This is a genomic window from Shewanella sp. 2_MG-2023 (genome assembly GCF_030548905.1).
GTDB lineage: Bacteria > Pseudomonadota > Gammaproteobacteria > Enterobacterales > Shewanellaceae > Shewanella > Shewanella electrodiphila.
Genome location: NZ_JAUOSO010000001.1, coordinates 173,015 through 230,685, shown reverse-complemented (window position 1 = coordinate 230,685; position 57,671 = coordinate 173,015). Strand labels below are relative to the sequence as shown.

General features: G+C 38.1%; 51 protein-coding genes, 4 tRNA genes and 1 pseudogene (2 of these 56 running past the window's edge). 34 read left to right on the top strand and 22 right to left on the bottom strand.

The features are described 5' to 3' along the window. The 6 genes from Q4600_RS00950 to nagP form a co-directional block, all read left to right on the top strand. Nucleotides 1-235: the 3' end of a family 20 glycosylhydrolase gene (locus tag Q4600_RS00950; RefSeq protein ID WP_303512568.1), read on the top strand. 2,456 nt of this gene lie to the left of the window's left edge; only the last 235 of its 2,691 coding nucleotides appear in the window; its start codon lies beyond the left edge, outside the window; its stop codon occupies nucleotides 233-235. Nucleotides 236-569: 334 nt separating this feature from the next. Next, complete coding sequence (gene nagK, locus Q4600_RS00945) at nucleotides 570-1,487, top strand: N-acetylglucosamine kinase (RefSeq protein ID WP_248954560.1); 918 nt, start codon at nucleotides 570-572, stop codon at nucleotides 1,485-1,487. 180 nt (nucleotides 1,488-1,667) lie between these two features. Continuing rightward, complete coding sequence (gene nagB-II / locus Q4600_RS00940) at nucleotides 1,668-2,666, top strand: glucosamine-6-phosphate deaminase NagB-II (RefSeq protein ID WP_102528681.1); 999 nt, start codon at nucleotides 1,668-1,670, stop codon at nucleotides 2,664-2,666. 110 nt (nucleotides 2,667-2,776) lie between these two features. Continuing rightward, nucleotides 2,777-3,979 carry an N-acetylglucosamine-6-phosphate deacetylase gene (nagA, locus tag Q4600_RS00935; protein WP_303512580.1) on the top strand — a complete coding sequence of 401 codons (1,203 nt, stop codon included), beginning with the start codon at nucleotides 2,777-2,779 and terminating at the stop codon, nucleotides 3,977-3,979. Nucleotides 3,980-4,079: 100 nt separating this feature from the next. After that, nucleotides 4,080-5,192 carry a transmembrane glucosamine N-acetyltransferase NagX gene (nagX, locus tag Q4600_RS00930; protein ID WP_102528687.1) on the top strand — a complete coding sequence of 371 codons (1,113 nt, stop codon included), beginning with the start codon at nucleotides 4,080-4,082 and terminating at the stop codon, nucleotides 5,190-5,192. Between the two features lie 276 nt (nucleotides 5,193-5,468). Next, a complete protein-coding gene (gene nagP, locus Q4600_RS00925) occupies nucleotides 5,469-6,770 on the top strand; it encodes an N-acetylglucosamine MFS transporter NagP (protein WP_303512583.1) in 1,302 nt (433 codons plus the stop codon). A gap of 172 nt (nucleotides 6,771-6,942) precedes the next feature. Here the strand turns inward: nagP and Q4600_RS00920 are convergent, their stop codons facing one another. The 5 genes from Q4600_RS00920 to Q4600_RS00900 all read right to left on the bottom strand — a co-directional run bounded on the left by Q4600_RS00920 (nucleotide 6,943) and on the right by Q4600_RS00900 (nucleotide 9,676). Continuing rightward, a complete protein-coding gene (locus Q4600_RS00920; RefSeq protein ID WP_303512586.1) occupies nucleotides 6,943-8,484 on the bottom strand; it encodes an arylsulfatase in 1,542 nt (513 codons plus the stop codon). Between the two features lie 355 nt (nucleotides 8,485-8,839). Then, a tRNA-Thr gene (locus Q4600_RS00915) sits at nucleotides 8,840-8,915 on the bottom strand. Nucleotides 8,916-8,953: 38 nt separating this feature from the next. Continuing rightward, nucleotides 8,954-9,029 (bottom strand) — tRNA-Phe (locus Q4600_RS00910). A 457-nt stretch (nucleotides 9,030-9,486) separates the two neighbouring features. After that, a tRNA-Thr gene (locus Q4600_RS00905) sits at nucleotides 9,487-9,562 on the bottom strand. 38 nt (nucleotides 9,563-9,600) lie between these two features. After that, a tRNA-Phe gene (locus Q4600_RS00900) sits at nucleotides 9,601-9,676 on the bottom strand. Between the two features lie 384 nt (nucleotides 9,677-10,060). Here Q4600_RS00900 and Q4600_RS00895 point away from each other — a divergent pair. Both Q4600_RS00895 and Q4600_RS00890 read left to right on the top strand, forming a co-directional pair. Further along, entirely contained in the window at nucleotides 10,061-10,612 is a 552-nt protein-coding gene (locus tag Q4600_RS00895; RefSeq protein ID WP_303512589.1) for a cytochrome b, read from the top strand. A 228-nt stretch (nucleotides 10,613-10,840) separates the two neighbouring features. Further along, on the top strand, nucleotides 10,841-11,416 hold the full coding sequence (locus Q4600_RS00890; RefSeq protein WP_248954564.1) for a YceI family protein: 576 nt from the start codon (nucleotides 10,841-10,843) through the stop codon (nucleotides 11,414-11,416). A 128-nt stretch (nucleotides 11,417-11,544) separates the two neighbouring features. Here Q4600_RS00890 and Q4600_RS00885 read toward each other — a convergent pair whose 3' ends face one another. The 6 genes from Q4600_RS00885 to mutY all read right to left on the bottom strand — a co-directional run bounded on the left by Q4600_RS00885 (nucleotide 11,545) and on the right by mutY (nucleotide 20,561). Continuing rightward, nucleotides 11,545-12,453 carry a sugar-binding protein gene (locus tag Q4600_RS00885; RefSeq protein WP_303512594.1) on the bottom strand — a complete coding sequence of 303 codons (909 nt, stop codon included), beginning with the start codon at nucleotides 12,451-12,453 and terminating at the stop codon, nucleotides 11,545-11,547. A gap of 188 nt (nucleotides 12,454-12,641) precedes the next feature. After that, nucleotides 12,642-15,032 carry an NdvB protein gene (locus Q4600_RS00880; RefSeq protein ID WP_303512596.1) on the bottom strand — a complete coding sequence of 797 codons (2,391 nt, stop codon included), beginning with the start codon at nucleotides 15,030-15,032 and terminating at the stop codon, nucleotides 12,642-12,644. A 4-nt stretch (nucleotides 15,033-15,036) separates the two neighbouring features. Then, a complete protein-coding gene (locus Q4600_RS00875; protein ID WP_303512598.1) occupies nucleotides 15,037-16,455 on the bottom strand; it encodes an MFS transporter in 1,419 nt (472 codons plus the stop codon). A 556-nt stretch (nucleotides 16,456-17,011) separates the two neighbouring features. After that, complete coding sequence (locus Q4600_RS00870; protein WP_303512601.1) at nucleotides 17,012-18,811, bottom strand: aryl-sulfate sulfotransferase; 1,800 nt, start codon at nucleotides 18,809-18,811, stop codon at nucleotides 17,012-17,014. A 351-nt stretch (nucleotides 18,812-19,162) separates the two neighbouring features. After that, complete coding sequence (locus tag Q4600_RS00865) at nucleotides 19,163-19,441, bottom strand: oxidative damage protection protein (protein ID WP_102528673.1); 279 nt, start codon at nucleotides 19,439-19,441, stop codon at nucleotides 19,163-19,165. A gap of 22 nt (nucleotides 19,442-19,463) precedes the next feature. Beyond that, on the bottom strand, nucleotides 19,464-20,561 hold the full coding sequence (gene mutY, locus Q4600_RS00860) for an A/G-specific adenine glycosylase (RefSeq protein WP_303512605.1): 1,098 nt from the start codon (nucleotides 20,559-20,561) through the stop codon (nucleotides 19,464-19,466). Nucleotides 20,562-20,865: 304 nt separating this feature from the next. Between mutY and trmB the strand changes: the two genes are divergently transcribed. From trmB to Q4600_RS00835, 5 genes are all read left to right on the top strand, one after another. Next, nucleotides 20,866-21,582 carry a tRNA (guanosine(46)-N7)-methyltransferase TrmB gene (trmB, locus tag Q4600_RS00855; RefSeq protein WP_102528671.1) on the top strand — a complete coding sequence of 239 codons (717 nt, stop codon included), beginning with the start codon at nucleotides 20,866-20,868 and terminating at the stop codon, nucleotides 21,580-21,582. Nucleotides 21,583-21,658: 76 nt separating this feature from the next. Continuing rightward, nucleotides 21,659-21,985 (top strand): 50S ribosome-binding protein YggL, encoded by a 327-nt coding sequence (locus tag Q4600_RS00850; RefSeq protein WP_102528670.1) that lies wholly within the window; start codon nucleotides 21,659-21,661, stop codon nucleotides 21,983-21,985. An 8-nt stretch (nucleotides 21,986-21,993) separates the two neighbouring features. Next, a complete protein-coding gene (gene glsB / locus Q4600_RS00845; RefSeq protein WP_102528669.1) occupies nucleotides 21,994-22,908 on the top strand; it encodes a glutaminase B in 915 nt (304 codons plus the stop codon). 309 nt (nucleotides 22,909-23,217) lie between these two features. Then, complete coding sequence (locus Q4600_RS00840; RefSeq protein WP_303512609.1) at nucleotides 23,218-24,048, top strand: YggN family protein; 831 nt, start codon at nucleotides 23,218-23,220, stop codon at nucleotides 24,046-24,048. A gap of 543 nt (nucleotides 24,049-24,591) precedes the next feature. Next, nucleotides 24,592-25,533 (top strand): LysR family transcriptional regulator, encoded by a 942-nt coding sequence (locus tag Q4600_RS00835; RefSeq protein ID WP_102528666.1) that lies wholly within the window; start codon nucleotides 24,592-24,594, stop codon nucleotides 25,531-25,533. Nucleotides 25,534-26,102: 569 nt separating this feature from the next. Here Q4600_RS00835 and Q4600_RS00830 read toward each other — a convergent pair. The 8 genes and pseudogenes from Q4600_RS00830 to Q4600_RS00795 all read right to left on the bottom strand — a co-directional run bounded on the left by Q4600_RS00830 (nucleotide 26,103) and on the right by Q4600_RS00795 (nucleotide 33,394). Then, nucleotides 26,103-27,956, bottom strand: coding sequence for a DUF885 family protein (locus Q4600_RS00830; protein WP_303512611.1), 1,854 nt, complete (start codon nucleotides 27,954-27,956; stop codon nucleotides 26,103-26,105). A 265-nt stretch (nucleotides 27,957-28,221) separates the two neighbouring features. After that, nucleotides 28,222-29,361 (bottom strand): radical SAM family heme chaperone HemW, encoded by a 1,140-nt coding sequence (hemW, locus tag Q4600_RS00825; RefSeq protein ID WP_303512614.1) that lies wholly within the window; start codon nucleotides 29,359-29,361, stop codon nucleotides 28,222-28,224. Nucleotides 29,362-29,366: 5 nt separating this feature from the next. Further along, complete coding sequence (rdgB, locus tag Q4600_RS00820) at nucleotides 29,367-29,963, bottom strand: RdgB/HAM1 family non-canonical purine NTP pyrophosphatase (protein WP_102528663.1); 597 nt, start codon at nucleotides 29,961-29,963, stop codon at nucleotides 29,367-29,369. Nucleotides 29,964-30,137: 174 nt separating this feature from the next. Then, nucleotides 30,138-30,584, bottom strand: a complete 447-nt coding sequence (locus tag Q4600_RS00815) for a DUF4426 domain-containing protein (RefSeq protein ID WP_102528662.1) — start codon at nucleotides 30,582-30,584, stop codon at nucleotides 30,138-30,140. 140 nt (nucleotides 30,585-30,724) lie between these two features. Continuing rightward, nucleotides 30,725-31,010 (bottom strand): annotated as a pseudogene (gene yggU, locus Q4600_RS00810) (DUF167 family protein YggU). A gap of 24 nt (nucleotides 31,011-31,034) precedes the next feature. After that, a complete protein-coding gene (locus tag Q4600_RS00805) occupies nucleotides 31,035-31,583 on the bottom strand; it encodes a YggT family protein (RefSeq protein WP_229367656.1) in 549 nt (182 codons plus the stop codon). A 73-nt stretch (nucleotides 31,584-31,656) separates the two neighbouring features. After that, nucleotides 31,657-32,475 carry a pyrroline-5-carboxylate reductase gene (gene proC / locus Q4600_RS00800; protein ID WP_153914034.1) on the bottom strand — a complete coding sequence of 273 codons (819 nt, stop codon included), beginning with the start codon at nucleotides 32,473-32,475 and terminating at the stop codon, nucleotides 31,657-31,659. A 229-nt stretch (nucleotides 32,476-32,704) separates the two neighbouring features. Further along, a complete protein-coding gene (locus Q4600_RS00795; RefSeq protein WP_303512625.1) occupies nucleotides 32,705-33,394 on the bottom strand; it encodes a YggS family pyridoxal phosphate-dependent enzyme in 690 nt (229 codons plus the stop codon). Nucleotides 33,395-33,429: 35 nt separating this feature from the next. Between Q4600_RS00795 and Q4600_RS00790 the strand changes: the two genes are divergently transcribed. The 4 genes from Q4600_RS00790 to hemH all read left to right on the top strand — a co-directional run bounded on the left by Q4600_RS00790 (nucleotide 33,430) and on the right by hemH (nucleotide 37,757). Beyond that, entirely contained in the window at nucleotides 33,430-34,467 is a 1,038-nt protein-coding gene (locus tag Q4600_RS00790) for a type IV pilus twitching motility protein PilT (protein ID WP_102528657.1), read from the top strand. Nucleotides 34,468-34,478: 11 nt separating this feature from the next. Continuing rightward, complete coding sequence (locus tag Q4600_RS00785; protein WP_102528656.1) at nucleotides 34,479-35,591, top strand: PilT/PilU family type 4a pilus ATPase; 1,113 nt, start codon at nucleotides 34,479-34,481, stop codon at nucleotides 35,589-35,591. 357 nt (nucleotides 35,592-35,948) lie between these two features. Continuing rightward, on the top strand, nucleotides 35,949-36,494 hold the full coding sequence (locus Q4600_RS00780; RefSeq protein ID WP_229367648.1) for a glutathione peroxidase: 546 nt from the start codon (nucleotides 35,949-35,951) through the stop codon (nucleotides 36,492-36,494). Nucleotides 36,495-36,743: 249 nt separating this feature from the next. Beyond that, the gene (gene hemH, locus Q4600_RS00775; RefSeq protein WP_303512628.1) at nucleotides 36,744-37,757 is read left to right on the top strand and encodes a ferrochelatase; all 1,014 of its coding nucleotides are present in this window, start codon (nucleotides 36,744-36,746) and stop codon (nucleotides 37,755-37,757) included. 177 nt (nucleotides 37,758-37,934) lie between these two features. Here the strand turns inward: hemH and ruvX are convergent, their stop codons facing one another. From ruvX to yciH, 3 genes are all read right to left on the bottom strand, one after another. Further along, nucleotides 37,935-38,360, bottom strand: a complete 426-nt coding sequence (ruvX, locus tag Q4600_RS00770; RefSeq protein ID WP_303512631.1) for a Holliday junction resolvase RuvX — start codon at nucleotides 38,358-38,360, stop codon at nucleotides 37,935-37,937. 168 nt (nucleotides 38,361-38,528) lie between these two features. Beyond that, the gene (locus Q4600_RS00765) at nucleotides 38,529-39,089 is read right to left on the bottom strand and encodes a YqgE/AlgH family protein (protein WP_102528652.1); all 561 of its coding nucleotides are present in this window, start codon (nucleotides 39,087-39,089) and stop codon (nucleotides 38,529-38,531) included. Nucleotides 39,090-39,168: 79 nt separating this feature from the next. After that, the gene (gene yciH / locus Q4600_RS00760; protein WP_303512634.1) at nucleotides 39,169-39,498 is read right to left on the bottom strand and encodes a stress response translation initiation inhibitor YciH; all 330 of its coding nucleotides are present in this window, start codon (nucleotides 39,496-39,498) and stop codon (nucleotides 39,169-39,171) included. A gap of 299 nt (nucleotides 39,499-39,797) precedes the next feature. On the opposite strand from yciH, the gene Q4600_RS00755 reads away from it, so the two are divergent. The 17 genes from Q4600_RS00755 to Q4600_RS00675 form a co-directional block, all read left to right on the top strand. Beyond that, complete coding sequence (locus Q4600_RS00755) at nucleotides 39,798-40,358, top strand: DUF4136 domain-containing protein (RefSeq protein WP_303512635.1); 561 nt, start codon at nucleotides 39,798-39,800, stop codon at nucleotides 40,356-40,358. Nucleotides 40,359-40,670: 312 nt separating this feature from the next. Continuing rightward, nucleotides 40,671-41,162 carry a transcription/translation regulatory transformer protein RfaH gene (gene rfaH, locus Q4600_RS00750; RefSeq protein ID WP_303512637.1) on the top strand — a complete coding sequence of 164 codons (492 nt, stop codon included), beginning with the start codon at nucleotides 40,671-40,673 and terminating at the stop codon, nucleotides 41,160-41,162. A 578-nt stretch (nucleotides 41,163-41,740) separates the two neighbouring features. Beyond that, nucleotides 41,741-44,191 carry an SLBB domain-containing protein gene (locus Q4600_RS00745; protein WP_303512973.1) on the top strand — a complete coding sequence of 817 codons (2,451 nt, stop codon included), beginning with the start codon at nucleotides 41,741-41,743 and terminating at the stop codon, nucleotides 44,189-44,191. 97 nt (nucleotides 44,192-44,288) lie between these two features. Beyond that, nucleotides 44,289-45,251: a Wzz/FepE/Etk N-terminal domain-containing protein gene (locus Q4600_RS00740; protein WP_303512640.1), complete on the top strand. Its 963-nt coding sequence runs from the start codon at nucleotides 44,289-44,291 to the stop codon at nucleotides 45,249-45,251. Nucleotides 45,252-45,452: 201 nt separating this feature from the next. Continuing rightward, the gene (locus Q4600_RS00735) at nucleotides 45,453-46,154 is read left to right on the top strand and encodes an acylneuraminate cytidylyltransferase family protein (protein WP_303512643.1); all 702 of its coding nucleotides are present in this window, start codon (nucleotides 45,453-45,455) and stop codon (nucleotides 46,152-46,154) included. Then, a complete protein-coding gene (locus tag Q4600_RS00730; RefSeq protein ID WP_303512645.1) occupies nucleotides 46,135-47,178 on the top strand; it encodes an N-acetylneuraminate synthase family protein in 1,044 nt (347 codons plus the stop codon). The genes Q4600_RS00735 and Q4600_RS00730 overlap by 20 nt, the downstream gene beginning before the upstream one ends. Before the next feature lies 1 nt (nucleotide 47,179). Beyond that, on the top strand, nucleotides 47,180-48,316 hold the full coding sequence (neuC, locus tag Q4600_RS00725; protein ID WP_303512647.1) for a UDP-N-acetylglucosamine 2-epimerase: 1,137 nt from the start codon (nucleotides 47,180-47,182) through the stop codon (nucleotides 48,314-48,316). A 117-nt stretch (nucleotides 48,317-48,433) separates the two neighbouring features. Then, a complete protein-coding gene (locus tag Q4600_RS00720) occupies nucleotides 48,434-49,642 on the top strand; it encodes a hypothetical protein (RefSeq protein WP_303512650.1) in 1,209 nt (402 codons plus the stop codon). Between the two features lie 11 nt (nucleotides 49,643-49,653). Beyond that, nucleotides 49,654-50,637 (top strand): glycosyltransferase family 52, encoded by a 984-nt coding sequence (locus Q4600_RS00715; protein ID WP_303512653.1) that lies wholly within the window; start codon nucleotides 49,654-49,656, stop codon nucleotides 50,635-50,637. A gap of 15 nt (nucleotides 50,638-50,652) precedes the next feature. Then, a complete protein-coding gene (locus Q4600_RS00710) occupies nucleotides 50,653-51,855 on the top strand; it encodes an oligosaccharide flippase family protein (protein ID WP_303512656.1) in 1,203 nt (400 codons plus the stop codon). Beyond that, nucleotides 51,839-52,342: a DapH/DapD/GlmU-related protein gene (locus Q4600_RS00705; protein WP_303512658.1), complete on the top strand. Its 504-nt coding sequence runs from the start codon at nucleotides 51,839-51,841 to the stop codon at nucleotides 52,340-52,342. Before Q4600_RS00710 ends, Q4600_RS00705 begins: the two co-directional genes overlap by 17 nt. A gap of 76 nt (nucleotides 52,343-52,418) precedes the next feature. Next, entirely contained in the window at nucleotides 52,419-53,210 is a 792-nt protein-coding gene (locus Q4600_RS00700) for a glycosyltransferase family 2 protein (protein ID WP_303512661.1), read from the top strand. A gap of 210 nt (nucleotides 53,211-53,420) precedes the next feature. Continuing rightward, nucleotides 53,421-54,395, top strand: a complete 975-nt coding sequence (locus Q4600_RS00695) for a glycosyltransferase family 2 protein (protein WP_303512663.1) — start codon at nucleotides 53,421-53,423, stop codon at nucleotides 54,393-54,395. A gap of 84 nt (nucleotides 54,396-54,479) precedes the next feature. Continuing rightward, entirely contained in the window at nucleotides 54,480-55,247 is a 768-nt protein-coding gene (locus tag Q4600_RS00690) for a glycosyltransferase (RefSeq protein ID WP_303512668.1), read from the top strand. Next, a complete protein-coding gene (locus Q4600_RS00685; RefSeq protein WP_303512670.1) occupies nucleotides 55,244-56,152 on the top strand; it encodes an NAD-dependent epimerase/dehydratase family protein in 909 nt (302 codons plus the stop codon). Before Q4600_RS00690 ends, Q4600_RS00685 begins: the two co-directional genes overlap by 4 nt. Nucleotides 56,153-56,160: 8 nt before the next feature. Next, entirely contained in the window at nucleotides 56,161-56,715 is a 555-nt protein-coding gene (locus Q4600_RS00680) for a sugar transferase (RefSeq protein ID WP_303512673.1), read from the top strand. A gap of 24 nt (nucleotides 56,716-56,739) precedes the next feature. Beyond that, on the top strand, nucleotides 56,740-57,671 hold the 5' portion of the coding sequence (locus Q4600_RS00675; RefSeq protein ID WP_303512675.1) for a nucleotide sugar dehydrogenase. It continues 235 nt past the right edge of the window; 932 of the gene's 1,167 nt are visible here — the first part of the coding sequence; the start codon lies at nucleotides 56,740-56,742; its stop codon lies off the right edge, out of view.

Genomic DNA, 57,671 nt, shown 5'->3' with positions numbered 1-57,671 from the left:
TAAACTCGACAAAGCCAACATTGCTTATCGACTACCGACAGTGGGTGCTAAAGTGATTGATGGAAAGCTGCACACCAATATTGCTTTTCCAGGCTTACAGATTGAATATCGAGACCAAAGAGGCGCCTGGACTCTGTTCAAGCAACCCGTTGAAGTGACTGGTGAGGTTGAGGTTCGCACAATATCACCAGATGGCAACAGAAAAGGTAGAAGTTTGAGTTTATCTAATCGCTAGATAAATACCAACCTACACTTGCATACCGATTACATAAGGCGTTAAACAGATTGTTAACGCCTTTTTTATGTCTTTAATATGAGTAAATTACTCATTTTTATATTTTTATTATAATGATATTGTTATTTGTAAACAGTCGCTTAGATTGTTATATGGCATCATTGTAGTTTCATTATCAAAAAATAAATGACAACGCTGTCATTTGTGGTGTAACATTAAGTTAACTTATTCAGGAAGCCAGCCGTATCGTGGGTATTTTCGAATACTGTTGTTTATTTAGCGTTTGAATCACGCTGCTTAACACGGCTTAAATAGAAGAGATAAGAGGGATGTCATGGGCGTTAACTTGCAAACTGAATCACAGCTTTTTATTGGCATCGATGGTGGTGGTAGTAAATGCCGCGCAACAATATTTTGTCCTCAAAGAGGTGTGATAGGAACTGGTGTCGCCGGTAGAGCTAATCCATTACATGGCTTAGAGCAAACCTTCGAATCTATTCTCGCTTCTACTCAACTGGCCATTTCTGATGCCAAACTTAACCCTGATGCTGTTAGCACGCTAGTTGCTGGTCTTGGCTTAGCAGGCGTTAACGTGCCGCGTTTATATGACCTTGTTAACCAATGGCAGCATCCTTTTGCCAAAATGTATCTGACAACAGATTTACATACTGCTTGTATCGGTGCCCATGAAGGCAACGATGGTGCGGTAATTATCACTGGCACGGGCTCTTGCGGTTATGCACATGTTGGTAACCAAAACTTATTAATTGGCGGGCATGGTTTTGCTTTAGGAGACAAGGGGAGCGGAGCGTGGTTAGGCCAACAAGCTGCCGAGCACGTGCTATTAAACCTTGATGGCTTTGCTGAAGACACTCAATTAACTCAGCCTCTTTTAGCCCACTTTAATGTAACTGATGCAATGGGACTGGTTGAGAATCTTGCAGGCCAGTCTTCAAGTACCTATGCCCAATTAGCTCGCATTGTATTACAACAAGCTGAGCAAGGCGATGCCGTTGCCATTTCAATTGTTAAACAAGGCGCAAAATACATTAGCAACATGGCTCGCAAGCTTTTTGCATTGCAACCAACACGCTTTTCAATGATAGGTGGCCTAGCTGAACCTTTAGCTGTCTGGCTTGATAAAGATGTTGTCGCCAGGGTTGAGCTTGCTATTTCACCGCCAGAAATCGGCGCAATACTTTTTGCGCGTCAAGAATTTGCAGCTCAACAACATAACCGCGAAGTGTCTTAATACCAAGTGCAGACCGCTAACCAATCGCGGTGAATCACTAAAATTTTGCGAAAAACTTATGCGCCAGACTTAAGCAAAAACTTATACGACAAACTTATGCGACAAACTTAATCATCATATTTAAACATCTGTAGGCTGCACCATTGCATCTTACTCACAATCATTAATAGGGTTAAACCGATGACAGATACAATTATGGAGCTAGAAGCTCGCTCTGCACCACAAAAAATTGCTGATCAACTTGCTGCTAATGCTGGCTTAACGAAAGAACTTGGTGAAAAACTACGTGCTTTCAAACCTAAATTTGTGATGATAGTGGGTCGTGGTTCATCAGATCATGCAGGTGTATTTGCTAAGTATTTGTTTGAAATTGAAGTGGGTATTCCTACTTTTGCCGCGGCGCCGTCAGTTGCCAGTGTATATGGTAAGTCATTACAGCTTGAAGGCGGACTCGTCATTGTTATCTCTCAGTCAGGCCGTAGCCCTGACATTTTAGCCCAAGCAAGAATGGCTAAAAATGCAGGCGCATTTTGCGTGGCTCTTGTGAATGATGAAACAGCACCGATTAAAGATATTGTCGATGTGGTACTGCCACTGCGTGCAGGTGAAGAAAAAGCAGTAGCAGCAACTAAAAGCTATTTAGCGACGTTATCTGCCATTGTTCAATTAACAGCTGAATGGACTCAAAGCGAGTCATTAGCTGCTGCAGTTGATTCAATGCCATCTGCACTTCAAACGGCTGTTGATTCAGCGCCTCAGTTAACACCAGAATCATTAGAGGGTGTGAATAATTTAGTGGTACTCGGCCGTGGATTAGGTTATGCCGTGACAAAAGAAATTGCACTTAAAATGAAAGAGGTCTGCTCTATTCATGCCGAATCTTTCAGTAGTGCTGAGTTTTTACATGGACCAGTGACACTGGTTGAGAAGAAGCTTGCGATTGTCGATGCTTGCATCAACGATGAATCTTACGAAAGCCATATTGAGCAGATTGAAAATGTGTCTCAGCGCGGCGCAGACTTAGTGCATTTAAATCAAACCTCAAAAGATATTCATCCACGTGTTGCTCCATTAGCATTATTGCAACGCTTTTACATTGATGTTGCTGCTGTAGCAGTTGCACGAGGTATTGACCCAGATCAGCCTGAAGGGCTTAAAAAAGTCACTCAAACCCTGTAAATTAAATTTTCACTGTCCTGTCCTGAGCTGAACCAAACTTAAGTTTAAGAATGTTAGGTTTAGCAACGTTAGGTTTAACAAAGTTAATAAGTGCCCTAAAGAGACACACTATGAAGCAAACTCTGATTGTAGATAAATATTTTGATGGCGAACTGTTTCAGCCAAGAGCTGCGATAACCGTTGAAAACGGTGTCATTTCAGCAATTAATCACATTGCAGATACCGGTCTAGATTTACAGTTAGTGGATGAATACGCTTTAGAGAATGTGACTCATTTACAGGGTAAATTGGTACCAGGATTTGTTGATGTGCAAGTAAATGGCGGCGGCGGGGCACTGTTTAATGCTCAGCCTACGCTAGATTGCATTAAAACGATCGGTGCGGCCCATTCCAAGTTCGGCACCACAGGCTTTTTACCAACACTTATTACAGATAAAGTTGAAGTCATGGCAAAAGCGGCAGATGCAGTTGCTGAAGCGATTGCATCAAAAACTGTCGGCGTATTGGGGATTCACTTTGAAGGGCCGCATTTAAGTGTGCCGAAAAAGGGGGTTCATCCGCAATCGTTCATTCGAACCATTTCCGATGAAGAGTTAGCGATTTTTGCTCGCAAAGATTTAGGCATTAAAGTGGTGACTTTAGCGCCTGAAAATGTGTCTGCTGAGGTGATAAAAATCTTAGTCTCACATGATGTTAAAGTGTGTTTAGGTCATTCAAATGCCGATTACGATACGGTTGTAGCGGCACTAGAAGCTGGAGCTGACGGCTTTACTCATTTATTTAATGCAATGTCTGGTTTCGGTTCAAGAGAACCTGGCATGGTGGGCGCGGCGTTAGAAAGCGAACATGCGTGGTGTGGTTTAATTGTCGATGGTCACCATGTCCACAGCGCGACAGCGAAAGTAGCAATTAACGCTAAACCGCAAGGCAAAGTCATGCTGGTCACAGACGCTATGCCGCCGGTCGGCATGGATGATAATGCCAGTTTTGAACTATTTGGCACTGAGGTCATTAGACAAGGCGATAGGCTTAATGCAAAGTCAGGTGAACTGGCTGGTTGTGTGTTAGATATGGTGGGAGCAGTTAATAACAGTGTCAGTATGCTAGGTTTATCTCATGAAGAAGCACTTAGAATGGCATCACTTTATCCTGCTCAATACCTTAATAAAACAGAACTAGGCAAAATTGCTGTTGGTCAGCAAGCCGACTTTGTTCTGCTTAATTCGCAACAGACAGTGAGTCAAACTTACATCAAGGGTGAGCTGATTTATAGCGACGTTGCTTACACAGAATCTAACGCTCAAGGTGTTTAAGATGCCTAGCCCACTCACATCGCAACCTTTAAGTAATGTTCAAGAAGGCCAAGACGTAAGCGCAAACACAAAAGCCAGTAAGCCGTCTAAACCGCGTCTTATGTCACTTGATGCTCTTCGTGGTTTTGACATGTTTTGGATTTTAGGTGGTGAAGGCTTATTTGCTGCATTACTCGTGTTAACGGGCTGGAGTGGATGGCAATGGTTTGATGGCCAAATGCACCACAGCCAATGGCATGGTTTTACTTTTTATGATGTTATATTCCCTTTATTTATCTTCTTATCTGGTGTCGCTTTAGGCTTATCTCCTAAAAGGTTAGACAAGTTACCACTTTCACAACGTACCCCCATATATCGCCATGCGTTTAAACGCCTTGGTTTATTGATTTTATTAGGCGTTCTTTATAACCATGGTTGGGGCACTGGCGCGCCTGTAGATCCTGAGCAGGTCCGATACGCAAGCGTGTTAGCACGTATTGGTTTCGCTTGGTTTATTGGTGCAATGCTTGTGTGGCACACAAGTTTACGAACTCAAATCATTAGCGCATTCGCCATTTTAATTGGTTATGGCTTATTGCAATTATTCATGCCGTTTCCTAACGGTCAAGCTGGCCAGTTTACTCAATCGGGGAGTATCAACGCATATATTGATACCTTATTCCTTCCAGGTATTTCCTATCAAAATCGAGCATTAGATCCTGAAGGTATTCTTTCGACACTCCCTGCTGTGGTTAATGGTTTAATTGGCGTCTTTGTCGGACAGTATCTCGTAAAACAGCAGCAAGCATTGAACAAATTGTCTGGCGAATGGGTAAAAGTCATAACCCTATTGCTCGTTGGTGCATTATTAATTGGTTTAGGTTGGTTAGTTGATATGATCATTCCAGTTAATAAAGACTTATGGACTAGCAGCTTTGTTTTGGTGACGTCTGGCTGGAGCATGGTATTTTTAGCGATTTTCTACGGCATCGTGGATGTCCTAAAGTGGCAAAAATGGTCGTTGGTATTTGTAGTGATTGGCACGAATGCCATTATCATCTATCTCGCATCTAGTTTAATGAACTGGCAGTATTTTGCTCAAAGTCTATTTGGTGGTGTAGTCAATGCCGCACCAGCTAGTTGGCAACAATTACTCTCAGTGTTGAGTTTACTCGCTGTGCAATGGTTAGCCTTGTTATGGCTATATCAACGTAAGATATTTATTAGAATTTAAGAGCGACTGAAGTTATCTGCTTTAGTGGCGATTTAAGTGCTTGGCTTGTTTAGTAATTTCTCAAGCCTGATTTTCACTTGTTATGGTTCTACCAGTTAAAGGAATGACAGCGTTGTCTTTGTGGTGTTTATGTTTTAACATGAATTGCATATTTGCTATGAAATGAGTTAACAATTCGGCATCATAGCAATGCTAAAACCTCAATAACAATAAGACACATATGGGGCGGTAACGAGCGGTTATTGCCAGATATTAATGACAATAAGAAGCAGGTTTATGGAAACTACAATGAATAACAGCCAGCAAAAAAGCAGTGTACTGCCGATGGCGATTGTCGCCATTCTCTTTTTCGTACTCGGGTTTGCCACTTGGCTAAACGGCTCATTGATGCCGTACCTTAAACAGATTTTACAACTCAGCCCATTTCAAGCTTCACTGATCTTATTTTCCTTCTATATTGCCGTGACCTTTACTGCACTGCCATCTGCCTGGGTTATACGTAAAGTGGGCTATAAATCTGGCATGGCCTTAGGCATGGGGATCATGATGATCGCTGGCTTATTGTTTATTCCAGCCGCTAAAACTCAGATATTTCCATTGTTCTTGTTAGCGCAATTAGTCATGGGGACTGGGCAGACTTTATTACAAACTGCGGTTAATCCTTATGTAGTTCGCTTAGGCCCAGAAGAGTCAGCTGCAGCGCGTGTGAGTGTGATGGGGATTTTAAATAAAGGTGCTGGTGTTATTGCGCCAATGGTATTTACAGCTTTGATTCTAGATAGCTTTAAAGACCGTGTTGGCACGACCTTAACTCAAATACAGATTGATGAAATGGCCAATAGTTTAATCCTTCCGTATTTAGGGATGGCAATATTCATTGGTGTATTAGCGTTTGCAGTGAAAAAATCACCTTTGCCAGAATTGGAGCAAGAAGCAGAGGAAGGTTCAGAGAAAGGGCAAATTAAAGAGGCCTTAGCACGTCCTAACTTGGCTTTAGGTGTGGTTGCATTATTTGTATACGTTGCAGTCGAAGTGATTGCTGGCGATACCATTGGCACCTACGCGTTAACCTTAGGCGTCGAAAATTACGGGGTAATGACCTCATACACTATGGTGTGTATGGTGATAGGTTACACCCTGGGTATTATCTGTATTCCTCGATTTATATCACAGCCTAATGCGTTACTGATTAGCGCAATACTAGGCGTAATATTATCATTAGGTATTGTGTTTGGTGACAGTGAATCTTTTACTATTGCTAATATAATATTAGTGCCGTTTGGTGGAGCTGAACTACCAGATACATTACTGCTTATTGCATTTTTAGGTCTAGCGAATGCTATCGTGTGGCCAGCAGTATGGCCTTTAGCACTCTCAGGTATGGGTAAGTTAACCAGTACCGGTTCTGCGCTACTGATTATGGGTATTGCTGGTGGAGCTTTTGGACCTGTGTTTTGGGGGCTAACAAGCTCTGCTACTTCTCTTGGTATGCAAGGCGGCTACTTAGTGATGATCCCATGTTACTTATTCATTTTATTCTATGCAGTCAAAGGTCATAAGATGACGAGCTGGAAATAAGACATTTGATAGTGATAAACGTGATAGTTCTAGTCCTGAAGTGATAGTTCTAGTCCTGAAGTGATAAGTCAGGTCATCTAAATCAAGTTTATTTTATTCAATAAAAAGCCACTCGATTGAGTGGCTTTGTTGATCATTAATCATCATTTATTGATGATGTGATTAATCGACATTAGTGATTAGCAGGTTGCTCTAACTTCTCCATCACTTGCTTCAAGCTGAAGCTTGCCGCTTTTTGTCTTGGAGGGTATTCCTTAAATGTTTCAAGGAAAGTAGCAACATAAGCCTGCGCTGGTACTAACAAATATGCACGGTCAATCAACCAATCATAATAAGTGTTAGAGGTACGGTCAGCTGTTTCGTATGGGTCCATACGCAGGTTAAATATTTTAGGAAGACGTAACTCAACAAAAGGTTCTGCCCAGATTTGAAGCGTACCTGTTACTCGCTGCTCTAAGAATACTGCTTTCCAGTTCTTATAACGTAGTGCAGCCAAGTCGCCATCATCAGTAAAGTAGAAAATTTCTTCACGTGGGCCCGCTTTCTCTTTACCTGTTAGGTAAGGTAGGAAGTTATAACCATCAAGATGGTTTTTAAACTTTTTACCATTTGCGCTGTAACCTTTCAGGAGTTTATCTTTAATTTTAGTATCACCAGCCGCAGCTGCGAATGTTGGCAGCCAATCCATGTGATGCATGATTTCGTTGGATACACTACCTGGTTCAATATTCCCTGGCCATCTCACCATAGCAGGAACACGGAAAGCGCCTTCCCAACTGGTATTTTTCTCACTTCTAAATGGCGTTAAACCTGCATCTGGCCAAGTGTTCATATGCGGGCCATTATCAGTTGAGTAAAACACAATAGTGTTATCTTTAATGCCTAAGTCATCTACTTTTTTCAGCAGCTCACCAACATGGTTATCATGTTCAACCATACCGTCAGCATAGTTGCTTAAGCCACTAGAGCCTTGTAACTCAGGTTTGATGTGAGTGCGGAAATGCATACGAGTTGCATTCCACCAGACAAAGAAAGGCTTCTTAGATTTTACGCTTTTTTCCATAAAATCAAGGGCTGCTGAGACGGTTTCGTCATCAATGGTTTCCATTCTTTTTTTACTTAGTGGGCCAGTATCTTCAATTTTACCGTCAGCTGTAGATTTGATAACGCCACGTGGACCGAACTTTTTCAAAAACTCAGGATCTTTTGGGTAATCGACATTCTCAGGTTCTTCTTCAGCATTTAGATGGTACAAGTTACCTAAAAATTCATCAAAGCCATGCGCTGTAGGTAAAAACTCATCCTTATCTCCAAGGTGGTTTTTACCAAATTGACCAGTGGCATAACCAAGAGGTTTCAATACTTCAGCGATAGTCGCGTCTTCAGCTTGTAGGCCGATATCAGCACCCGGAAGTCCAACTTTACTTAAACCTGTTCTAAAAACACTTTGGCCAGTGATAAAGGTTGAGCGCCCTGCAGTACATGATTGCTCACCGTAGTAATCGGTAAACATCAGTCCTTCTTTAGCAATACTATCAATGTTAGGTGTTTTATAGCCCATCAAACCAAACGTATAAGCACTGACATTGGCTTGGCCAATATCATCACCCCATATAACTAATATATTTGGCTTACTGGCTGCAGCAGCGCTTGCTGAAAGCATACCTATAGTAACTGCAGTAGTTACTCCTAGGAACTTCTTGATTCTAAGCATGTTAATTTCCCTATATGACTTGAAGATTGAAGTAGTACATAAACAACACTAAGTATTAACGTAACAGCTAAATTAGATATTCAACAAGTAGTAATAAGTGTTGTTTACATAAATATAGTGTAAATATGAATAAATATTTCACTGATGCGATAGTGTGACTAAAGCAAGACTAGTTAGTCACCAATACAGGTTGATGACAGATTTAGATCACTATTAAAACAGAATGAGGGAAGGTGAGTTGTTTGCCAAGGTGCTTACTTAATTGCTTAGGCGTTGATTTGAATTATGTATGAGTGAGTTGTGAGACAAATTTTAGACACAAAAAAGCCACTCTATTGAGTGGCTGTTTTGTATATGGTGCCGGCACCAAGAGTCGAACTCGGGACCTACTGATTACAAGTCAGTTGCTCTACCAACTGAGCTATGCCGGCTTATCTTTTTAACAGTGACAACACTATTAAATAAATTGTGGTGCCCGAACCCGGAATCGAACCAGGGACACGAGGATTTTCAATCCTCTGCTCTACCGACTGAGCTATTCGGGCAACTAAACTAAAGCGTTAGTTATCTACTTCAAACTGACAATATACTTGGTGGTTAACACCTGTCTTGTTTGGAGTGCGCACATACTATAGTCATGGTTCTCATCGTGCAAGTGCTTTTTAGCACTTTTGAACCAATCAGCGCTTAAGCGGCGATATAATATGCAAGCTAGCGATGAAATGACCTCTTTGGGGAGCTTACGTGGTAAAAATAGAAGCATGAAGGCTACAGAGAGCAGGTAGTTTGTTACTCGGCTAATGATGACCTAGAGGCAATACCATATGTTAACTAATATTGAAGCGACTTTTTTGAAGTGCTTATTCAGAGCCAGTATATGAGTATGCATTAATTAGCTAACTTGACTTGAGTGTTGAAAAAAGAAAATGAGATAAGTGCTTTAGAGTTTTTATCTAAAAACAGATACAAAAAAGCCACTCTATTGAGTGGCTGTTCTGTATATGGTGCCGGCACCAAGAGTCGAACTCGGGACCTACTGATTACAAGTCAGTTGCTCTACCAACTGAGCTATGCCGGCTTATCTTTTTAACAGTGACAACACTATTAAATAAATTATGGTGCCCGAACCCGGAATCGAACCAGGGACACGAGGATTTTCAATCCTCTGCTCTACCGACTGAGCTATTCGGGCAACTAAACTAAGCGTTAGTTAACTACTTCAAACTAGCTGCTAACTCACTTGTTAGTGGCTGTGTCGTTTGGAGTGCGCACATATTATAGGGATGGATTTAAACACGCAAGTGGTTTTTTAAAACTTTTTAATTGTTCGCTTAGTTAGTATCCAAAATGGTGCTTTTTTGATGGTTTTTACATAGAGGTTGAATCATTTCTTTCAACTCTAGTTCACTCTTCAGTTTGCGGTAGGAATGACAGTTTAGATGTTATGACAAAAGCATTTGGTTTCCACAAGCACAACCTTTCGAAAAAATAGGATGTTTTAGGTTCTATTTTGCGATTTTATTTTAGGGTTAAAGCTATAAGATAAACATCATCGAAATACAGAGGGACATGCTCGATGTTAGCAAATACTAAAAATGGCTATGGTTTAGTGACAATCATTATCCATTGGTTAAGCGCCTTAGCCATCATAGGTTTATTTGGCCTAGGTTTTTGGATGGTGGATCTGACTTATTACAGTAGTTGGTATAAAACAGCTCCCGATATTCACAAAAGTGTCGGTATTCTGCTACTGGGGTTAACCTTGCTAAGGGTTTTATGGCGCTTCTTTTCTGTTAAACCTCAACCTGAACAATCTCATAAGGCTTGGGAACAGGTTGCAGCTAAGTGGGCTCATCGAGTGTTGTACGCTTTAATGCTGTTAATAATGGTAAGCGGCTTTTTAATTTCAACTGCAGATGGCAGAGGTATTTTGGTGTTTGATTGGTTTGAAGTGCCTTCATTAGGCAACTTTATTTCTAACCAAGAAGATATTGCTGGGCTAGTTCATCAGTATTTGGCTTATAGCTTAATTGCACTCGTTATCATCCATGCAGCTGGCGCGATTAAACATCAGCTTAAGGATAAAGACGGTACGTTAAGCAAAATGATTAAACCGATTCGAAAATAATTTAGCTCGGTTTGTTAGCTCAGGATAATCAGTCAGCTCGGTATATTCAGTTCGGTATAAAGCTCGGTAAATAAAGCTCAGTAAATAAAGTATTGGCAGTCATTGCGACTCAATATTTGATACACGATTAACTGAGTTTGATTTTATTTAGACAGACAACAGACTTTTATCAACAGATTTTTATCAATACATTTTATCTACTAAAGATTTATATAAGGGAATAGCAAAATGAAAAAGCAACTTATTGGCACACTAATCGGTTCAGCACTTTTAATGCCATTGACAGCGAATGCTGCAGACTATGTTATTGATACTCAGGGAGCTCACGCTTCTATCCAATTTAAAGTCAATCATCTGGGTTATAGCTTTGTAGCTGGCCGTTTTAATGATTTTGGTGGTGATTTTAGCTATGACGCAGCGAACATAGCTGGTTCAGCTATTAACGTGACTATTAATACGACCAGTGTTGACTCTAACCATGCAGAAAGAGATAAGCATTTACGTGGCAGTGATTTTTTAAATACAGGTAAATTTCCACAGGCTGAATTTGCATCTACCAGTGTCGAAGATAAAGGTAATGGTCAACTTGTGCTGAATGGTAATTTAACCTTAAACGGTGTGACTAAACCGATTGCTATTGATGCAGCATTTATTGGCGAAGGCAAAGACCCATGGGGTGGATACCGTGCAGGTTTTGCAGGTACAACTGAATTTGCGATGAAAGACTTTGGGATCAAAATGGACTTAGGGCCAGCGTCTGCCAATGTGACTTTAGATCTTATTGTTGAAGGTATAAAGCAATAAATTTGAGGTTGTTGCCAGAAGTCGAATGCTAACTGGTTATATAATCATGCCGCTTAACTTTATCCAAAACAGTAAAGCAATAGCGGCATTTTTGTGTCTTTATAGGTATTTAAATCACCATATAATAGCTATTTAATCAGTTTGATTTTACCGAATACATCTGCACTTTTATAACCTCGATTCATATCGCCATCAACCGCTTTTATAGGATGCGAACCGATAAAATTCTCTCTTTGCTTTGAACCATCATTGTCACAATAAGCGAGCATGAACCCCATAACTTTACCGGCAGTAAGCGTAATAGGTGACACTTGGTTATGTGCAAAAGCATCTAAACTATCATCATAGCTGTCAGGAAAGATGTGAATAGCCATCTCCCAGTATATCTTTTTAGGATTAATAGGATCACGAGTCCAAACTGTTTCGATATGTTCATTAAAGGTCATAGCTTGTTTAAGAGTGGAGAAGTCAGCAACTTGTCTATCTAACGCCACGTGGTATGCAAACGCATTATGGTTAAATTGATGCTCTCCACCTGATGCATCTTCATCTAAAAATACCTCAACAGTATCATCATCCCAATATAGAACAGTTGGATCAGCTGTTTGATCGAACAGTACGTCATCAATAATTTCTGCGAGTAAAAACAACTTATTTTCACGCCAGAGTAATTTATATTGGCCACTGAAATCATCTGCTGAAATAGCAGGGCCGATAATCATTTGATCAATGGGGTGCCATTTAGCTTGCTGCCAGTCTGATTCGCTAGGGATGCCATCAATAGTGATGTCACTATTGGCTCTATTAACCTCAATGATTTGATGGCTGTGTTCTTGATGCAATGTTTCAGTTGATAACTCGGCTGCAGCAACGGATAGTGTGCTAAAAAAAGGGCTTATAATTAATGCTAGGACTACAGCGCTATGGTTAACAGCGCTATGGTCGAATTTAACTCGGTTAAACATGCCTAAGCTAACTGTTGTCAGGTCATGATTTTGTTTATTGGGGATACGATAACGATTACTAAACCATTCCATAGTTTTCTTGCTCCGAATTTGCATCTTATATTTTGTGATAAGTGTACTTGTGTTTAAAAATAACGTCACAGGCAGTCTATTCTATATGGTATTCGAATAAATAGATTAGATAATGCTAAAAGATAACAAATTCCAAAAGTATTATCTAATCTATTGTTTTTAAATCATTAAATAATATCTATGCTCAGTTAATTAACAGAGGGTGCCAATGGGAGAGCAACCTCAATGCAATAATTTTGCTTTGGCGTTATCGCTAATATAAATTCGCCCTGTTGATTGATATGAAGTGGAATCCCATCAACTAACACTTGCTGCTCTGAGATATGCTCTTCACGTTTTACATTGAGTTTAATTGTTGATTGTCTAAACAGACGAGTGACCTCTAACTTGTCCCAAGCGCTCGGTAACTGAGGTTGAATTTTAAGACCGTCTTTAATCCCTTTTAAGCCAATTAATTGCTCGATGACGATTCGATAAATCCATGCAACGGTGCCAGTATTAAATAATTGGCTGGATTTACCTGCATCTTCAGGGTATTGAAAGTAAGCGCCGCGATAATAATTAGGGATAAATACAGGCAGTTGACCTCGGGCGAGGGTATCGCTATCTGAGCTAGGATTAATCATGGTATTTAATAGCTCAAAAGCTGTGTCGGTTTCACCTCTCTCAAACAAAGCAAAAATATAAAATGCGCCAGCATGATTATAAACTGAGCCATTTTCGCCGGTACCAGGGAATTTTTGCGTAAGCCTACCGACTTCTTCATGCATATGGGTATAACTTGGCGCCAGCATCATCATTCCAAAGGGGCTTTGCAATTGTTGCTTGATTTGAGCCTGCATTAATGGCCATTGTTGCTCTGTGATGGCGCCAGAAAGCATGGAAAAACTTTGCGGGTTTAAATAGATTCGCCCTTCGGTATTTGCGCTGACACCGAAACAGTTGCCTGCATCGGTAATGCCTCGCGCAAACCATTCACCATCCCAACAATGTTGGTTAACATCCTGATTTAAAGTATTGGCTTGTTGTCGCCATTTATCTGCTTGCGCATTTTCCCCAATAGCCACACTGACATCGGCCCATAACTTCATACTGTAGGCGCTTGCAAGGCTTAACCAGCTAGAAACACCGATGCCTTTATAGCCAACCATATTCATCGGATCGCACCAATCACCTTGGTTAATATAATTCAGGCCTCTGCTATCTCTTTGTGACCATAAATAATCTAGGGCAAGGTTTATGTGTTCCAGCACGCTCACGCTATATTGATTATCTGAAAAGGGGATGTCTTGGTTAAGAAAGTCGTAATCACCAGTTTCATTTAAATAGGCTTCAATACAAATTACCAGCCAAACGCAATGATCTGTATGTGGGATTTGATTGATATACTTAAGCTCTGAATCTGCATTTAACAAAACACCATCGGGCATTTCACCATTTTTATGTTGTTGTGACAGGGCTTTTATAAAGGCACTTTTGGTTTTATCAGGGCTGATATACATCATCCCCATCGCATCTTGTAAGTAATTTCTAGTTTGCGGATCGGTGCTAAGGCGGTTGACATCACCATGATAAAAAACTTGCCTTGGCAGCCAATGATTAATGAAATTATCAAGTGCATTATTTGGGCTGCTAATTTCAAGTTTATTATCAGAAGTGGCAATATACTGCTGATATTTTTGTTTGGCCTTATTCAGTTTCTGTTCTGAACTAAGATACTTTTGTTTGAGCTGCTTAGCTTCCTTAGCATCTTTAACTGGGGCAAAGATAAAGTTAAATTGCGATGACTCTTCAGGGCTTAAGCTTTGCGTAAACTGCATTATGGCTGCAGGAGTTTGATAATGGGCAGGCTTAGAGGCTAAATGTTCATTTTTTATAGCATCAGGATTATTCAATCCGCCTTCACCTTCAAAAATGACTTGTCGAGTCTCGTAGCTGGTTGGTGTTTTATCACTGATAAAAACCGTGGTGTCCTTAAAGTCTTTTTGAACAGGGTATTGTTCAACTTTTTGATAAGGCGTGACTGATTCACACAAAATGCTATTAAGCGTGTCATCAAATCTTGCAGATTGATTCATCCAAGACATGTAGCCGACAGGGAAATAACTGTAGATGCTTAAATCTCGAATACTATCAGCATGATTGGTGACGCTAAGTTGCCAAAGTTCGGCTGTATCTTCTGCAGTTAACGATAAGCTCAAGTGGCAAGTTAGATTTAAATGCTCCACTTTCCAACTAATTTTATGTTTATCGACGATAAACTCAAACTTACTGTGCGCCTGCTTTACTGGTGCATAAGGGACTGAAAATATCTCACCCGTTTGATTATCCTTTATGTAGAAAAAGCGCCCCGGATGGTGGCTAAAATAGGCGTGCTCAGGCTGCATAAATGTCTTGGCTTCAAGGGCGGGGCCATGAGCGTATTTAGCCGGTTCAGGCTGCATAAATTGAGCCACGGCATAACCTCGACAATTCATTTGAATCATCATGTTTTCATTCCACAGAAAACCACATGCATTTGGCATGCTGGTTGGGCTATGTAGACTGACAGCGCCATTTTGTTGGTTGTAAGTGATCACTATCTTAGTCCTGCACTGCTGTGTTGTTAGTGTTTGTATTGTCGGCTTGTTTCGGGTCAGGTGAATATAAGCTTTGGTTAATGTCATGCATTGTTTGTTCATCTAAGCTGTAATGCTTTACTACCCAAACCGCTAATACTGCAAATACCGCAGGGATCAGGGTATTAAGCAATAATATGCCCATAAGCGAATCTGGCGATTGTTGCTGATTGGCCACATACCCCATTGAAGATAAAAGCCAGCCAATCATGGCGCCTGCAAAAGCGCCGCCTAGTTTTTGTGAGAATGCCGCAGCAGAGAAAATCATTGCAGTGGCGCGGCGGCCATTTTTGTATTGCGAATAATCTGCGGTGTCAGCGTACATTGAAAATACCAAAGGAGACTTAGGGCCTAAGCAAAAACCAATCAAGGCCTGCATGATAAACATCAAGGTTAAATTTTGCGGTGGGATTAAGTAAAAACCTGCAGACAAAACAGCCACTAGGCTCATTAAGCCAATCAGTAAACTGCGTTTATCAAAGTAGCGACTCAGTAATGGGGTTGAGGCTGCACCTATTGCCAGCGAAATCATATATACCGCAGTGAAAGTACCAATTAAGTCCTCTCGGCCAACATAATACTTAAAGTAGAACGTACCCGTACTCGCCCGCAGTGTAATGGTGAACATGATGATTAAGGCGAGTGAAAACAAGATAAGCCAGGGTTTGTTGTTCGTTAAATCCATGATGTCTTGTTTGATACTGGTTCGCTGATTTTTTGGCGGCGCAATGCGTTCTTTGGTGGCAAAAAAAGTCAGCGTAAATAACACTGCTGAGATAATGCCATAGCAGCCCATGGTCATTTGCCAGCCTAAAGCTTCGTTGCCATTTCCAAGTAGATTAACCAGTTCTGGTGTCATATAAGCCACTAAGGTGCCACCAGAAAATGCGCCAATAAATCTAAAACTGGTTAAGGTTGTGCGCTCTTGACTATCGGATGTTACTACACCAAGCAAAGCACCATAAGGCACATTAATAAAGGTATAGGCAAGCATCATAAATATATATGTGCCGTACGCCCAAATGAGTTTTCCATCATCGCCTAAATCAGGGACGGTGAAGGTAAGTACACCTGCTGCAGCTATGGGTAATATGCCGAGCAAAAGATAAGGCCTGAACTTGCCGAAACGTGTGGACGTTCTATCAGCTAATGCGCCCATTAATGGATCTGAAACAGCATCTATTATGCGAGTCACTAACATCATGGTACCGACGGCAGCAGCAGAAATACCGAAAACGTCGGTATAAAAAATAAATAGAAAGACATCGAAAACACGCCAATAAAAGTTAGATGCCACATCCCCTAAGGCATAACCGACTTTTTCTTTGAGTGATAACTTTTCAGATTGAGGTGTCACAGGTGATATTTTAGGTTCTTGAGCCATTGTTTTTATTACCTTGGTTGATTCCATCCAAATTTGGTATTTATGGCAACTTTGCAGCTAACTGATTTTTAATGTTTTTTATATTTAACAATTAGTGTAAGCGCTTACATTGTTGTTAGAATGTAAATGATTAATCATTTTTTGACCAGTATTAATTTATTCAAGATTGAATTTAAAGCAGCTTTATTGGACATTAAAAGTCAATTTTTGCTGAGCAATGACACAAAAGGAGTTGCTAATAAAGAGGATAGAAAAGCTGCAAATTCAATATTAAGAATGTTGCAAGGAAGGGACAGTTAGCTTGGAAAAGTAAACACTAGCTCGTATAAACTGTAGCTCGTATAAACTGTAGCTCGTATAAATAATAGCTTGGTATAAGTAAGGGCTTGTATAAGGTAATAGCTTTTAAAAACAATGGCTTAGTATAAGTAATGGCTTATATAAGATAGTAGCTTGTAAAAATAACAGCTTGGCGTAATAAACCTCTGGGTTTTAAAATGCCCGACAAATTGTTTATCGGGCATTAAGTTGTGACTAATAGAAAAGCAGTATTTTGTTATTTCAGCATTTCTTGCACTCGAATGACCTGAGCGCGATAACCTGTTGCAAACATATCGTGGCTGTTAATGTTTATTCGTACAGCGGGTTCGGTTTCACCATATCTATGTTCAACTAAAATAGATTGTACTTTACCTGTGGTGTCGTCCATTTTTAAGTTGCCATATCCGCCCCCTAGTCCAAACAGGCCAGCCGAGGCAAAATAGCTCATCATACTGTCTTTATCTTCTTGATACTTAACGATTGAAGTCACAGGTGAGTACCCACTATAACCTAGCTCCGTTTTGCCATATTCCCATACTTGTTCAACGGTGAGTTTTTGCTCATCGATTTTGTATTCTACTGAGCGAGAATATTTTTCATTGGCAAACATTGGTTGACCAAGGTGGCGACCGTCACCGTTATCAAATACGGTTAGAGTTCCTTTTTGCGGTACTCTATAGGCTGTGTGTGAGGTGTAAGAAAAATCAAAGTTAGTGCCTCTACATTGGCCTTTTTCATTACAGTTTAATGCTTTGCCTTTACTGTCTACAGGGGTCAGTAGTTTATCAGCAAACTTTTCAGACCAGCCTTTTGATGGGCTTAATATCCATTTGATTTGCTTGTCACGACCTATTTTAATAACGGCTGATTGATGACGTGAACTGATGATAATACTGTCGTCAGTGGGATCGTAATCCACGGAGTTTACGTGGATCCAATTACGACCGGTTTCGACACCATGAATATCGCCATAGGGCGCATTTTGTAAATCTTCAAGTGTAGTCTGATGCCCAGCTTGTGAGGCATTAATATTTAAACACACAGCGCCAGCATCAAGAGATAACAATGCATCGTCTCGCATTGGATCAAGAATACTGTTCAAGTCCCAGTAATCGACGAGTTTACCTGTGCTATCAACTTCAATAATTTGATCGCGAATAGTGTTTACTAACTTACCGTCAGGACGGCGGTAGTCTTTGGCTGCAGCGCGAATAAAGATATTTCCGTTAGCACCTTCAATTCCTTCGTGCGATGCATCAATAAAGTTCCCAGGTAAGCTATGTTCAGAAATCATTCTGCCCATTAAAGACATCTTTTTCCAACCTTGGCCTTGAACCCAAACCATGTTGCCATCTTCGGTAACATTCATTCCCATAGCGTAACCGGCATTTTCAAAGCTTTTTGAATCGTGAGTTGTGTATGGGTTTAAATACCAGCGGATATCGCCAGCAGTATCGATAATAAAGAAGCCAGGCTTGCCATCCCAAGAAAAGGCGCCAGGAGCATCTGGATTGTTATGAGCTAATTGGCCTGTTTTGCCATCAGGGTTAGTCCAGTTAACGAAATATAGTCGGTCTTTAAAGTCTGCATCGACATGCTCAATTTCAACCAGAGGGGCTTTAGCCCATTGGCTTTCTGAAAAACCCATATCAATATCTGGTGTGAGCATCTGATAGTCATGGCTATGCTGTTTACCGTTTTGAGTCCAGTTAACTGTAAAGTGGTTCATCAGGGCAGGGTACAAGCCAAATATGGGGACGCCACCTTCATTCATCACACGCATGTCATCTACTTGGTAGTGAATACTTACACCCGTGTCATCTTTTGCATGAACTGTCACTTCTACATCTGAAATCGTGTGACCATTTAAGGTGACTAAAGCAGTTAGCGGTGCATTTTCATATGGGTTATGCACTAGATAACCTAGAGGTGCATCAGGAACGGGTATTGGCTTCATTCCAAGTGGATCAGCAGTCACATTTGTGATTGAAAAGCTCAGACTGATGGCAAGTAGCGAATAAATAAGTGGCTTCATTATCAATAATCTCATTTGAAACAATTGTGCTTGAGTATACTGATTAACGTTTTTTATTAATGTTTTATCGCTAACAAAGGGCTGACAATATTTACTATTTTCAAGAAAGGTCACGAATATGAAATTTCTGTTTTGAATCGGGAACTTTTGGCTATTAAACGAAAGTAATCATCGGTCTTCTTTAGGTGGGAACCGTTAACGATTGTATCTTGCTGGATACGAAAATAGCTCGTCATCATATCATCGTCTAGTGAGCGACAGGTTTGATAGATGAATCGAGCTATTTTAGAAAGTCTTTAGCGCAATTTTATATAGCCTTAAGCGCTATTCTTGATGATTTTTAAAGCTAGATTATTCGTCTTCAGCAGGTGGAACATAACCTTCAATTTCGACGTCTTTACCTTCAAATAAAAAGTTTACCATTTGCTCTTCAAGAAATTTACGGTCATCAACATTCATCATGTTGAGTTTGTTTTCATTGATTAACATGGTTTGTTTTTTCTGCCAAAGTCCCCATGCTTCTTTACTGATAGAGTCAAAAATTCGCTTGCCAACTTCTCCTGGGTACAATTGAAAATCTAAACCTGGAGCTTCTTTATTTAAATATGCGCAATTAACATTACGAGCCATGATGTTTCCTTAACGGGATCCCTTAGATAGGATCTGCTGCTGAAAGTGCGACTAAGTTAGATAAGATCCGCTCGGTTGCTGCGGCTAATCCGACTTTAGCTGGATGATGTATGTTATACCAGAGACTCTGGTTTTGTTCCATTACACTGGATTCAAATTCTGTTAAATCTTGTGTTGATTCAAGTTCAATCACAATGGGTTGAATATCTAAATGGAAATGGCTAAATGTATGCCTAAAGCCTGCAAGCCATTCTGAATCAGTATGGGTGATGTTTTTGCCCGTAAACTTGATTGATACGTGCTCATGTAATTCAACTTCTGTTTCAAATTGAGGGAAGCACCATAGTCCGCCCCAAATGCCCGCTGGTGGACGTTTGTTTAAAATGACTTGGCCATCTTTTTTTATCACTAGCATCCAGGCTGATTTAGCGGGAATTGTCTTTTTAGGCTTTTTACCAGGAAACTCACTCTGCCTGCCAGCTAATTGCGCTTTACAATCAATGGCAACAGGGCATGCATCACAGCGAGGTTTGCTGCGGGTGCAAACGGCAGAGCCGATATCCATCATGGCCTGATTAAACTTACGTACATCTGTTTTAGGCGTCAGTGAATCGGTTAAGGTCCATAACTTTTGCTCAACAGCTTTCTGCCCTGGCCAGCCTTCAATCGCGCCATGTCTTGCAAGCACTCGCTTAACATTACCATCTAAAATTGAGTGATGTTGTCCAAGGGAAAGTGACAGAATTGCCCCAGCAGTTGAGCGTCCTATACCTGATAGCGCAATCACTTCATCTAAAGATTCAGGGAACTGACCATTATGCTGATCGCATATCGCTTTCGCAGCTTTATGTAAGTTTCTCGCACGCGCGTAGTACCCAAGACCTGTCCAATGATGCAAAACATCATCTTCGCTAGCTTTGGCTAAATCACTAATTGACGGGAAACTGTCCATGAACTTTTCATAGTATGGAATCACAGTCGCAACTTGAGTTTGTTGCAGCATGATCTCCGAAATCCATACTCTATATGGGGTTTTATTGATTTGCCAAGGAAGCGTTTTACGCCCGTGAACATCGTACCAAGCAACAATTCGCTCAGAAAAGGAGTTAACTTTATTCATTGGCGCAGTGTATATGGCGACGTTTTGATAAACAAGTTAGATACGGTTTTGATAATGGAAAAGCTAAAAACGATAAGTGACTGTTAAATGGTCTGTGAAGGTTAAAATGCGCCTAGTCACAGAGGTATCTTGACTCATGCAGCTAAACTTCTGTAAAAAACGCAATATAAGCAAAATAATCTCCGCCTCAAAGGGGATTAACTACTTTAGTCATGACGATTTTGCGATATACTTACTGACTATTTTATGAATTTGAAGTTAAACATTGGGTCACTTAATAAAGTACCTAATTGATGAGGCAGAAATGAGCGACGTTACTACCGCTGAATATAACGAAGATGGTAAATATCTTCGTAAGATTAGAAGTTTTGTTTTGAGAGAAGGGCGCCTAACCAAAGGCCAAGCTCAAGCAATTGAATCACACTGGCCAGCAATGGGGTTAGATTACACTCCAGAGCCAATTAATCTTACTGAAGTATTTAACCGTGAAGCTGATACCGTTTTAGAAATTGGTTTTGGCATGGGTGCTTCTTTAGTTGAAATGGCGCAAGCTGCTCCTGAACTGAATTATATTGGTATAGAAGTTCACAAACCTGGCGTTGGTGCTTGTCTTGTTGATGCGGGTAAAGCTGAAGTGACTAACCTTCGTGTTTATCATCATGATGCGATGGAAGTGCTTGAAAACAGTATTGCTGACGGGTCATTGAGCCGAGTACAGTTATTCTTTCCAGATCCATGGCATAAAAAACGTCACCACAAACGTCGTATTGTTCAAGCTGAATTTGCTGCGCTTATTCGCCGTAAACTTAAAATTGGCGGTGTTTTCCATATGGCAACAGACTGGGAAAACTACAGTGAGCATATGCTAGAAGTGATGTCAGCAGCTGAAGGTTATAAAAATCAATCTGAGACTAATACAGTCGTTGAACGTCCTGATCACCGTCCACTGACAAAATTTGAAGCCCGTGGTCATCGCTTAGGTCATGGCGTTTGGGATTTAATGTTTGAAAAAGTCAGCTAAATTTATTAAAACATAAGTTTAGCTTCTGAATTAATATAATAATTTATAATCGTACAACACTAACTAGGATAAAAACATGGCTAAGAATCGTAATCGCCGTCTACGTAAAAAGCTTCGCGTTGATGAGTTCCAAGAACTTGGTTTTGATATCAATTGGACATTCGATGACGCTATTTCAGAAGCGGATATTGATAAAGCCGTTGATGAGTTTATCGATGAGGTTATTTTACCGCGTGAGCTAGGCTTCCACGGTGGCGGACACAAAATGTGGGAAGGTATTATTGCCACTCAGCAAATCGGCAAATGTACCGAAGAAGATGTTGCAGCTGTAAAAGCCTTTTGGGAAGCGAAGAAAGTACCTCAACTTGAAGTCAGCGCATTATATGACATCTGGTGGGGCTAATTCAGCCAATGCCTGAGCAGATATTGCTTGAACAAGTGGTCGACAAAGTTCGGCCACTTATTGGTTCTGGAAAGGTAGCAAATTACATTCCTGCTTTGGGGAGTGTTGATCCTAATAAAATTGCGATTGCTGTAACGACTGCTGATGGACAAACCATCGGAGCAGGCGATTACCTTGAGCCGTTTTCAATTCAAAGTATTTCTAAAGTCTTTAGTTTGACGCTGGCACTTAGCTTATATACCGAAGATGAAATTTGGAGCAGAGTAGGCAAAGAGCCATCTGGTCAATCTTTTAATTCACTGGTCCAAGTTGAGTTAGAGCGCGGGATCCCTCGTAATCCCTTTATCAATGCAGGCGCATTAGTGATTGCAGACTTAATTCAAGCCAGACAAAGCGCACCCAAGCACCGTATGCTTGAAGAAGTCAGAAAACTCAGTGGCAATTCACACATTTGTTTTGATAAAAATGTCGCCAACTCAGAATTTAAATTTAGTGCTAGAAATGCCTCTATTGCCTACTTGATGAAATCATTTGGTAATTTTGATGGTAATGTCGATACGGTATTAAAAAACTATTTTCATTATTGCTCACTCAAAATGAATTGCGCTGATTTGTCTAAAGCCATGTTCTATTTGGCTAATCGTGGCAAGACACTTCAAAATGAACAACTGGTTACCCCTGTACAAACAAGGCAGCTGAATGCGTTGTTAGCAACATCTGGTTTGTATGATGGCGCGGGCGAATTTGCTTATCGCGTTGGTATGCCGGGTAAAAGTGGTGTTGGTGGCGGAATTATTGCTGTTATTCCTGGTGATATGTCTATTTGTGTTTGGTCTCCAGAGTTAGACCAAAACGGAAATTCATTGGCGGGTACGCGTATGCTGGAGCACTTATCACAGGCTTTGGGGCGTTCAATCTTTTAGTGCTTTGATTTCATTTTTACTGCTATTGCTCCGCTCCTTCTGTTTATTTTTAGTGAAAATTAGCAAAGAGTGAAAAACACCACTTTGTTGGTTATTTCACTCATTGTCGGTTAACTTCATAATTCCTGTCTTTGTCTATAACGTCGCCTAGTTCACTTTAACCTCTGAAAATAAAGGTTTTTTAAATGTTGGCATGGACTGTGCTTTATCTAATTTAAGTTTAATCGTAATAAACGGTTTAATTATCAAATTTGAAAATTCAGTCTACAACTTAATGACTGTGTTTTATTTACAGCAAGGGAAGAGCTAATGAAAACTCAAACTAATTTCACCAACGGATTAATTAAAGGTCTTGCTTTATCAGGACTTATTTTTACTGCCGGAGCAATCACGCCTGCTATGGCAAAGCTGTCATTAGATGACGAGCAATGTAATGTCACTCTTAACTATGATGTGACTGTCGAACCTAAGAAGCTATTAATCAGCGAAAAGGGCGAAGAGCTATATCGAGTTGAAATGGGTGAGCTTTATGTCGAAGGTAGCAAGATAGATTTAGATAGTAAGCAACGCAACTTATTAACCAATTACTCAGAAGAGTTATCTCAACAAGTTCCTGAAATTATCGATTTAGTCAATGAAGTTGTAGTACTAGCAACGGATGCTGTGAGCCTAGCACTTACGCCAATCTTTGGTGATGCAACAGGTGCCAAATTAGATGAGCTGTTAGCAGGCATCCAAACTCGTATTGATGAAGCGGCCTATCAACAAGGTGACAAGTTTTACTTAGGCGCTACGGAATCTTCAATTGAAGAAGCATTTAATGAAGATTTTGAACAAGAAATGGAAGCCATGATTAAGAATTCAATGGGTAGCTTTATGATGGCTTTAGGCGCCGAAATGATGTCATCTGAAGGTGGAAGTTTTGAAGAGAAAATGGAAGCATTTTCTACCAAAATGGAAAGAGTAGGTGAAGACATTGAATTGCAAATAGCAGATCAGTCAGAGGCTATTGAAGCGAAAGCTGAAAAGATTTGTGCTGACTTTGAAGAGCTTATGGCGCTTGAATCTGAAGTTCGTCAATCGATTCCTGAACTTGCTTCATACCAACTTGCAACATTGGATAATACCCAATACGAATAAGTTTACTTGAGTGTTAATTGGTTGAATTGAATTTTATATATAAGTATCAGTATTTGATTTAACTAATAGGTAATTGATTAGGTTGTTCACCGCTAGCGCAATTTGATGTGACTTATTTGATTATCTTGATTGTTCAATTTCTAGCATTGTCAAAATGCACCTGACCTTCCCCTGCATTCATATGCAGGGGCTTTTTCGTTTAAAAAGCCTTTAAAATGTTAATTCAACTACACTTCTGTTGAAGATATGATTTGTTCTGATAAAAAAATTGTATATTATAAATATAGAGCCATATGTAATTTTTTTGGTATACTCCATAAATTAAAAGACTGTATCGCTAATCCTATTAACTTATTGTTTTAGTTTTGATTGGCTATACAGGATAACGGACTATCACAATTTAATTTCTTTTTTGGTCAATCGTGCATACTTGTTTGCACTGCTATATCGGTTAAATCTTGTTCGGTATTGTTTCGGATAAGTTACAGTGATTGGCATTCCAAAAACTATTTTTAATGTCGTAAACAGCTTAAGGCGACTCCCATGTTAGAACTGTTAGAACCTATTGCTATTTTTACTCATGTTGCCCGCGCTGGTAGTTTCAGTGCCGCAGCCAGAAGGTTGAGTATATCTAAGTCGAAAGTAAGTACTCAGGTTGCTGATCTTGAACATAAACTTGGGGTTCAACTGATTCAACGTACTACACGTAGTCTGAGTCTGACAGAAGCAGGTAACTTGCTTTATATTCAAGGTGAAGAGTTGCTTCGTGATGCTGAACAAGCTGTCGCAAGTGTACATAATTTAAATGATGCGACCCGTGGTGTATTGAAAGTGGGTATTTCCCAATCTTTCGGTACCATGCACATCATTCCGGCTTTACCTGAGTTTATGGCTAAACACCCTGAGCTTGAGTTACAAGTCAGCTTACTTGATCACAAGGTTGATGTAGTCAGCGAAGGCTTAGATTTATTATTAACTATGTCAGAGCAATTACCTTTAGGTATGGTTGCTCGTCCATTGATGAAGTGTCAGTTCTTACTTGCAGCATCGCCAGAGTACATCGCTCAAAATGGCACCATTTCTCGTCCTGAACAGCTGGTTGATCATAACTGTCTTGTATATCAAGGTGAGTGGCATGAACACAGCATGTGGCAGTTCAAGAAAGGTGATGATTACTGCGAAATCGGTGTGTCAGGTAACTTCCGTGTAGACAATGCACCAGCACTTAAATCAGCAGCGGTTAGCGGGTTAGGTATTGCATATTTAGCAAGTTACTTATTGGAAGATGAGATTGAACAAGGCACTTTAGTACCATTGTTACCAGATTGGCAGTTAACGAATAACTTGCCTCTACAAGCCGTTTATCCGCGCCGTAAGCATCTTGCACCTAAGGTGAGCTCATTCATCGACTTCATTAAAGGCCATATTGGTAGTACTCCATACTGGGACACTAAATATGACCATTTATACAAATTGCGTAAATAATTACCAGTTTAAGTCGTCAATGACGTAAGAATATATGGAAACATTGTTCAAAATTTAAAACAAAACCGCACCTTTAAGTGCGGTTTTTTTATTTATTCAATTTAAACAATGGTTTAATTGTTTGTGATTAAAAATTGTCCAGCAAGGTTTTGTCTTTAAATTAAAACAATTTCATTTTCGCATCTTGAACTATGTTCTGAAATCAATACAATAGATTTCAGTTGATTCGGAATGGTTTGAGTCACGCATCTTGTTGAGAAATGACCCCTTTTCGACTTTTTGTGCAAATCAGCAACTTCGCAAATTTTGAATCACTGCTGGCAACGGTTTTAAAACTAGAACAATGCCGGCTTTGAAACCATCATCCTAGTTTATATTGGTTTACCCCAGACATAGTGCTGGGGTTATTTTTGCCTAAAATTCACTCAACCGCTTTTTTGTTCCTGCTTGCTTGTTTGCTTCAGTCATTCCTTATTATCATTTCTTATTAATAGCGTAATAGTCAAAAATAAAATTTAGGCATAAAAAAAACCACTGAGCTCAGTGGTTTTTTGTTTTTATAAGGGGGGTTATGCAGCGTTAGTTGCTTTAACCCAGTCATTGACCTTCGTTTCTAGAATATCTAGCGGTAAAGGACCATTCTCAAGAATGAGAGTGTGGAATTGACGAATATCGAATTTGTTACCTAACTGCTTCTTCGCATTCTCACGTAGCTCTAGAATCTTAATCATTCCCACTTTGTAAGCAGTTGCTTGACCTGGCATGACGATATGACGTTCAACCATTTTCACTGCATCAGACTCTGCGTTTGGCGTATTATCAACATAATATTGAATACCTTGCTCACGGGTCCATTTTTCTGAATGGATACCAGTGTCTACCACTAGACGACATGCGCGCCAAAGTTCCATTGCTAAGCGGCCGAAGTCAGAGTATGGGTCGGCATATAAGCCCATCTCTTTAGGGAAGTATTCAGTGTATAAGCCCCAACCTTCAATATAGGCAGTATAACCGCCGTACTTTCTGAACTTAGGAATACCTTCTAGCTCTTGAGCAATCGCAATTTGCATGTGATGGCCAGGGATCCCTTCATGGTATGCCAGTGCTTCCATTTGGTAAGTCGGCATAGCTTTCATGTCATAAAGGTTCGCGTAGTAAGTACCAGGGCGAGAACCGTCTGGTGCAGGCGCATCATAAAACGCTTTACCCGCTGATTTTTCACGGAAGGCTTCGACTTGTTTTACCACTAATTTAGCTTTTGGTTTGATATTGAATACTTCGTCTAAACGAGACTCCATGTTATCAATTAATGCTTTGGCTTCTGACATGTAACGGCTCTTGCCTTCATCAGTTTCTGGGTAGTAGAACTGGTCGTCATCACGCATAAATGCCATGAATTCTTGTAAGTCACCATCAAATTTCACTGTCTTCATGATTTCGCGCATTTCGTCATGAATACGGGCAACTTCAGATAAACCTAACTGATGAATTGTTTCTGAGCTCATGTCTGTTGTAGTGACACGGCTTAAACGTAAATTGAAGAAATCGTCACCTTCAGGCAGTTTCCAAACACCATCACGAGTATCGGCTTTTTTCTCAAGTTGATTAAGATAAGCGATAAGATCGGTATAGGCTGGTTGAACACTGTCAACGAGGGCTTTTTTAGCTGCAGCAAGTAATTCATCTTTTTTAGCTTGAGGCGCATCTAAGGCTGTAACCTTTTTGTTGATGTCAGCCCACAGAGTGCTCTTTTCTTCAGTGTCGCTAAAAGGAGCGCCAGTAATAATATTTTCACTGTCTGAAATGACATATGGGAAAACAAACTTAGGTGCGATTACGCCTTTATCAGCACGAAGCTTTAAAGCATCAACTAGCTGCTTGCTAGCGTGTTTAACGCCATTTAAACGACTGATATAAGCTTCAGCATCGCTAACGCTTGATACTTGGTGTTGATTAATCAAGAATGTCGCGATAAAAGTATGGCTACCGTACATTTGGTTAACTGGATAGGTATGGTAACGCCATTTATCATCAGCAATGTCTTGTTCTAATCCTTGCTTCATTAGGTTAAAACTTAATGCAGTTTGAACATCAAGTTTACTGACATCAATTGATTCGAGTTGTTTAAGGTGTTTTTTAGTACGCTCTAATGCTTCATCATCAGCTTTATCACTGAAATCACCCCATTTGTCGTAATCAGTTTTAATACGCATGTAGGTTTGTGAGATAGGGCTAGCCATAACATTTTCCATGAAAATGTTTTCAAATAATTCATTGGCTTTTTCTGATTCCGTTGTGGCTTTTTTAGTGGTTTCAGTTGCGCTTTTAACTGCATGGTTGCCCGAACTATGGGCCAAAGCAGAGGTAGATAATAAGCTAGATAATGCAACGGCTATTATTGTCGTTTTAGTTTTTAGTAGCATAGTGGGTTTCCGTAAACGAGGGATAGAAGTAAGCGTTTATTAATATTGATTGATATCCTAATAGAGCAAAGCGAAAAAGGGTAAAGTGAAATGTTAGCAATTGTGTATTAAATGTTGCTTAAAGCTTGCGGTTTATTAGATTAAGTATTGCTGTGAGCATTAAAAAGCCACCGACTTGGTTCAAGTGGTGGCTATTAAGCACTATTTGCTGAGCCTATACTGTAATGAGTTTTTAAATGAATTACCCAATAAGTTACTGACTGAATTAATCTATAAATTGCGATAATAGGTCATTGACGAACATGTGGCCTTTAGATGTTAACTGCCAGTGGTTTTCTGATTCAGTTAATAAGCCTCTTGAGATAGATTTATTTATTCCATCAGTAAGCACATCAGCTGATAAACCGGTGCGTTGCTCAAACTCAACTTTAGGGATTGGCGTCATCAGTCGTAACCTGTTCATCAAGTATTCAAGTGCTCTATCTTCTGGCAGCACTTCTGAGGCTTCAAAAGTGTAGTCTTCAGTATTTAAGTAGCCCTTAGGGTGTTTGATTTTTACAGTACGGGTAATCACATCTTTTTCAGGTTGGGTGATTTTACCGTGAGCGCCACAGCCAATGCCAAGGTAGTCACCAAACTGCCAGTAATTTAAATTATGACGGCATTGAAACCCTGGTTTGGCATAAGCCGAGATTTCATATTGTTGGTAACCTAATGCCGCAAGCTTCTTTTGGCCTTGTTCATAGATGTGCCAAAGGTTTTCATCGTCAGGGAGTTGTGGCGGCTTCGAGTGAAAAAGCGTATTGGGCTCAATGGTTAATTGATACCAAGAAAGGTGAGGTGGCATTAACTCTGCTGCAGTATCAATATCCGCCATTGCCTCATCAAAGCTTTGATTTGGTAGACCATGCATGAGATCAAGGTTAAAACTGTTATAGCCTGATTTTGATGCGGTATTAGCCGCAGTGACAGCTTCGTTTTCATCATGGATGCGGCCAAGTAAATTGAGCTTATCTTTAGAAAAACTTTGTACGCCAATAGATAAACGCGTTACGCCTGCTGCTTGATAGGCGGCAAAATCATCATGCTCTAAAGTGCCAGGGTTGGCCTCCATGGTGATTTCAATATCATCTTCAAAACCAATAGCTTTTCTAGCGCCGTCAAGAATGACCTTTATTTGTTTGGCATCAAACAATGAAGGCGTACCACCACCAATAAAAATGCTGTGCAGCTTACGGTTTTGAACATAACCTAAGTCATTGTGTAAATCTTGCAGTAAGGCTTCGACATATTGAGCTTGAGGTAATTCACCTTGCTGACCATGGGAGTTAAAATCGCAATAAGGGCACTTTTGCACACACCAAGGTATATGAATATAAAGGCTAAGTGGTGGTAGGGTTAACATAATGCTTAGATGATCCCTTTAGCTTTAAGTGCATCAGCCAATAAATTCAATGCTAAACCACGGTGGCTTAGTTGATTTTTTTGTTCACTACTTAGCTCTGCCGCTGAGCAATCAAAACCTTCAGGAATGAAAACAGGATCATAGCCATGACCTTGCTCGCCTTGAGGTACAGTGCCGATTTTTCCTTCCCAAGCTGCTTGGCAAACAATCGGGGTTGGATCTTTAGCATGACGCATATAAACCAATACACATTGAAAACGTGCATTACGCTCGGTTTGGCCTTCGAGTGCATTGAGTAATTTTAGGTATCTGTCTTTTTCTGTCGCATCCTCTCCGCCATATCGAGCAGAGTATATTCCTGGAGCTCCTTGAAGCGCATCAACTTCTAAACCTGAATCATCCGCAATGGCTGCTTTTCCGGTTATTTCTGCTGCGTGTCTTGCTTTGATGATGGCATTTTCAATAAAGGTTGTTCCTGTTTCAGCCACTTCAGGTACATTGAATTGGTTTTGTGGCAATACTTGGATATTAAATTGTGACAACATTTGGTCAAATTCTTTAAGTTTACCTTTGTTACCGCTGGCTAAAACAATTTGCTGCATGGGAATACCTTAGTGGATGGAAAATGGTACTTGAAAATTTGGCTAATGATACCTAAGCGTTTAGCTGATAGATAGCTCAAAAGATGATAATAGGTGATGGTTTATGGACTGATAAAAATAAAGCCAATCATACTAGAATTGGCTTTGTAGAATGTTTTTGCTGCACGTTTCTGATTATTCAACGTAAAATTTTTGCTTAAATTTAAGTGCTGTATTGAGTTTATTCCCATGCTTAATGGCAATGTTGAAATTGATTTCTTGGTCGTCACGGTATGGCACTTGGGCGATATAGTAAATGGCTTTACCCTCACGGATTTCTTTAAAATCTAACGTGATTCTTGCATCAAGTAAGTTGTTCGCCACACCTGAGATTTCAATTGCTACAGGCGGGTTACCCTCTTTGCTGGTATCTAATACTGCAATATTTACGATGCCATTATAATTGCTTCGTTCAATACCGTAGGTTTTTGCAATACTTGGGGTGATAAACGTGCTGCTTAATGCCATGTAATGGATATCAAAGTTACCTACTTGCTGTTTTTGTTCTGCTTGGGCGGTATTTGATAATCCGAGTGACAGGCCTAAAACAACCAATAAACTTAAAATGATAGTGCGAAACATAATCGTGATCCTTGATCGACTCTTGCAAGAGGTGATTCACTAATGGAGTGTAGACCTAAGTATAGAGAATTTTAATCAAACTCACCTCAATTTCATACAAAACTAAGCAAGTTTAATGAGTTAACTTTGAATTTATTGCTTTACAGTAAGTGAGATAATTCACTAGGAATTTGTTTAGGCATGGATATTTGGACTTGTTTATGCCGACCTTGAAGGCCTTTTAAGATTACGACATCCGCTTTAGGAACTTTGAAGGCTTTAGCTAAATATTTAATCAAATGACTATTGGCTTTACCGTCGATTGGCGGTGCAGTAATAGCAATTTTTAACTCATCGCCATGCAGACCGATGATCTTGTCTCGACTGGTTAGGCTGAATATAAAGATTCAGCAACAAATCGTTCTGTTGCTGAATGATTGCACTCATTATGGTTAATCCCAGTTTGAAGGGTTAAACCGCATTCCAAAACGGAATATATTGCGCGAATAAAATATTGATAAAGTTCATCGCAATTAATACCAGCATGACTGATAAATCAAGTCCGCCCATTGGAGGAAGGATTTTACGAACAGGACGTAAAAACGGCTCTGTTAATTGGTCCATCACCATCACAATCGGATTATGTCCTTGATTAAACCAGCTTAGTAATGCGCGGATAATTAATACCCAGAACAGTAAAACACCGGCTTCTTTAATCACCGAAACTAAAGATAAAATCAGTAATGATACCGCATCGATTTTTAAATCAACCAGTAAAGATAAGGTCAAAAACTTCACCAAGACCACAATAAGTGCAAGTACGATTGATGCTGTATCAATGACACCAATGGAAGGTAAAACACGGCGCATAGGTGCAATAATAGGTTGGGTCGCTTTTACGATAAATTGACTAAATGGATTATAAAAGTCCGCTCTAGCAAGTTGAAGCCAAAAACGTAAAATTACCACCATAAGGTAAAGGTCAAAAACCGTGGTAACGAGAAATTGCATTGCATTCATTATTAAGTGCCTTGTTTGGTTGGTGCGTATAACATGTCATTAATAGTGACAGTGTCGCTGAATCCGTATAATTTTAAAATGTTTTTGCCATTTCTTCTGCTCGTTTTATGCAGTTCGTCATTGCTTGGTCAACTAACCCACGTAAATCGCCTTCTTCAAGCGTCTCAACTGCGCGAGCAGTAGTGCCACCTTTAGACATTACATTGGTGCGTAACTTTTCTAATGATAGCTGAGGGTTTTGCACGACCATTTGCGCAGCACCTAATGCAGCTTGTTGAGCTAAAGCTCGAGCCGTCTGCTCATCAAGCCCTGTTTTAATGCCGTGTTGGATCATCGACTCAATAAACAAGAAAAAATATGCAGGTGAGCTGCCAGCTAACGCGATAACTTGATTAAGCTCATCTTCAGTTTTTACCCAAACAACTTCGCCACCGGTTTTCATTAGGGTTTCACAAATTTGTTTATGCTCAGCTGAGATTGAGTCGTCAGCAAATAATCCAGTCATGCCAACACCAATTTGGGTTGGTGTATTTGGCATAGTGCGAATAAGTTTAATTGGCTGCTTAAAGTAATCTTGATAACGCGCAGCAGGAATGCCTGCAGCGATAGTAACTAATAACTTATTGGATAAATCTAAATGACTTAGTTGCTCACACACCATTTGCATTAACTGCGGTTTTACGCTGAGTACTATCACATCTGCATCATCCGCAGCAGCAACATTGTCGTGAGAAACTTGAATACCAAAATCTGCTTTTAGCGCATCTAACTTGCCGACACTTGGGTTCGTTGCGTGAACTTTATCAGCAGGGTATCCGTTGGTCACTAATCCGCTAATGATAGCTCGCGGCATGTTGCCCGCACCGATAAAACATACTTTTGCTTGAGTCATAAGGTTAAATCACTTTTAATTTTATGTACTCGTTGAGTACGTGTAGGAGTCTTATATTTGGGCTTTCATGGCTCATTACAAGGCTATCATTATAAATTATCCTTCATGAATAACAGCTTAAAAACATAGCCATCACTTGATAAAAGTGTGTTCTTACATTTAAAGCTGACTTTTTAATTAAACGTTTCAAATCTATTCGTCGTTTCAAATCTATTAGTCGTTTCAAAGCTTAAGCTCGTGAACCAAAAATTCCGGTACCAATTCTTACCATGGTTGAACCGTGTTCAATAGCGATAGCTAAGTCGCTGCTCATGCCCATCGAAAGTGTGTCTACACTAAGGTATTGTTGTTTAAGTTCAAGATATAAGTTTTCAAGTTGAGCAAATTCTTGCCTTTGCAAGTTTACATCTTCAGTTGCTGTTGGAATTGCCATTAAGCCGCGCAAAGTAAGATGAGGTAACTTATCAATTATTTGTGCAAGATGATTAACCTCTTCAGAACTAACGCCAGATTTACTGGCTTCATTACTGACATTAACTTGGATACACACTTGCAGTGGTAATTTGTCATCAGGTCGTTGCTCATTAAGCCGTGTAGCAATTTTCTCGCGACTTAAGGTATGCATCCAATCAAAATGCTCAGCAATAATGCGTGACTTATTGGATTGCAGCGGGCCAATAAAATGCCATTCAATATCTGGGTGGCTTTGACTTAAGGCGATGACTTTTTCTTCGCCTTCTTGGACGTAGTTTTCGCCAAAGCATCGCTGACCAGCCTCGTATGCCGCAATGATATCTTCAATGGGTTTAGTTTTACTTACCGCAAGAAGAGTGACTTCTTCACTGTTACGTGAACAATTTTGCGCCGCTTGAGCGATTTGGCTCTGGGCGATTGATATTCGGTCTGCTATTGTTGTCATATTGTTTTTATTTGTTTAAATGGATGTCATTGACCATGGAAATAACTGAGTTACTTGCCTTTAGTGTAAAGCACAATGCCTCGGATCTACACCTTTCAGCAGGCGTATCGCCAATGATCCGTGTAGATGGTGAAGTCAGAAAAATTAATTTACCTGCATTAGATCATCAAGCCGTGCACGGTTTAGTGTATGACATCATGAATGATAAACAACGTAAGGACTTTGAAGAACATTTAGAAATCGATTTCTCGTTTGAAGTACCTAACCTTGCGCGTTTTCGTGTGAATGCATTTAACCAATCTCGTGGTGCTGGTGCAGTGTTCCGTACCATTCCAAGTGAAATTTTATCATTAGAACAACTCGGTGCTCCAGAAATCTTTAAGAAAATATCAAGTTTCCCCCGTGGCCTTGTATTGGTAACAGGCCCTACAGGTTCAGGTAAGTCGACCACGCTAGCGGCAATGGTTGATTATATTAACAATGAACGCCATGATCACATTTTGACCATCGAAGACCCAATAGAATTCGTACATCAAAACAAACAGTGTTTGGTTAACCAGCGTGAAGTCCATAAACACACTCATGGTTTTGATGCTGCTTTGCGTTCAGCACTTCGTGAAGATCCCGATGTAATTCTTGTGGGTGAGATGCGTGACCTTGAAACCATTCGATTAGCAATGACCGCAGCAGAAACCGGTCACTTAGTGTTTGGCACTTTGCATACCACCTCAGCGGCAAAAACCGTTGACCGTATTGTCGATGTATTCCCAGCCGGTGAAAAAGATATGGTACGAACCATGTTATCTGAATCACTTCAGGCAGTAATTTCACAAACTCTGATTAAGAAAGTGGGCGGAGGTCGAGTCGCTGCACATGAAATTATGATGGGGACACCGGCGATTCGTAACTTGATCCGTGAAGATAAAGTCGCACAAATGTACTCAGCAATTCAAACGGGTATGTCACATGGCATGCAAACCCTTGAGCAGTGTTTACAAAATTTAGTGAATCGCGGTTTAATTACCCGTGATGATGCAATGTCTAAGAGCTCGAATAAACAAGCTAACTTTTAAGGGGTAATTGAATGGATGTACGTCCTTTTTTAAAGGTCATGGTTGACCGAAAAGCCTCTGATTTATTTGTGACCGCGGGATTCCCGCCAAGTGCAAAAATTGATGGTGAGCTAAGACCGCTTTCTGAAACCAGTTTTAACCCAGAGCAGTCTTTGGATTTTGTTGAGTCTTTAATGACTGATGTGCAAAAACAAGAGTTTCATGACTCGCGTGAATGTAACTTTGCATTTGCAGCAAAAGATTTAGGTCGATTTCGTGTCAGTGCTTTTTGGCAACGTGAGTCTCCTGGCTGTGTTATGCGCCGCATTGAGACAAAAATACCTGAAGTTGATGATTTAAAGCTGCCACCAATCTTAAAAGACTTAGTCATGAGTAAACGTGGCTTGATTATTATGGTTGGTGGTACAGGTACTGGTAAGTCAACTTCATTGGCATCATTAGTGGGTTATCGAAATGCTCATGCTCGCGGCCACATTTTGACAATTGAAGACCCTGTAGAATTTGTTCACGACCATAGAAAAAGTATTATTACTCAACGTGAAGTTGGTATTGATACTGATTCTTTTGACGCTGCACTTAAAAGCTCACTGCGTCAGGCGCCAGATGTTATTTTGATTGGTGAGATCCGAACTCAAGAAACCATGGAGTTTGCGCTGGCGTTTGCTGAGACAGGTCACTTATGTATGGCAACCTTGCACGCCAACAATGCTAACCAAGCGTTAGATCGTATTATGCATTTGGTACCAGAAAGTAAGCATAATCAATTACTGTTTGACTTATCGCTTAATTTACGTGGCATTGTAGCTCAGCAGCTTGTGGCTAAGTCTGATGGTTCAGGGCGTCGTGCAGCAATTGAAGTTTTGATTAACACCCCTCGTATTGCAAGTTTGATTGCGAAAAATGAGCTGCATTTACTTAAAGAAACCATGAGTAAATCTCGTGAGCAAGGAATGCAAACCTTTGACCAAGCCTTGCTGGATTTATATTTAGAAAAAGAAATCAGCTATGCAGATGCATTACACCATGCTGATTCTCCAAATGATTTACGCTTGATGATTAAACTGCAAACTAATGAAACAAGTGGTTCAGGCTTGATGGATGGCGTGACTTTAGATTTAGGTTAAATTGAGTCTTGACTAAAATTAGTCATATTAAGACTAGAATTAGCCTTAGTGAGATTAAGACCAGATAGTGAATAGCAGTATATAAAAACCAAAGTGGGTTCACTTTGGTTTTTTTATGGCTGTAACTTATATAGCTTTAACATTACTGTCTAGAAGCTGTGCCTAGAAGCTGTACTAGAAGCTGTGACTAGAAGATAAGGCTGGAAGTATTGAAGTGATTATTTACACTATCGATGATCTGCTTTTATAAGAACAACGTATAATCGATTATATGATTATGATTCGCAAAGTGATTGCTTTGCACATATGAACTTAAGCCGATACCCAAATTATTGGATAACAATCAAAGGGAACATTATGAAAAAGCTTCTATTAACCTCTAGCTTACTTGCTTTAACGAGCTCTTTTTTAGCACCTAGCGTATTTGCAAATAGCTGTCCTGATTATCTAAATGTAGAAGCCAGAAAATTACATTCTGATGAAGTCGTTGACTTGTGTGAGGTGACTAACGGTAAACCGGTATTGATTGTTAACACAGCGAGTAATTGCGGCTTTACGCCTCAGTTTGAAGCGTTAGAAGCACTGCATAAAGAATATGAAGATGACCTAGTGGTGATTGGTTTTCCATCTGATGATTTCTTTCAAGAAGAAGATGATGAAGCAAAAACTGCTGATGTTTGTTTCGTCAATTACGGCGTGACCTTTACTATGGTGTCAACATCAGCGGTTAGAGGAAGTGATGTTAACTCTGTATTCGCTTATTTGGGTGACAAGACAGCAGCACCTAAATGGAACTTTTACAAATACTTAGTCAGTGCAGATGGCGAAAGTGTGCAGCAATTCAACTCTCGAGTAAAACCGGATAGCGAAGAACTGAAAAAAGCGATAGAGTCAGTGCTATAAATTTTGCATCGTGAATAAAACTAATTATTTACAATCTAGCTATTTAGTGAGCAATACAAGCCTTGCACTTTAAATCAGTAATGATGAGAGCGAGTAATGATGATAGTGACTAATAATACTCACTAATATTAGTAACTAGCAATAGTAACTAGCAATAGTAACTAATAACTAGTTTTGAGCATGCGACAGACTTTAGCATCTGAGTGAGTTTAATCGCTCACCCTGTGATGGAATTTTTCGGAGACAGTTTTGTATAAATTTTCTGGTTTAAGTAAAGAAGACGGCCACAAGTCACGCGGTAAAACTGGCGTGTTATTAATGAATTTAGGCACACCCGATGAACCTACACCATCAGCGGTTAGAAGGTATTTAGCTGAGTTTTTAGCTGATCCTCGTGTTGTAGAAATCCCCAAGCTAGTTTGGATGTGTATTCTGCACGGTATTATTTTACGTGTTCGTCCTGCAAAATCTGCAGCTTTATACAAAGAAGTGTGGACTGAAGATGGTTCCCCTTTGATGGATATAAGTCTTAAACAACAAGGTAAATTAGCAAAGCTATTTGCTGATAATGATGTTGATGCATCGGTGCACTTATCAATGCGTTATGGTAATCCTTCAACGCCTTCTGTACTTCAAAAAATGCATAAAGATGGCATTGATAGAATCGTTGTTTTACCGCTTTATCCTCAATATGCTGCTCCTACAACAGCATCAGCATTTGACGCGATTGCAAAAGAGCTATGTAAGTGGCGCTATATTCCGGCACTGCACTTTATCAATACCTATCATGACGACCCAACCTTTATTGATGCGCTAGCTGAATCAATACAAGCGGATTTTGACCAGAATGGTAAACCTGAAAAACTGGTGTTGTCTTACCACGGCATGCCAGAACGTAATTTACATTTAGGCGATCCATATTATTGTTTTTGTGTAAAAACAACTCGTTTAGTGGTTGAAAAACTAGGTTTAGATGAAAAAGAGTATGTAATGACTTTCCAGTCGCGCTTTGGCAAAGCTAAATGGTTGCAGCCATATACCGATGCGACAATGGAAGCATTACCAAAAGAAGGTGTGAATGACATTGCTGTCGTATGCCCAGCATTTAGCGCTGACTGCCTAGAAACACTTGAAGAGATTAAAGGTGAAAACCGAGAAGTGTTTGAACAAGCGGGTGGTAAGAAATTCCGTTATATCGAATGTTTAAATGATAATGATGCCCACATCAATATGATGGCAAATTTGGTTAAGCCTTACCTTTAAGTTTCTGAAGCCAAACATCTTAGGTTTTTTATTTAAAGCTTTGTATTTAAAGCTTTGTATCTAAAACTTTGTATTTAAAGCTTTATATCTAAAAGCTTGCATCTAAAGTCTAATATCTTAAATTAAAAAGGAGCCTAAATGGCTCCTTTTTTGTATTGAAATTTCTAGCTAAATTTTTTAATCGGCAAATTGATTTTCAAAGTAGCTCTCAATAATCAGTACAGCAGATACAGCATCCACTTGACCTTTTGTAAGCTTTTTGTAGCCGCCGAGCTCAAAAAGACGCGCTTTAGCATCAGTAGTAGTGAGCCTTTCATCCTGTGTCGCGACCTTTACTCCAAAGCGACCACTAATGCGGTTAGCAAACTTTCTCGCGCGCTGAGTCATCTCTTGCTCAGTGCCATCCATATTAAGCGGAAGGCCAACGACGACTAGATCTGGCTGCCATTCCTTAATAACAGCTTCAATGTCATCCCAGTTTGGAATGCCATCATTGGCTTTAATTGCAGAAACTGGCGCTGCGCTGGCTGTTACTTCTTGACCTACAGCCACTCCAATACTTTTAGTTCCAAAATCAAACCCTAAAACGGTTTTTGATTGCATATTTTTGCCTTTAAAAAAACCAGCTGATTAAAACCTAAATGACTGGCATAGAGAAATGTGGGATGCGAATGCATTGCAAGTAGCTAAAAAATAAAAAGAGCAAGTAATTAAAATAAGTAAAGTAAGTAAATAAGTAAATTACTAATGGTTAAACAGCACTTTTAAACGTTATGAGTGGCCAACTTGAGAAGATATTTGCCAAATGTCAAAACCTAACTTTTTGGTCGCTTCAGTCCATAGTTGCTCAACATCCTGACCGAAGAGTAACTCAGAAGTGGCAGGTATCGTTAACCAGGTATTATCAGCTAGTTCTTGTTCAAGTTGATCTTTACTCCAGCCTGAGTAGCCAAGGGCAACGACAAATTGTTTTGGTGACGCTTTGGTTCCGAGTGAGTTCAGCACATCACGAGAAGTGGTTAACATACAAAAATCACTGATAGACTCACTATTAACCCATTGCTCTTGTGGCGTGTGCAGCACAAAGCCTCTATCTGTATCAACAGGTCCACCGAGTAAAACGGGACCTTCGAGATCCAAACTTAATTCAGACTCATTGGTTAAGCCAATTTGATCCAGTAATTCATCAATAACAATGTTGGTAGGGCGGTTAATCATCACACCCATTGCGCCTTTATCGTTATGCTCGCAAATATAGATAACAGAGCGTTCGAAGAAAGTATCTTCTAATGAGGGCATAGCAATTAATAGATGACCTTGTAAGCTATCCATAAAAAATCCTTGTGCTTATACGTAACTTGGATGCTGTTCTAAGCAAGGTATACGTCCGATAAATCAAATGAGCGCAATATTAACCGCCAGCCAGCTTGACGGTGTAGTTTTGCTTTTCTAATAACGCTTTAATTTTGTCACGGTTATCTGTTTGAACTTCAATATCAAAATCTTTGACAGTGCCGCCACAACCACACTGTTTTTTGAGCTTTTGGGCTAAAGCCTTAAGTTCTTTTGGTGCCAAACCCAAACCTTTTATAACACTGACCCCTTTTCCTTTACGGCCTTTACTGTCTTTATGGATCCTGACAATACCATCACCTTCAGGGATAGAAGCCTCAACTTTGGGTTGTTCAATTTTACCGCCATCAGTGCTGTAAACTAAGGAAATATTTGGATCAATTCTCATAAAATAACAAAAGTAAGAAAGTGTTAGTAATAGTTTAGCAAACTAAATGATGCTGCTAAAGAGAACGGTTCAGTAACTTTGAAATGATTTAGGATAAGATATATAAAACTCAATGAGTTGAGTTTATTTTCTGAGGTACTCGTATAAAGCTTTCTGTAAATAAACTGAACTAGACACATTTTGTTTATATAATCAGTTGATGATTAAGGTTTACCTAGGTAAGCTAATTATTAATCAGAATATAATCATTAAATAGTAAATGAAAACAACTTGTTTGCTTGTTGCCATTTGGAGTTAATATGAAAAAGCTTTTCGTTGCTGCCGCCGTTTTAGCATTAAGTGCTTGTAGTACACTGAAGACCAGTAGTGACTACGATCCAGCCGTTTCATTTGATCAATACAAAAGCTTTGCTTGGGTAGAAAAGAAAAATGAAGATAGCACCTACCATCTCGATGGTTTAATGGACCAACGAGTGAGAGAAGCCGTTAACTCACAGCTTACTCAAAAAGGTTTGTCAAAAGTAGAAGTAGAGCAAGCTGATTTACTGGTTAACTACCTGACCAAGGTCAATAAAAAGATTAATGTAGATACGTTTAATACTAGTTACGGTTATTACCCATACTATGGCCGTCGTGGCTGGGGTGGTGCAGGTATGAACACTCAAACTACGGTTCGTGAGTACGAAGTAGGTACGTTGATTGTAGATTTAGTTGATAAGAAAACCGGCAACCTTGTATGGCGTGGCAGTGTAGCTGACACTATTCGTGAACAAAACTCACCAGAAGAGCGCGTAGAAATCATCAATCATGCCATTGGTGAAGTGATGATGAACTTCCCGCCGAAGCCTGAAGTGAAATAAACCGTTTGTTACATCTTTTTTGGAAATGTTTTTAGTTAAATAGACTTGATGCTTTTAAAGATGTTTTATAAATGTTGCTACAGTTAGCCAACTCGAAAAGAGTTGGCTTTTTTATTGGAAAATTTTTTCTAATTTGTGAGTATTACATCAATTTTTATGATGCAAAGAGCGTTAGAGATATTTTGTGTATTAAATCTCATCAATTGATAAGCATAAACGCTAAAAGCCATTTCTTTACACTTTCACCTTTGCTAAAATCACGAGTCTGGTGATAGAGGAAGTCACCATTGGATTATAAAAGAGTAGCTAAAGATGAAATCATGGTATCTGTTATATTGTAAGCCTCGTAACGAAATACGAGCACAGCAAAATTTAGCCATGCAACAGATTGAAAGCTACTTACCTATCATTCAAGAAGAGAAAACATCTCAAGGAAAAACAAAGCTAGTTGAAGTCCCGCTATTCCCTTGTTATTTATTCATTTATTTTGACCCTACAGAAGTGAGTGTTAGCCGCATTCATTCAACTCGCGGTGCTTCAAGAATAATTGGTTGTCGTGAAGATATGACTCCAATTGATGACAGGATCATACAAGGAATAAAAAATCGAGTTCAGCAGCATAAGCCTGAAATTGATAAAGGATTGCAAAGCGGAGATAAAGTTAAATTTACCGAAGGTCCTTTCGTTGATTTAGAAGCCATTTTCGAAGAAAAAAATGCAGAAAAACGCTGTTTTGTGTTGTTTAGCATAATGGGACAGCAAAAAAGAATGTGTGTGGATAATACTAGCGTTGTAAAAATATAAAGCTTGTTAAGAAATTGCCCATAAATTTTGTGAGACATCAGCCATTGTTGCGGGGCTGGTAAATACTATGACAGTTGCTGATGAATAGAAGCTAGATAATCAAGTTAAACAAATTCAGTTTCACATTAAAAATGCTTCATCAAATAAGCTATAGTACACCGCAAAATTGAGAGAACTTACTAAATGTGACTAATACTTAATGGTCATTTTTAGTAAGTTGTTTAATTAAAAAATGAATGCCGACTGTTCGGCGGGCAATATAGAAGCCGCAATCTATGGGCGGTAGCGTGCCTGAAAGGCATTGAATGAATAGTTTCATTCATTAAGCTACAAGCCGAAGGGAGTCCCGACCACCACGCGGATCGGTAGCGTGCCTGAAAGGCATTGAATGAATAGTTTCATTCATTAAGCTATAAGCCAAAGGAAGCCCTGACCGCCACGCGGAACGGTAGCATGCCTGAAAGGCATTGAATGAACAGTTTCATTTATTAAGTCAAATTCTTATGAAGTTAACCCGTAAGCCATTACTTGGAGATTTAAAGGTGTTTCAAAAAACGAAAAGTTTAGCCATTGCAGCAATGAGTGCTGTAATACTAATCAGTTTACCAGTGCAAGCTGTTACTCCCTCTCCTCAAATGATCGAGCAGTTCAAGTCATTACCAGCTTCTGAACAACAACGCTTAGCAAAGCAATACGGAGTTGATCTTACTCAGCTTAATGGTAGCAGCAGCGCTAACACTCCCATAGAAACACCACAAATTGTTAATGAAAGAAAAGATACCAATGAGGTTGTTGATCAATCAACTGATGATGAACTAAATCAAGAAACTAAAACAGAAGATCAAATAAAAGATCTTCAAGATGAAAAAAAACAGCAACTAAAACGTTTTGGATATGATCTTTTTGCTGGAGAACCAACGACGTTCGCACCTGTTTCTGATGCTCCTGTACCTGCAGAATATAAAGTTGGCCCTGGTGACACTATCAATGTGCAGCTATACGGAAAGGAGAGCAATCAGTACTCATTAACTGTAGGGCGTGATGGTGCAATCCAGTTTCCAAATTTAGGACCTATTTCTTTAGTCGGATTGTCTTTTAGCGAAGTTAAAAAGCTATTGAATGCCAAAATTAATGAAACCATGATTGGCATTAATGCCAGCATTTCAATGGGTGAATTGCGTTCGATTAGAATTTTTATAGCAGGCGACTCATATAAGCCGGGTTCTTACACGGTTTCTAGTCTATCTACTATTACACAAGCACTATTCGTATCTGGTGGCGTTAATGAGATTGGCTCTTTACGAAACATTCAAGTTAAACGAAATGGTAAAACTATTGGTTCGTTAGATTTGTATGACCTACTTTTGCGCGGCGATGCATCTGGTGATTTAAGACTACAATCTGGAGATGTTGTATTCATTCCTTCCTCTGTTGCAAATGTCAGTGTGATGGGAGAAGTTAGACGCCCTGCGATCTACGAGCTTAAAAATAATGAAACAATGGCTGATGTATTGCGCATGGCCAGTGGTTTAAATCCTGGAGCATACCCAAGAGCAAGTACGGTTGAGCGATACAGTAAGCAGGCTCAAAAAACCGTTTTAAGTGTCGATTTAACCACTGATTCTGGTTTAAATATCCCCGTTAAAAATGGTGATTTATTAAATGTAAGATCAGCAAGCTCACGAGTTGACAACGTAATCACTATTGCGGGTGCAGTAATCAGAGCAGGCAAATATCAGTGGACATCAGGAATAAGTATTTCTGACCTTTTACCCTCTATGTGGGGCGATTTGACCATTGAAGCAGATTTAGATTATAGCTTGTTGATCAGAGAGATTAATAAACGTGGTGATATTGAAGTGCACCGAATCTCATTAAGTAAAGCGATTAATCAAAAAGATCCTCAGCATGATTTAGTCTTACAACCAAGAGATACATTACTTGTTTTTGATTACGCTGATAGAGAAAAATTACTTGAGCCTGTACTTGAAAAAATAAAAACACAAAGCCGATATGGTGATGTTGCTAGAATAGTTGATATTAACGGAAATGTTCGCTTTCCTGGTCAATACCCTTTAACCGTGAATGCAGACATTCAAGAGCTATTAATTGCTGCAGGCGGCCTTGAAGAGGGCGCTTATACCTTAGCAGCAGAGTTAACGAGACAAAACGTTTCTGAAACTAGCGGTGTATCGATTGAACATATACAGCTGAGTTTAGATGAGGTTTCTAATAACGTAACTAGTTCTAATATTGCATTACAGAGCCGCGATATTTTAACTGTGCGTACACTCCCAGATTGGCAAGAAACTCGTTGGGTTGATATTAAAGGAGAAGTCAAGTTTCCTGGTACGTACAGTATTCAACGTGGAGAGTCATTAAAAGATGTCATAGCTCGAGCTGGCGGTTTAACCGATGATGCAGCACCAAGAAGTGCAGTCTTTTTACGAGAGTCGATTAAAGAAAAAGAACAAAGAGAACTGCAAATGCTGTCAAATGATTTGCGTCGTGAAATTGCAGCTAAAGCCTTAACTAAAGACGGTGGAGTGTTAAATTACAATGATGCTCAGCTCATGCTAAATGAACTTGAGAATGTTGCTGTAGTCGGTCGTCTGGTCGTTGATATTACTGCTATCCAACTTGGAATCGAAGATGCGGATTTAGATTTAGAGTCTGCTGATAAACTTTATATTCCAGCTAAAAACCAGACCGTATCAGTTATGGGGCAAGTACAGCACCCGAGTACCCATAGATACAAAAAAGGCATTACCTTTAGCCAATATATGGAACTTGCTGGCGGGCCACGTAAACGAGCGGATGATGGCAGAACTTACATTATTAAAGCTGACGGCTCGGTTAAAATGCCATCAAGTAATTTCTGGTTTGGTGCTAATGCTGAAATTGAAGCAGGTGACACAATTATCGTTCCACTTGATACTGAATATAAAGATAACTTAACGCTTTGGACTCAGGTGACAACGATTATCTACAATAGTGCGATTGCTGTTGCGACCATATCAACCCTGTAGAAAATATTTGGCTTCTGATTACCAATAGTCTTGAGTAAGTGCTGTTGCTTAACTGCACTTACTTTTCTTTAAAAGTTAATAATGAGACAAGCGTTAAATGTCAAATGATATAGAAACATATAAACAAGATGCTCAGTTTTCTCAAAACACTAATGATGACGAAATTGATTTAAGAGAACTGTTTGCCGTTATTTGGCAAGGAAAATGGTTAATTATTGCTGTAACTGCTGTCTTTGCAGTTGGCTCTGTTTTATTTGCTTTAAGTCAGCCAAATACCTATAAATCAGAGGCATTGTTATCTCCAGCAGATTCAGAGCAAAGTGGCGGCTTATCAGCGCTCGCTGGTCAGTTTGGCGGCCTTGCTAGTATGGCTGGGATAAATTTAGGCGGCGGTGGCGGTGTTGATAAAACACAAATGGCTATCGAAGTGGCTAAATCTCGTCAATTCACTAGCGAGTTTATTCAAAAACATAAAATTCTTGCTGACTTGATGGCCGCTGAAGAGTGGGATATGGGCAACGATACTCTGATGTATAACCCAGAATTGTATGATGTTGAAAACAAAAAGTGGGTGAGGGAGGTCAATGCACCATTTAAACCTGAGCCATCAATGCAAGAGGCATTTAAAGAATTTAGTCAGTTAATATCGATAAGTACTGATAAAGAAACTGGCATGGTTAAAGTTGCTGTTGAGCATTTATCACCTACAGTTGCACAGCAATGGGTCACATGGTTAATAGAAGATATTAATTTAGAGATGAAGCAACGTGATGTTGCAGAAGCGCAGCGCAGCACTGAATTTTTACAGAACCAAATTGCACAAACTAACGTGGCCGATATCCGTACTATTTTGTATCAATTAATTGAAGAGCAAACTAAAACCATTATGTTTGCTGAAGTGCGTGATGAATATGTATTTAAAACAATTGATCCAGCATTAGTACCAGAAGAAAAATCAGGCCCTAAACGAGCACTGATTTGCGTGTTAGGAACGATGCTTGGTGGTATGTTAGCGATTATGATTGTGTTAATTCGTCACTTCGTAAAGAAAGAAGATTAAGGTTTTTTTAAAAAAGAAAGAGCCTATTGGGACTGTTTTGATAAAAACAGTGAAACCTAGGTTCTGCAAGGGATAGCGAAGATTCGACTGTCTCAAAATGGTTAAAAAGTGTCTCAGTTTGGTTTTAAGGGCTGAGATAAAGAAGTTAATTTTTTCAAATCATAATTCCGATTCACATTCCGTAATAAGGTTTAATCCGGTATGAATATAGCGCTAATTACAGCTCGTGGTGGATCTAAAGGTCTACCTAGAAAAAATATCTTACCAATAAACGGTGTTCCATTAATTGGATATACGATACAAGCAGCACTTAAAAGTGAAGACATTAGTCATGTTTTTGTAACGACTGAAGATGATGAAATCAAAACGGTCAGCTTGCAGTTTGGTGCTAAAATAATTAATAGGCCTGTTGAGCTTGCTGCTGATAACTCTGGGAGTAATGAGGTTATTGAACACGCCATTGAACAGTTAATAACTCAAGGTTTAAAGTTTGATACAGTTATTTTACTTCAACCAACCTCTCCATTGAGAACTTTTGAGCACATTGATGAAGCAATTAAATTATTCAATCAAAAAGGTGCTGATTGTGTAATAAGCGTTTTTGAACCTTCCCACACACCAGTTAAAGCATATATAGAACAAAGTGATGGGAAAATAACAGGATTGTTTAGTCCAAGTGCTCCATATACCAGAAGACAAGATCTTCCTAGAAGTTACCAACCAAATGGTGCTATTTATGTATTCGCTGTTGATAAATTTATGCTACATAAAACAATACCACGTGAAAATGTATTTCCTTATTTAATGTCAGAACTTCAATCTGTTGATATTGATACAAGCGAAGATTTGATCCATGTTGAACAACTTATAAAGAGTAATAAAAATGATAAATCCAGTATTTGAAATTTCAGGTCGCAAAGTTGGTTTAGACTTCCCTCCATTAGTGATTGCTGAAATAGGGATCAATCATGAAGGCTCACTTAAAGTTGCATTCGAAATGGTTGATGCTGCAATTGAAGGTGGTGCTGAAATAATAAAGCATCAAACTCATGTTGTAGCAGATGAAATGAGTGGTGAGGCTAAGAAAGTTATTCCTGGCAATGCTAATGTATCCATATATGAAATAATGGAGCGTTGCTCATTAAATGAAGAAGATGAAACAAAATTAAAAGAATATGTTGAATCAAAAGGTGCCATTTTCATAAGCACTCCTTTTTCACGTGCAGCAGCAGAACGACTAGAACGGATGAATGTAACCGCTTATAAAATTGGCTCTGGTGAATGCAATAATTATCCTTTATTAGATCTTATCGCTAGTTACGGTAAACCTGTGATTTTAAGTACAGGAATGAATGATATTCCGTCAATTGAAAAAGCAGTAAATATCTTTAGAAAACATAAAACTCCTTTTTGTTTATTGCATACTACTAATCTCTATCCGACACCAGATCACCTAATTCGCATTGGTGCTATGGAAGAATTGCAAAAAGCGTTTCCTGATGCGGTTGTAGGTTTATCAGATCACAGTATCGATAACCTAGCATGTTTAGGTGCAGTAGCTTCAGGTGCTTCTGTGTTAGAACGTCACTTCACAGACAGTAAGGAAAGACCTGGTCCTGATATTTGTTGTTCAATGGATGCAAAGGAATGTGCACAGTTAATTTCACAATCTGCAAGAATGGCGAAAATGCGTGGTGGTAAAAAAGAAGCCGCCAAAGAAGAACAAGTAACTATTGATTTTGCTTACGCAAGTGTTGTTACTATTGCTGAGATTAAAGAAGGCGAGATCTTTAGTCGCAATAATCTTTGGGTAAAACGTCCTGGTACTGGTGATTTCTTAGCTGAAGATTATGAAAAGATCCTTGGTAAAACTGCCTCTGAAAATATTGCGTCTGATGTACAATTACAGAAAAAAAGCGTGAAATGAGATGAAAAAGAAAATTTTATTCCTCACTGGTACACGAGCTGATTTTGGTAAATTAAAAAGTTTAATCAATAAAGTTGAGTATTCGGATAAACTTGAAGCTCATATTTTCGTGACTGGTATGCATATGATATCTAAATACGGAATGACGGCAAGAGAAGTTGAAAAGTCTAATTATGAATCAATCTTTAAATACATTAATCAAAATTCCATGGATTCGATGGACTTAATATTAGCTAAAACTATTCAAGGTCTGTCTGATTACGTTAAAGAGTTGAAACCTGATATGATAGTTGTTCATGGTGATCGAGTGGAAGCTTTAGCTGGGGCTATTGTAGGCTCTCTCAATAACATCCTTGTTTCACATGTGGAGGGTGGTGAAGTTTCGGGAACAATTGATGAGCTCATTCGTCATTCGGTAAGCAAACTGTCTCATATTCATTTTGTTTCTAATGTTACAGCTAAGAAGAGGTTAATACAATTAGGAGAACATAAATCTAATATTCATATTATAGGTTCTCCAGATTTGGATATAATGACCTCTCCAAACCTACCAACATTAAGCGAAGTCAAAAAACGCTATGATATTAAGTTCAATGATTATGCGATTTTCATGTATCACCCTGTTACTACAGCAGTTGATTCATTACATGAAAACATAAAGCAAGTAGTTGATGGTTTAATACAAAGTAAATGCCAATATGTGGTTATTTACCCAAATAATGATTTAGGCTCAGAAATTATTATAAATGAATTTAATCGACTGAAAAGCAATTCCAATTTCGCGGTGTTTCCTAGTGTTCGTTTTGAATGTTTTTTAACTTTATTAAAAAATTCATCATTTATGATTGGTAACTCAAGTGCAGGTGTGAGAGAAATCCCTTTCTATGGGTTGCCCTCTATAAATCTTGGTACGCGTCAAAATAATCGTTCGAATGCAATTTCAATATTTAACATTGAAGAAAATTCTAGTTCTATAGTCGATACGATTTTAAAAATTAAAGATTTAAAATTCGAACCTGAAAAAGAGTACGGTTCAGGCAACAGTGACCAATTATTTATTGAAGCTCTAGAAGGTAAAATGATTTGGCAAACATCTAATCAAAAGGTATTTGTTGATAGTGATTTTCCTAGTATTTAAAATGGACTGCTTTTATGTTCAACAGTTAATCATAGAGTTGATGAATTTAAGCAAAGTAAATTGACTATTGATAAATTAAATATGAATTTCTTTCGTTTAGTGAGTAAATGGTGATCTATGTTAGAAAATAGCAAAAGCAGTTTTATCATTGCTTTTAGCTTATTAATAATGGCTATAGGATTATTTTATTTTCCTGTTGTTATGATAATGTTTTTATTTGCAATTAATTCATATGTTTTTAGTAAATACAAAATATATCCATTGCTGATCTCAATTTCTATTTTGATCTTTATTTTTCAATATACATTGAATTTAAATGGTATTGAAGTTGGAGATATAGCCAGGTATTATGAATTGCTTAACAATGGCTATAACAACTCCTTCCTGAGGTTTAATCTTTATCAAGCATATTTTTTTCAATATATTGAAGATAATAACTTGATGCAAAATATTTATGGGGCTATTTCAGTAAGTGCTACTTTTTTGATTTACTCGTTTACTTCTGTTCGTTTTTTAAAACTTTTCGGTTATTGTATCACTACAAGAATAGACTGGTTATTATTCTTGTTTTTACTTGTTTCACTAATACCATTTACAGTGTTTTATTCATTTGCTAATGCGCTTTCGTTTGCTTTTATTTATTTATTTATTTATTTTTATATAAAAAGTCGATACGTGGGGGCTATACTTTCTTCTACATTGGCACTTTTAATACATAATGCATCAACAGTTCCATTTTTAATTTACTTTTTCTCGAAGTTTAAATTTATATTAAAGCATAAGTTTTTAAGTTTAATCATTACTACTTCATTAGTGTCATTTGTATTGAGCTTTACAAATAGCATTGCGTCCATGGATATACCGTATATATCAATGATTTTTAAAAAGGTAATCTCATACTTAGTGATTAATAATGAGGTTAGCCTTGTTAATACGATATATAATATATTGAATCTGGCTTTTTTTTCTTATATATATATTCATCATGAAAGAAATATAAAGTTTAAAAACAAGAAGTTTATTTTATATCATAACTTTATATTTTCATATATTTTAGTTTGCATTCCGTTTGTGTTATCTTCCACAATCGGTGGACGATATTTACAACTAGGTGTAATGTTTTTCTTACCATATATATATGCATGTTTTAAGAGTTACAAACTTAATTCCAAAAAGGTTATTGCTCTATATGTTTTCCTTTTTATATCACTTTTTTCATATTCTAATCTTTATTTTATTTCTTCATTAAGGCATTTGTCTTTCGGTGATGAGGAATTGTTGATATATAGTTTGAAAGATATATTTTACTATGAGGTTAATCAATAGTGAATCTAATTGTGAGAAGTAAAAAAAGTAATAATGTTATTGAGAATGTTTTATATGTAGAGTCGTTGTTCTCACTATGTTTATATGAGTTCGTTAAAAGTAAAACAGTAAAAACAATGTATATACTTGGTTCCAATATATGCAGTGACGAATTATTTGATAAGTTTGACGATTGCATCGTTGTAAACACCGATATTCAACCATTAAGTTTAATTGAACAAGTTAGTTTTAAGTTTGGCATGATACCTAGTAGATTAAAAGGAGTAGAAAGCTTAACTGCTTATGATGTTGAATATTTTGGGCATGACCACTTAAAACTATCTATATTTTTAAGATGTAAAAAATTCACTATTATTGAAGATGGCTTGTCAAATTACCGTCCTCAAAAGGTAACTTTATTAAAGGGTTTGGTAACTAAGTTTTTAGGTTTGGATTATAAACCATACGGTTTTGATCATAGAATAAAAAAGATATATTTAACTAATCTTCAAGACGTTCATCCTGATATTTGCGATAAAGTAGTATTAGTCGATCGGCGAAAACTTTTAGAAAGTATAAATGATATATTTGACTCATATTTTAAAATTGATGCACCTTATGAAACAAGAGATGGTAATGAATTTGTTGTTCTAGTTACCCAACCTTTAAGTGAGGACGGTATAGTTAATGAGTCAGAGAAACTAGTCATATATAGGCACATAATTGAAAATATCAATAAAAAGGTAATAATAAAGCCGCACCCAAGAGAAAAGACAAATTATCACATTTGTTTTTCTGATTTAGATGTATATGTTTTAGATAGCCACAAGCTTACAGAAACAATTCATTTAATCAGTAATCTAAAAACAGTTATAACACTTTTTTCAAGTTTAACGTTTGAGCCTAATACAAATATTGAATTAGTTAGTTTAGGTACCGCTTTTAACAGAAAATTAGTAGCTAAATTTGGCGAAATTAATATATCAGATAGCAATTATAACTATTTATTAAAGTGATGGAATTTAGCTTAGATGTTTACAAAAAATAAAGCTGTATATTTATACTTGTCGAGTGATTTGTTGAATAAGGTAATTCCATTCCTTCTTTTACCTTTCATTTCAAACTATTTCGGTACTGAGGCATTATTTAAATATTCAAATTTCATATTAGTCTTCACGTTGGTACAAGCACTTTTTTCTACTCCCTTTGTTTCTTTTTTAACAGTGAACTTAATCAAAGATAAGTTTATTTATCAAAATGGTTTGTTGAACTATTTGTTATTTTGGTTCACTTTTGTTGCTTTTACATTTGTGATTTATGCTCTCCTTATTATAGTTGAAAGCGATTCATCAGAAGTTTTATTATGGATAGCATTAGGTTGTCTATGTTCAATAAATACTCTATATTTTTCTTTGCTACAAATTCAATCAAAAGTCATAGTTTTTTTTATTAGTAATTTGGCTAGAATTAGTTTTTTTTGTATTACTATCTTAATTGGTATTTACCTTGACAAAGTCGACCTAGAATTCATTATTTTTTCGTTTTTAGCCTCATATATGGCTTTGTCTTTAGTTAGTATTAGATATGTTTATAAACAAATAAATACATTTAAGTTAAGTTTTAATCTTAATTTTTTTATGAACATGATGAAATTTGGTTTGCCATTACTTCCAAATATTGCATTATCCCCGGCTAGGACAGCTTTAGACCGTTATATACTGATGTATATTTCAACCACTGCAATAGCTGGTGTATATGCTGGTTATTATCAAATGTCATCAGTTGTCCAAATGTTTTCAGCTACAATAATAAAAAGTACAATCCCTAACTTGTCAAAATGTTTAAATGAATCAAATGTTGATGGTTTTTTTAAATTAGTAATTTCTAGCTATAAAGTTCTAACTGCGGTCACTTTTGTTTTCCTTTTCACGATTTTCTGTTTTGTTCCTATGCTTATGGGGGATGATTTTGCTCCATATCGTGTATTTTCTTTATTAACTCTCTTTTTCTTGTTTCAGTCTATGTCTAGTTTTTTAACTATATACTTTCAGTTCTTTGACAAAACACTCGATTTGTTAAAAATTAATATCATCTCAGTTTTTATTTATGTGATTGTAGTCGGTTTGTCATCTTTGTTCGGTATTACAAGCTTTGCCATTGGTATAGTTATTGCGAGCTTTATTTCTTTTATGTATATATATATTTGGGTGAGAAGAGATGCTAAGAATAATTAATTCTATTTTAGACAGATTGTTAATGTTACCACATGTAGTACGTTATAAAGTTTACTATAGAGATAGAGATATTAAATCATCAGCTTTTTTCAAAGGCCAGTGGACAAAGGTTTATGGTGATGGCTCTTTTTATGTAGGAGCAAACTCGTATTGTGGAACAAACTGTGGTTTTAATTGCGAAACAGGTCAGAAAATAGTCATTGGTAATAATGTGAGCATTTCACATAATGTTCGTATTTACACGTCAAACAGAAATCCAGTTGATATCATGAATAATAGAGCATTAAGTTTAAAAGTTGGGGATGTTACTATTGGAGATAACGTCTGGATTGGTGCAAATGTAATTATTGTTCAAGATGTCAACATTGGTTCTAATGTCGTTATAGGTGCAAATTCAGTTGTAAGTAAAAATGTGGATTCTAATTGTATAGTGGCAGGAGCACCGCTAAAGATTTTGAAAAAATGTGAAAGTAACAGCGTATCATAATAATATACTCATATTTTACCAATTCATTTTTTGATATTAATCATACTTAGTTATTTATGGAGTAGTTAAATCCATTATGGAAAAAAACAAATCCTTAACACTTGCAGTTTCAACAATGGAAAATGGCTTGCACAATGCCATGGAGATTTTTCGCTCATTACCAATAGAAATGTATGAAAATGTTGAAGTTGTAATCGTATGTCAAGGGAAATTAGACAAAGTAGTAACCTATAATTCACCCGTATTTTGTAAGGTTATCTTTACTAATAGTCTGGGGCTGAGTAAAAGTAGAAACATAGCGATTAAAAATTCAAGGGCTGATCACATTTGGTTTCTTGATGATGATGTTATTTTAAAAAATGATTTTATTTATAGTCTTATAAAAAATGGTTTGGATAAACAGTTTGTTTATTTTTGTTGTATTTATTGTAGTGATGATAAGAAGTTTTATAAAGAATACCGAGAGCCCAGGATAAATAAATTGAGTTTGCTTAAGGTTAGCTCTGTGGAAATTATAGCTCCTACAAGTGTAATTTTTCGTGAAAATATTAAGTTTGATGAACATTTAGGTTTAGGTGCACGTTATCCTTCTGGTGAAGAGAATGATTTCTTGTTAAAACTATTCGATGTAGGTGTCGGTTTTACCGAGACGAATGAAATTGGTTTGTTTCATCCTTGTCATGAACTAAAGAGAGACCCTAGAAAACTATGGATGAAAAATGGTTATCCTGAGTCTAAAGGGTTATTAGCTAGTCGGTTTGGTTTGCTCATCGGATCGGCGCTATGTTTAAGATGGTCTTATAAAGCTTTGTTAAATGGCGTTTCAATTATGAATGTGTTAAAAATGCTTAAAGCATTTTTAAAGTAATTAATAGACTTTTACGGACTTTCTTTTATCATTTATACCTTTTACCTTTTACCTTTTACCTTTTACCTTTTACCTTTTACCTTATTTGTTATGATTATGTTTCACATGATCTTTTAGTAGTAGTGATTGCTCTACTATAATTCGATTCTTACTGATAAATGTAATAGTAAGATTTATAAAGTTCAGTAAAATATTCTAGTGGTGACTTCAATGAAAGTAAGTGTTTTAATTCCTGTCTATGGGGTTGAAAAGTTTTTAGATGTATTTTTAAAAAGTTTGTGCGCGCAAACTTTAATTGATTGTGAGTTTATCGTAGTTAATGATGCTTCTCCCGATAATTCACATGATATAATAATTAAGTATTTAGAAGTAGATAGTCGATTCAAATATATAAATAAAAAATTAAATCAAGGTGAGATGCAAGCTAGACAGGATGCTTTTAAGCTGGCTACTGGGGACTTTATAATTAACATTGATTCAGATGATTATATTTCACCTGGATTTTTGAAAGGTTTGTATGAGCTTGCTATTGATAATAATTTGGAAATGGTTTTATCAAATGTGATATCTGTTGACGAGGACGGTCGTCCTATTGATAGTGAGTATCGTGTTTTTAAAGATGATTTTCTTTTCAATAAAGATAATTTAAAAAGAGCGTTATCTTTACCATATTCATCTTGGTCGAGGATGACTAAAAAGTCTGTACTTGATAAATACAATTATAGCTTTTTACAAGGTGAAACTTCACTAACTAGGTTGCAATTTACTGGTGATTTACGAAGTGGTTTTTCCTCAACATCGATTTATTTTTATAGACAAAGATTAGGTTCTTTATCTTCATTTGAAAATTCTTCTAAAAAGTACTCAGCATCCTATGGTTGCATGAAAATAGATGAAATATATAATGGGGATACTTTAGTCAATAATGGAGAAGGTTTTTCTCATGAATTTAAGTTGTTCAGGTTTATAAATATGTCTAAACTTATATTTCTTAGTAATCTAAATAATGGTAGTACTCTTAATTATATAAAAGAAATAAGTTACCTTAAGAGTAAATATAGTGTTAGTTACTTAAAAACTTTCTTTTTACTTTTCCACTTCCCACTTAAAACAAAAGTTTTCTCAATTATTTTATATTTAGGTCTTAGCCCTCTTTTGCTCTTATTGAAGAAAGTCAAAAAATAGGTTTTTTGTTTCTTAAAGCTTTTTTATTTGTTAATAATAAATAATATGTGCGTCCTTTAGCTTTTAATGTGTGGATTGATAATCGTGACAAAAAAAAATAGTAAAGTTTCAATTATTATGCCTACGTATAATGTAGGTAATATTGTACAAGAGACAATTGAAAGCGTTTTAAGCCAAACTTATAAAGATTGGGAACTAATTATTGTTGATGATGCTTCTACTGATAATACAGTGAATATATTAATTAATATTTGTGCAACAGATCCTAGAATTATATTGGTCTTGTCTGAAGTTAATAAAGGGGCGGGTGCAAGTAGAAATATTGGACTTGATACAGCTAAAGGGAGGTTTATTGCTTTTTTAGATTCAGATGACATTTGGGAATCAACTAAGCTTGAGACTCAAATTGACTATATGATCAGTATTAGAGCCCCTATTTGTCATACGTCATTCTCATTTATTAATGAGCTAGGGGACAAAAGACCAGGAAGAGTCAAAGCTAACAAAATTGTCGATTTAGAACATAATCTTAAGCATACAGAAATTGGAACCTCAACGGCGATGATTGACTTAGACTTAGTCAAACATAGGGTAAGATTTAGTCATATCCGTGCTCGACAGGATTTAAAACTTTGGATTGAACTATTGGGATGTGGTTATTTATCTCACGGAATTGATATTCCACTAGTTAAATACCGAGTGAGAAATGGCAGTGTAAGTAGTAATAAAATCAAAATGTTGTGGGTCACCTTTCAAGTCTATATGAGTGTTACGAGTATATCAGTTCCCAAACGATTATTTTGTTATAGTTCTTATGTGTTTAATGCCATAAAAAAGAGGGGGGAATCGTGAGCACGTTGTTAACTGGGGCTACAGGATTTATTGGTTCAAGACTTCTAAGATTAGGTGATGATTTCAAAGTTGTTATTCGAAATAATGAATTACTTCCTTTGCGTTCTCCATTTATAATTAATCAGCTTGACAGTACCACATCTTGGGATAAGGCTTTTATTGGAGTAACTAAAGTTATTCATTTAGCCGGACTTGCACACTCAAATGCTTTTTCAAATATTGACTATCAACGTATAAATGTAGATGGGACGTTGTGTCTTGCAAAAGCTGCTGCTGAAGCTGGTGTCTCTCGTTTTGTTTTTGTTAGTTCAATTGGGGTTAATGGAACCTACACCAAAGGTATTTCTTTTTCTGAGAATACGCCACCAGTCCCACATAATGATTACGCAAAATCAAAGTATGATGCTGAAAATGGTTTGAAGAAAATAGCAGAAGATAGTGGGATGGAACTTGTTATCGTCAGACCTACATTAGTATACGGTGCTAACGCTCCTGGCAACTTTGGTTCATTAACTAAATTAGTTAACAAAAGTCCAATTTTACCTTTCGGCTTAACTAATAATCGAAGAGATTTTATTTCTGTTCATAATTTAGCTGACTTATTGATTACTTGCGCCAATCACCCTAATGCTGCAGGGCATACCTTTTTAGCCAGTGATGGTGTGACAGTTTCAATCAAAGAGTTCACCAACGCAATTGCAAAAGGTTTAGGAACCAAAGTAGTACAGCTTCCGGTGCCAGTTTGTTTAATGCGATTAGTAGGTAGAATACTCGGTAAGTCACAGATGGTTGAACAACTAGTTGGCGACTTACAAGTTGATTCGTCCAATTTGAAAAAGGTACTAGACTGGACACCACCTCATACCATGGAAGAGTCGATGGCCCTTCTAAACAAAAATAATTAGAGCATATTATGATCCGTATTATAGACTTCCTCGCCGCTTTTTTCGGCTTATTACTCCTTTGGCCCATTCTGCTTATTGTGGTTATTATTGGTTTGTTTGATACAGGCTCTCCTATTTTTGTTCAAGAACGTGTAGGACGTAATAGAAAGCCATTTAAATTGATTAAGTTTCGCACTATGTCAGTTGAAACCAAATCAGTGGCTAGTCATTTGGCAAATAACGCTTCTATTACTAAATTGGGTAGTTTTCTGCGTAAAACTAAGATTGATGAATTGCCGCAACTTATTAATGTGGTTAAAGGTGAAATGAGTTTAGTCGGTCCGCGTCCAAATTTATTTAACCAAGAAGAGTTAATTAAAGAGCGTGATGCATTAGGTGTATACAATGTGTTGCCAGGTGTTACTGGTTTAGCTCAAGTTCAAAACATTGATATGTCTACACCTGCTTTGTTAGCTAAAACTGATAAACAGATGATTGACAGTCTAACGGTTAAAGATTACTTCAAGTATATTATGATGACTGTTACAGGCAGTGGTTCAGGTGACGCTGTAAAGCGTAAATAGTTTCTAGTTGGAAGATAAATAATAATGAAAGTTGCAGTTGCTGGTACAGGTTACGTCGGTTTATCAAACGCAATGCTTTTGGCGCAAAATCATCAAGTTGTTGCGGTTGATATCGTTTCTGAAAAAGTTAAGATGCTCAATGAAAAAAAAGCCCCGATTGTTGATATAGAAATTGAAGATTTCTTAGCTAATAAATCTCTTAATTTTAAAGCTACTCTTGATAAAGAAATCGCGTATAAAGATGCAGAGTATGTAATCATTGCAACTCCTACAGATTATGATGCTGAAACAAATTATTTCAACACATCATCTGTTGAGGCGGTAATAAAAGATGTAATGGCAATAAATCCTTCGGCAGTAATGGTTATAAAGTCGACTGTACCTGTCGGTTATACTGCTCGCATTAAAGACGAGCTAGGTTGTGATAATTTAATCTTTTCACCAGAGTTTTTGCGTGAAGGTCGTGCTTTATATGACAACTTGCACCCATCCCGTATTATTGTAGGTGAGCGTTCAGAACGTGCTCAAGTGTTTGCGAACCTATTGGTGCAAGGTGCAGTAAAAGAAAACATAGAAGTATTGTTTACTGACTCAACAGAAGCCGAAGCAGTTAAATTATTTTCAAACACTTATTTAGCTCTTCGTGTGGCTTACTTCAACGAGCTTGATTCTTACGCTGAATCGCATGGTCTAAATGCTCGCCAGATAATCGAAGGGGTTGGTTTGGACCCTCGTATCGGTAATCATTATAATAATCCGTCATTTGGTTATGGTGGTTATTGCTTGCCTAAAGACACGAAACAATTGCGGGCTAACTATGCAGATGTACCTAACAACATCATTAGTGCCATTGTTGAATCTAATACGACTCGTAAAGATTTTGTAGCGGAGTCAATTTTAAAGCGTAACCCTAACCGAGTAGGTATTTATCGCCTAATAATGAAGTCAGGTTCTGA

What these genes read in the sequence shown, in the direction of transcription:
- nagK (WP_248954560.1), top strand. Translation starts at nt 570, where the DNA reads ATGGGCGTTAACTTGCAAACTGAATCACAGCTTTTTATTGGCATCGAT.
- nagB-II (WP_102528681.1), top strand. Translation starts at nt 1,668, where the DNA reads ATGACAGATACAATTATGGAGCTAGAAGCTCGCTCTGCACCACAAAAA.
- nagA (WP_303512580.1), top strand. Translation starts at nt 2,777, where the DNA reads ATGAAGCAAACTCTGATTGTAGATAAATATTTTGATGGCGAACTGTTT.
- nagX (WP_102528687.1), top strand. Translation starts at nt 4,080, where the DNA reads ATGTCACTTGATGCTCTTCGTGGTTTTGACATGTTTTGGATTTTAGGT.
- nagP (WP_303512583.1), top strand. Translation starts at nt 5,469, where the DNA reads ATGGAAACTACAATGAATAACAGCCAGCAAAAAAGCAGTGTACTGCCG.
- Q4600_RS00920 (WP_303512586.1), bottom strand. Translation starts at nt 8,484, where the DNA reads ATGCTTAGAATCAAGAAGTTCCTAGGAGTAACTACTGCAGTTACTATA.
- Q4600_RS00895 (WP_303512589.1), top strand. Translation starts at nt 10,061, where the DNA reads ATGTTAGCAAATACTAAAAATGGCTATGGTTTAGTGACAATCATTATC.
- Q4600_RS00890 (WP_248954564.1), top strand. Translation starts at nt 10,841, where the DNA reads ATGAAAAAGCAACTTATTGGCACACTAATCGGTTCAGCACTTTTAATG.
- Q4600_RS00885 (WP_303512594.1), bottom strand. Translation starts at nt 12,453, where the DNA reads ATGGAATGGTTTAGTAATCGTTATCGTATCCCCAATAAACAAAATCAT.
- Q4600_RS00875 (WP_303512598.1), bottom strand. Translation starts at nt 16,455, where the DNA reads ATGGCTCAAGAACCTAAAATATCACCTGTGACACCTCAATCTGAAAAG.
- Q4600_RS00870 (WP_303512601.1), bottom strand. Translation starts at nt 18,811, where the DNA reads ATGAAGCCACTTATTTATTCGCTACTTGCCATCAGTCTGAGCTTTTCA.
- Q4600_RS00865 (WP_102528673.1), bottom strand. Translation starts at nt 19,441, where the DNA reads ATGGCTCGTAATGTTAATTGCGCATATTTAAATAAAGAAGCTCCAGGT.
- mutY (WP_303512605.1), bottom strand. Translation starts at nt 20,561, where the DNA reads ATGAATAAAGTTAACTCCTTTTCTGAGCGAATTGTTGCTTGGTACGAT.
- trmB (WP_102528671.1), top strand. Translation starts at nt 20,866, where the DNA reads ATGAGCGACGTTACTACCGCTGAATATAACGAAGATGGTAAATATCTT.
- Q4600_RS00850 (WP_102528670.1), top strand. Translation starts at nt 21,659, where the DNA reads ATGGCTAAGAATCGTAATCGCCGTCTACGTAAAAAGCTTCGCGTTGAT.
- glsB (WP_102528669.1), top strand. Translation starts at nt 21,994, where the DNA reads ATGCCTGAGCAGATATTGCTTGAACAAGTGGTCGACAAAGTTCGGCCA.
- Q4600_RS00840 (WP_303512609.1), top strand. Translation starts at nt 23,218, where the DNA reads ATGAAAACTCAAACTAATTTCACCAACGGATTAATTAAAGGTCTTGCT.
- Q4600_RS00835 (WP_102528666.1), top strand. Translation starts at nt 24,592, where the DNA reads ATGTTAGAACTGTTAGAACCTATTGCTATTTTTACTCATGTTGCCCGC.
- Q4600_RS00830 (WP_303512611.1), bottom strand. Translation starts at nt 27,956, where the DNA reads ATGCTACTAAAAACTAAAACGACAATAATAGCCGTTGCATTATCTAGC.
- hemW (WP_303512614.1), bottom strand. Translation starts at nt 29,361, where the DNA reads ATGTTAACCCTACCACCACTTAGCCTTTATATTCATATACCTTGGTGT.
- rdgB (WP_102528663.1), bottom strand. Translation starts at nt 29,963, where the DNA reads ATGCAGCAAATTGTTTTAGCCAGCGGTAACAAAGGTAAACTTAAAGAA.
- Q4600_RS00815 (WP_102528662.1), bottom strand. Translation starts at nt 30,584, where the DNA reads ATGTTTCGCACTATCATTTTAAGTTTATTGGTTGTTTTAGGCCTGTCA.
- Q4600_RS00805 (WP_229367656.1), bottom strand. Translation starts at nt 31,583, where the DNA reads ATGAATGCAATGCAATTTCTCGTTACCACGGTTTTTGACCTTTACCTT.
- proC (WP_153914034.1), bottom strand. Translation starts at nt 32,475, where the DNA reads ATGACTCAAGCAAAAGTATGTTTTATCGGTGCGGGCAACATGCCGCGA.
- Q4600_RS00795 (WP_303512625.1), bottom strand. Translation starts at nt 33,394, where the DNA reads ATGACAACAATAGCAGACCGAATATCAATCGCCCAGAGCCAAATCGCT.
- Q4600_RS00790 (WP_102528657.1), top strand. Translation starts at nt 33,430, where the DNA reads ATGGAAATAACTGAGTTACTTGCCTTTAGTGTAAAGCACAATGCCTCG.
- Q4600_RS00785 (WP_102528656.1), top strand. Translation starts at nt 34,479, where the DNA reads ATGGATGTACGTCCTTTTTTAAAGGTCATGGTTGACCGAAAAGCCTCT.
- Q4600_RS00780 (WP_229367648.1), top strand. Translation starts at nt 35,949, where the DNA reads ATGAAAAAGCTTCTATTAACCTCTAGCTTACTTGCTTTAACGAGCTCT.
- ruvX (WP_303512631.1), bottom strand. Translation starts at nt 38,360, where the DNA reads ATGCAATCAAAAACCGTTTTAGGGTTTGATTTTGGAACTAAAAGTATT.
- Q4600_RS00765 (WP_102528652.1), bottom strand. Translation starts at nt 39,089, where the DNA reads ATGGATAGCTTACAAGGTCATCTATTAATTGCTATGCCCTCATTAGAA.
- yciH (WP_303512634.1), bottom strand. Translation starts at nt 39,498, where the DNA reads ATGAGAATTGATCCAAATATTTCCTTAGTTTACAGCACTGATGGCGGT.
- Q4600_RS00755 (WP_303512635.1), top strand. Translation starts at nt 39,798, where the DNA reads ATGAAAAAGCTTTTCGTTGCTGCCGCCGTTTTAGCATTAAGTGCTTGT.
- rfaH (WP_303512637.1), top strand. Translation starts at nt 40,671, where the DNA reads ATGAAATCATGGTATCTGTTATATTGTAAGCCTCGTAACGAAATACGA.
- Q4600_RS00745 (WP_303512973.1), top strand. Translation starts at nt 41,741, where the DNA reads ATGAGTGCTGTAATACTAATCAGTTTACCAGTGCAAGCTGTTACTCCC.
- Q4600_RS00740 (WP_303512640.1), top strand. Translation starts at nt 44,289, where the DNA reads ATGTCAAATGATATAGAAACATATAAACAAGATGCTCAGTTTTCTCAA.
- Q4600_RS00735 (WP_303512643.1), top strand. Translation starts at nt 45,453, where the DNA reads ATGAATATAGCGCTAATTACAGCTCGTGGTGGATCTAAAGGTCTACCT.
- Q4600_RS00730 (WP_303512645.1), top strand. Translation starts at nt 46,135, where the DNA reads ATGATAAATCCAGTATTTGAAATTTCAGGTCGCAAAGTTGGTTTAGAC.
- neuC (WP_303512647.1), top strand. Translation starts at nt 47,180, where the DNA reads ATGAAAAAGAAAATTTTATTCCTCACTGGTACACGAGCTGATTTTGGT.
- Q4600_RS00720 (WP_303512650.1), top strand. Translation starts at nt 48,434, where the DNA reads ATGTTAGAAAATAGCAAAAGCAGTTTTATCATTGCTTTTAGCTTATTA.
- Q4600_RS00710 (WP_303512656.1), top strand. Translation starts at nt 50,653, where the DNA reads ATGTTTACAAAAAATAAAGCTGTATATTTATACTTGTCGAGTGATTTG.
- Q4600_RS00705 (WP_303512658.1), top strand. Translation starts at nt 51,839, where the DNA reads ATGCTAAGAATAATTAATTCTATTTTAGACAGATTGTTAATGTTACCA.
- Q4600_RS00700 (WP_303512661.1), top strand. Translation starts at nt 52,419, where the DNA reads ATGGAAAAAAACAAATCCTTAACACTTGCAGTTTCAACAATGGAAAAT.
- Q4600_RS00695 (WP_303512663.1), top strand. Translation starts at nt 53,421, where the DNA reads ATGAAAGTAAGTGTTTTAATTCCTGTCTATGGGGTTGAAAAGTTTTTA.
- Q4600_RS00680 (WP_303512673.1), top strand. Translation starts at nt 56,161, where the DNA reads ATGATCCGTATTATAGACTTCCTCGCCGCTTTTTTCGGCTTATTACTC.